At 72.1% G+C, this 56,709-nt stretch carries 48 protein-coding genes and 1 pseudogene (1 of these 49 only partly in view); 30 read left to right on the top strand and 19 right to left on the bottom strand.

What is annotated here, in order from left to right; translation table 11 throughout:
- From ACIQM4_RS02115 to ACIQM4_RS02080, 8 genes are all read left to right on the top strand, one after another.
- Positions 1-591: the end of a glycosyltransferase family 4 protein gene (locus tag ACIQM4_RS02115; protein WP_401584706.1), read on the top strand. The gene continues 696 nt to the left of window position 1, outside the view; 591 of the gene's 1,287 nt are visible here — the last part of the coding sequence; the start codon falls outside the window, past its left edge; the stop codon is at positions 589-591.
- The gene (locus ACIQM4_RS02110) at positions 588-1,337 is read left to right on the top strand and encodes a class I SAM-dependent methyltransferase (RefSeq protein WP_401584703.1); all 750 of its coding nucleotides are present in this window, start codon (positions 588-590) and stop codon (positions 1,335-1,337) included. Before ACIQM4_RS02115 ends, ACIQM4_RS02110 begins: the two co-directional genes overlap by 4 nt.
- On the top strand, positions 1,334-5,557 hold the full coding sequence (locus ACIQM4_RS02105; RefSeq protein WP_401584699.1) for an alpha-(1->3)-arabinofuranosyltransferase family protein: 4,224 nt from the start codon (positions 1,334-1,336) through the stop codon (positions 5,555-5,557). Before ACIQM4_RS02110 ends, ACIQM4_RS02105 begins: the two co-directional genes overlap by 4 nt.
- A 552-nt stretch (positions 5,558-6,109) precedes the next feature.
- Complete coding sequence (locus ACIQM4_RS02100; protein ID WP_401584696.1) at positions 6,110-7,399, top strand: condensation protein; 1,290 nt, start codon at positions 6,110-6,112, stop codon at positions 7,397-7,399.
- A complete protein-coding gene (locus tag ACIQM4_RS02095) occupies positions 7,396-8,211 on the top strand; it encodes a class I SAM-dependent methyltransferase (RefSeq protein ID WP_401584693.1) in 816 nt (271 codons plus the stop codon). The genes ACIQM4_RS02100 and ACIQM4_RS02095 overlap by 4 nt, the downstream gene beginning before the upstream one ends.
- A complete protein-coding gene (locus ACIQM4_RS02090; RefSeq protein WP_401586044.1) occupies positions 8,211-9,134 on the top strand; it encodes a hypothetical protein in 924 nt (307 codons plus the stop codon). The genes ACIQM4_RS02095 and ACIQM4_RS02090 overlap by 1 nt, the downstream gene beginning before the upstream one ends.
- Positions 9,121-9,321 carry a Trm112 family protein gene (locus ACIQM4_RS02085; RefSeq protein WP_401584690.1) on the top strand — a complete coding sequence of 67 codons (201 nt, stop codon included), beginning with the start codon at positions 9,121-9,123 and terminating at the stop codon, positions 9,319-9,321. Before ACIQM4_RS02090 ends, ACIQM4_RS02085 begins: the two co-directional genes overlap by 14 nt.
- A 22-nt stretch (positions 9,322-9,343) precedes the next feature.
- Positions 9,344-10,531 (top strand): FAD-dependent monooxygenase, encoded by a 1,188-nt coding sequence (locus ACIQM4_RS02080; RefSeq protein WP_401584687.1) that lies wholly within the window; start codon positions 9,344-9,346, stop codon positions 10,529-10,531.
- Between the two features lie 98 nt (positions 10,532-10,629).
- Here the strand turns inward: ACIQM4_RS02080 and ACIQM4_RS02075 are convergent, their stop codons facing one another.
- From ACIQM4_RS02075 to ACIQM4_RS02065, 3 genes are all read right to left on the bottom strand, one after another.
- A complete protein-coding gene (locus tag ACIQM4_RS02075; protein WP_401584684.1) occupies positions 10,630-11,631 on the bottom strand; it encodes a fibronectin type III domain-containing protein in 1,002 nt (333 codons plus the stop codon).
- Positions 11,632-11,860: 229 nt separating this feature from the next.
- Positions 11,861-13,411 carry a YfcC family protein gene (locus ACIQM4_RS02070; RefSeq protein ID WP_401584681.1) on the bottom strand — a complete coding sequence of 517 codons (1,551 nt, stop codon included), beginning with the start codon at positions 13,409-13,411 and terminating at the stop codon, positions 11,861-11,863.
- Positions 13,412-13,528: 117 nt separating this feature from the next.
- Complete coding sequence (locus ACIQM4_RS02065) at positions 13,529-13,990, bottom strand: DUF6194 family protein (protein ID WP_401586041.1); 462 nt, start codon at positions 13,988-13,990, stop codon at positions 13,529-13,531.
- A 59-nt stretch (positions 13,991-14,049) separates the two neighbouring features.
- On the opposite strand from ACIQM4_RS02065, the gene ACIQM4_RS02060 reads away from it, so the two are divergent.
- Positions 14,050-14,844 (top strand): MerR family transcriptional regulator, encoded by a 795-nt coding sequence (locus ACIQM4_RS02060; protein WP_401584679.1) that lies wholly within the window; start codon positions 14,050-14,052, stop codon positions 14,842-14,844.
- 312 nt (positions 14,845-15,156) lie between these two features.
- Here the strand turns inward: ACIQM4_RS02060 and ACIQM4_RS02055 are convergent, their stop codons facing one another.
- Positions 15,157-15,837: an alpha/beta fold hydrolase gene (locus tag ACIQM4_RS02055; protein WP_401584676.1), complete on the bottom strand. Its 681-nt coding sequence runs from the start codon at positions 15,835-15,837 to the stop codon at positions 15,157-15,159.
- A gap of 148 nt (positions 15,838-15,985) precedes the next feature.
- Here ACIQM4_RS02055 and ACIQM4_RS02050 point away from each other — a divergent pair, with 148 nt between their 5' ends.
- Positions 15,986-16,831 carry a chitosanase gene (locus tag ACIQM4_RS02050; protein ID WP_401584673.1) on the top strand — a complete coding sequence of 282 codons (846 nt, stop codon included), beginning with the start codon at positions 15,986-15,988 and terminating at the stop codon, positions 16,829-16,831.
- 97 nt (positions 16,832-16,928) lie between these two features.
- Here ACIQM4_RS02050 and ACIQM4_RS02045 read toward each other — a convergent pair whose 3' ends face one another.
- From ACIQM4_RS02045 to ACIQM4_RS02010, 8 genes are all read right to left on the bottom strand, one after another.
- Positions 16,929-18,299 (bottom strand): nucleobase:cation symporter-2 family protein, encoded by a 1,371-nt coding sequence (locus ACIQM4_RS02045; protein WP_401586038.1) that lies wholly within the window; start codon positions 18,297-18,299, stop codon positions 16,929-16,931.
- Positions 18,300-18,710: 411 nt separating this feature from the next.
- Positions 18,711-20,123 carry an 8-oxoguanine deaminase gene (locus ACIQM4_RS02040; protein WP_401584670.1) on the bottom strand — a complete coding sequence of 471 codons (1,413 nt, stop codon included), beginning with the start codon at positions 20,121-20,123 and terminating at the stop codon, positions 18,711-18,713.
- Positions 20,124-20,168: 45 nt separating this feature from the next.
- Complete coding sequence (locus tag ACIQM4_RS02035) at positions 20,169-21,611, bottom strand: nucleobase:cation symporter-2 family protein (protein ID WP_401584668.1); 1,443 nt, start codon at positions 21,609-21,611, stop codon at positions 20,169-20,171.
- Positions 21,612-21,683: 72 nt separating this feature from the next.
- Positions 21,684-22,607, bottom strand: coding sequence for a factor-independent urate hydroxylase (gene pucL, locus ACIQM4_RS02030; RefSeq protein ID WP_401584666.1), 924 nt, complete (start codon positions 22,605-22,607; stop codon positions 21,684-21,686).
- Positions 22,608-22,612: 5 nt separating this feature from the next.
- Positions 22,613-23,014, bottom strand: a complete 402-nt coding sequence (uraH, locus tag ACIQM4_RS02025) for a hydroxyisourate hydrolase (RefSeq protein ID WP_401584663.1) — start codon at positions 23,012-23,014, stop codon at positions 22,613-22,615.
- A gap of 1 nt (position 23,015) precedes the next feature.
- Entirely contained in the window at positions 23,016-23,543 is a 528-nt protein-coding gene (gene uraD / locus ACIQM4_RS02020) for a 2-oxo-4-hydroxy-4-carboxy-5-ureidoimidazoline decarboxylase (RefSeq protein ID WP_401584660.1), read from the bottom strand.
- Between the two features lie 199 nt (positions 23,544-23,742).
- Positions 23,743-24,120 (bottom strand): helix-turn-helix domain-containing protein, encoded by a 378-nt coding sequence (locus ACIQM4_RS02015; RefSeq protein WP_401584657.1) that lies wholly within the window; start codon positions 24,118-24,120, stop codon positions 23,743-23,745.
- Positions 24,120-24,371, bottom strand: a complete 252-nt coding sequence (locus ACIQM4_RS02010; protein WP_401584655.1) for a hypothetical protein — start codon at positions 24,369-24,371, stop codon at positions 24,120-24,122. The genes ACIQM4_RS02015 and ACIQM4_RS02010 overlap by 1 nt, the downstream gene beginning before the upstream one ends.
- Before the next feature lie 125 nt (positions 24,372-24,496).
- On the opposite strand from ACIQM4_RS02010, the gene ACIQM4_RS02005 reads away from it, so the two are divergent.
- From ACIQM4_RS02005 to ACIQM4_RS01995, 3 genes are all read left to right on the top strand, one after another.
- Positions 24,497-25,336, top strand: a complete 840-nt coding sequence (locus ACIQM4_RS02005; RefSeq protein WP_401584652.1) for a TIM barrel protein — start codon at positions 24,497-24,499, stop codon at positions 25,334-25,336.
- 81 nt (positions 25,337-25,417) lie between these two features.
- Complete coding sequence (locus tag ACIQM4_RS02000; protein WP_401584649.1) at positions 25,418-26,308, top strand: 2-hydroxy-3-oxopropionate reductase; 891 nt, start codon at positions 25,418-25,420, stop codon at positions 26,306-26,308.
- Positions 26,309-26,545: 237 nt separating this feature from the next.
- Positions 26,546-28,006 (top strand): catalase, encoded by a 1,461-nt coding sequence (locus tag ACIQM4_RS01995; RefSeq protein ID WP_401584646.1) that lies wholly within the window; start codon positions 26,546-26,548, stop codon positions 28,004-28,006.
- 837 nt (positions 28,007-28,843) lie between these two features.
- On the opposite strand, the gene gcl is transcribed toward ACIQM4_RS01995, so the two are convergent.
- Positions 28,844-30,628, bottom strand: a complete 1,785-nt coding sequence (gene gcl, locus ACIQM4_RS01990) for a glyoxylate carboligase (RefSeq protein WP_401584643.1) — start codon at positions 30,626-30,628, stop codon at positions 28,844-28,846.
- A 340-nt stretch (positions 30,629-30,968) separates the two neighbouring features.
- On the bottom strand, positions 30,969-31,169 hold the full coding sequence (locus tag ACIQM4_RS01985) for a hypothetical protein (RefSeq protein ID WP_401586154.1): 201 nt from the start codon (positions 31,167-31,169) through the stop codon (positions 30,969-30,971).
- Between ACIQM4_RS01985 and ACIQM4_RS01980 the strand changes: the two genes are divergently transcribed.
- Positions 31,084-31,887, top strand: a complete 804-nt coding sequence (locus ACIQM4_RS01980) for a hypothetical protein (protein ID WP_401586035.1) — start codon at positions 31,084-31,086, stop codon at positions 31,885-31,887. The two genes, ACIQM4_RS01985 and ACIQM4_RS01980, sit on opposite strands and share 86 nt — an antisense overlap.
- Before the next feature lie 50 nt (positions 31,888-31,937).
- Entirely contained in the window at positions 31,938-32,498 is a 561-nt protein-coding gene (locus ACIQM4_RS01975) for a GNAT family N-acetyltransferase (protein WP_401584641.1), read from the top strand.
- On the opposite strand, the gene ACIQM4_RS01970 is transcribed toward ACIQM4_RS01975, so the two are convergent.
- Positions 32,491-34,032 carry an AMP-binding protein gene (locus tag ACIQM4_RS01970; protein WP_401584638.1) on the bottom strand — a complete coding sequence of 514 codons (1,542 nt, stop codon included), beginning with the start codon at positions 34,030-34,032 and terminating at the stop codon, positions 32,491-32,493. The two genes, ACIQM4_RS01975 and ACIQM4_RS01970, sit on opposite strands and share 8 nt — an antisense overlap.
- Before the next feature lie 279 nt (positions 34,033-34,311).
- Here ACIQM4_RS01970 and ACIQM4_RS01965 point away from each other — a divergent pair, with 279 nt between their 5' ends.
- Positions 34,312-35,445 carry a magnesium and cobalt transport protein CorA gene (locus ACIQM4_RS01965; protein ID WP_401584636.1) on the top strand — a complete coding sequence of 378 codons (1,134 nt, stop codon included), beginning with the start codon at positions 34,312-34,314 and terminating at the stop codon, positions 35,443-35,445.
- A 45-nt stretch (positions 35,446-35,490) separates the two neighbouring features.
- On the opposite strand, the gene ACIQM4_RS01960 is transcribed toward ACIQM4_RS01965, so the two are convergent.
- Positions 35,491-36,957, bottom strand: a complete 1,467-nt coding sequence (locus ACIQM4_RS01960) for an aldehyde dehydrogenase family protein (RefSeq protein ID WP_401584633.1) — start codon at positions 36,955-36,957, stop codon at positions 35,491-35,493.
- A 54-nt stretch (positions 36,958-37,011) separates the two neighbouring features.
- Here ACIQM4_RS01960 and ACIQM4_RS01955 point away from each other — a divergent pair, with 54 nt between their 5' ends.
- The 7 genes from ACIQM4_RS01955 (at position 37,012) to ACIQM4_RS01925 (ending at position 43,434) form a co-directional block, all read left to right on the top strand.
- Entirely contained in the window at positions 37,012-37,692 is a 681-nt protein-coding gene (locus tag ACIQM4_RS01955) for a TetR/AcrR family transcriptional regulator (protein ID WP_401584630.1), read from the top strand.
- Between the two features lie 105 nt (positions 37,693-37,797).
- Entirely contained in the window at positions 37,798-38,361 is a 564-nt protein-coding gene (locus tag ACIQM4_RS01950; protein ID WP_401584628.1) for a DUF2243 domain-containing protein, read from the top strand.
- Complete coding sequence (locus ACIQM4_RS01945; RefSeq protein WP_401584625.1) at positions 38,361-39,200, top strand: cytochrome c oxidase assembly protein; 840 nt, start codon at positions 38,361-38,363, stop codon at positions 39,198-39,200. The genes ACIQM4_RS01950 and ACIQM4_RS01945 overlap by 1 nt, the downstream gene beginning before the upstream one ends.
- Before the next feature lie 199 nt (positions 39,201-39,399).
- Positions 39,400-40,518, top strand: coding sequence for a glycosyltransferase (locus ACIQM4_RS01940; RefSeq protein ID WP_401584622.1), 1,119 nt, complete (start codon positions 39,400-39,402; stop codon positions 40,516-40,518).
- Positions 40,515-41,585 carry a glycosyltransferase gene (locus ACIQM4_RS01935; protein ID WP_401584620.1) on the top strand — a complete coding sequence of 357 codons (1,071 nt, stop codon included), beginning with the start codon at positions 40,515-40,517 and terminating at the stop codon, positions 41,583-41,585. Before ACIQM4_RS01940 ends, ACIQM4_RS01935 begins: the two co-directional genes overlap by 4 nt.
- Positions 41,582-42,616: a glycosyltransferase gene (locus tag ACIQM4_RS01930; protein ID WP_401584617.1), complete on the top strand. Its 1,035-nt coding sequence runs from the start codon at positions 41,582-41,584 to the stop codon at positions 42,614-42,616. Before ACIQM4_RS01935 ends, ACIQM4_RS01930 begins: the two co-directional genes overlap by 4 nt.
- Positions 42,613-43,434, top strand: coding sequence for a glycosyltransferase family 2 protein (locus ACIQM4_RS01925; RefSeq protein ID WP_401584614.1), 822 nt, complete (start codon positions 42,613-42,615; stop codon positions 43,432-43,434). Before ACIQM4_RS01930 ends, ACIQM4_RS01925 begins: the two co-directional genes overlap by 4 nt.
- Positions 43,435-43,512: 78 nt before the next feature.
- Here the strand turns inward: ACIQM4_RS01925 and ACIQM4_RS01920 are convergent, their stop codons facing one another.
- The 3 genes from ACIQM4_RS01920 to ACIQM4_RS01910 form a co-directional block, all read right to left on the bottom strand.
- Positions 43,513-45,309, bottom strand: coding sequence for a thiamine pyrophosphate-requiring protein (locus tag ACIQM4_RS01920; RefSeq protein ID WP_401584611.1), 1,797 nt, complete (start codon positions 45,307-45,309; stop codon positions 43,513-43,515).
- A 31-nt stretch (positions 45,310-45,340) separates the two neighbouring features.
- Positions 45,341-46,312, bottom strand: coding sequence for a TIGR03557 family F420-dependent LLM class oxidoreductase (locus ACIQM4_RS01915; protein WP_401584608.1), 972 nt, complete (start codon positions 46,310-46,312; stop codon positions 45,341-45,343).
- A 162-nt stretch (positions 46,313-46,474) separates the two neighbouring features.
- Complete coding sequence (locus tag ACIQM4_RS01910; RefSeq protein ID WP_401584605.1) at positions 46,475-46,948, bottom strand: DUF5709 domain-containing protein; 474 nt, start codon at positions 46,946-46,948, stop codon at positions 46,475-46,477.
- 363 nt (positions 46,949-47,311) lie between these two features.
- On the opposite strand from ACIQM4_RS01910, the gene ACIQM4_RS01905 reads away from it, so the two are divergent.
- From ACIQM4_RS01905 to ACIQM4_RS01875, 7 genes and pseudogenes are all read left to right on the top strand, one after another.
- The gene (locus ACIQM4_RS01905; RefSeq protein WP_401584602.1) at positions 47,312-48,817 is read left to right on the top strand and encodes an aminotransferase class I/II-fold pyridoxal phosphate-dependent enzyme; all 1,506 of its coding nucleotides are present in this window, start codon (positions 47,312-47,314) and stop codon (positions 48,815-48,817) included.
- Complete coding sequence (locus ACIQM4_RS01900) at positions 48,814-49,899, top strand: NAD-dependent epimerase/dehydratase family protein (protein WP_401584599.1); 1,086 nt, start codon at positions 48,814-48,816, stop codon at positions 49,897-49,899. Before ACIQM4_RS01905 ends, ACIQM4_RS01900 begins: the two co-directional genes overlap by 4 nt.
- A gap of 135 nt (positions 49,900-50,034) precedes the next feature.
- On the top strand, positions 50,035-52,263 hold the full coding sequence (locus ACIQM4_RS01895; protein WP_401584596.1) for a catalase: 2,229 nt from the start codon (positions 50,035-50,037) through the stop codon (positions 52,261-52,263).
- Between the two features lie 364 nt (positions 52,264-52,627).
- The gene (locus ACIQM4_RS01890) at positions 52,628-53,356 is read left to right on the top strand and encodes an ANTAR domain-containing protein (RefSeq protein WP_401584593.1); all 729 of its coding nucleotides are present in this window, start codon (positions 52,628-52,630) and stop codon (positions 53,354-53,356) included.
- A gap of 67 nt (positions 53,357-53,423) precedes the next feature.
- On the top strand, positions 53,424-54,977 hold the full coding sequence (locus ACIQM4_RS01885) for an FAD-dependent oxidoreductase (protein WP_401584591.1): 1,554 nt from the start codon (positions 53,424-53,426) through the stop codon (positions 54,975-54,977).
- Positions 54,875-55,910: pseudogene (locus ACIQM4_RS01880) on the top strand (DUF72 domain-containing protein). The gene ACIQM4_RS01885 and the pseudogene ACIQM4_RS01880 overlap by 103 nt, the downstream one beginning before the upstream one ends.
- Positions 55,911-55,999: 89 nt before the next feature.
- Positions 56,000-56,464 (top strand): SRPBCC family protein, encoded by a 465-nt coding sequence (locus ACIQM4_RS01875; RefSeq protein ID WP_401584589.1) that lies wholly within the window; start codon positions 56,000-56,002, stop codon positions 56,462-56,464.
- Positions 56,465-56,709: the final 245 nt, after the last annotated feature.

The raw sequence follows: 56,709 nt of genomic DNA, 5'->3' as shown, positions 1-56,709 counted from the left end.
CGGGTCCGCCCGGTGACCGGCGGTCGGCTGGTGATCGTCGGGGACGGCCCGGAGCGCCGGCGGCTGACCGCCATGGCGGGGCCCGGAGTGGTCTTCAAGGGGTATGTCTCCGAGGCCGAGAAACACCAACTTCTCTGCGAGTCATGGCTGTTGCTGCACCCCTCCGCGGTGGAGGGGTGGGGGCTGGTGGTCACCGAGGCCGCGGTCAGGGGCACGCCGTCGATCGGCTTCGACGTCCCCGGGTTGCGGGACTCGGTCGACGACGGCGTGACGGGCGTGCTGGCGCGCGGCGAGAGCTCGTTCGCCGCGGCGTGGTGCGCGCTCGCTCTCAGCGCGCAGCGGCGCGAGGCGATGGGCCGGGCCGCCGCGGTCCGGGCGGAGCGCTTCCGCTGGTCGAGCACGGTCAGCCGGTTTCGTACCGTCGCCGCGGAGGCGGTCGGCGCGGCCGGGCCACCGGTGGCCGGGGCCGAGGTGGCCGCAACCGAGGCGGTAGGAGCCGACGCGGCCGGGTCGCCGACGGCCGTCGCGCCGACGGGCGCCGCCACGCCCACGGGCGCCGTCCCGGCGGCGGGGGCGGTCGCGCTGCGATGAGGAGCACCGGCCGCACCCTCAAGGACCCCTCGTTCCGCCGTTCCGCCGCCCTGTTCCGGGCCTTCCTGCGCGAGCAGCAGAACCCCGAACACTGTTACTCCCTGCTCGCCAGGGACGCCGCCGACCAGGTGCAGCGGTACGTCCCCCTGGCGGGCCGGGTGGTGGTGGACGTCGGCGGCGGCAGCGGGCACTTCGCCGAGGAGTTCCGGCGGCGCGGCGCGCAGAGCTACCTCTTCGAGCCGGACACCCGGGAGTTGACGCCCGGCGGGGCGAGGCCGCCGCAGGGCGCGGTGCTCGCGGACGGCTACCTGCTGCCGCTCGCGGACGGGGCCGCCGACGTGTGCTTCTCCTCCAACGTCCTTGAGCACGTGGCCGATCCGCAGACCTTCCTCAGCGAGATGGTGCGGGTCACCCGGCCGGGCGGGCTGATCTACGTGGCGTTCACCAACTGGTACTCACCGTGGGGCGGGCACGAGTGGGCGCCCTGGCACTACCTGGGCGCCGACCGGGCCCGGCGCGGCTACGAGCGGCGTACCGGCAGACCCGCCAAGCACACCCTCGGCGAGAACCTCTTCCCGATCCACATCGGCACCACCCTGCGCGCGGTCAGGGCGCGCGGCGACGTGTCGGTCGTCTGCGCGCGCGGCCGCTACTGGCCGCTGCTGCCGACGCTCGCCCCCAAGGTGCCGGTACTGCGCGAGTTCATCACCTGGAACCTCCTCCTCATCCTCCGGCGGTGCCCATGACCAGCACTCTTCAGGCTCCGCCAGGCCCGCCCTCGCACGCGGCGCCACCGCCGGGCGGGCGCGGGCCGGACGGCGGGCCCAGGTCCCGGAGGTGGCTGCTGGGGTTCTGGGCCGCCGTCCTGGTCGCGTTCCTGGCGGTCTCGCCGGGAAAGATGACCTTCGAGACGAAGCTCGGGGTGGCCGCCGACCCGTTCCGGTTCCTCGCCGACCTGGGTGAGCTGTGGCATTCGAGGGCCGGGTTCGGCGGGATCTTCGACCAGTACGTGGGCTATGCCTTCCCGATGCTGCCCTACTACGCGCTGACCGACCTGGTGCAGCTGCCGGTCTGGCTCGCCGAGCGGCTGTGGCTGTCCCTCGTGGTGACCGTGGCGTTCTGGGGTGCACTGCGGCTCGCGGAGCGGCTGGGCGTGGGTTCGTCGCAGGCCCGACTGCTGGGCGCGGTCGCGTACGCGCTGTGGCCCACCTACACGATCGTGGTCGGCTCGACGTCGGCGGCAGCGCTGCCCGGCGCACTGCTGCCGTGGGTACTGCTCCCGTTGGTCAACAACCGTCTGAACGCGCGGAGTTCGGCGCTCAGGTCGGCGGTCGTCGTGCCGTTCATGGGCGGGGTGAACGCGGCGTCCACGCTCGCCGCACTATTGCCCGTGGCGCTGTACCTGCTCAGCCGGCCCGCGGGTCCGCGCAGGCGCGCCCAGATCGTGTGGTGGGTACCGGGGGTGCTGCTCGCCACTCTGTGGTGGGTGGTGCCCCTGCTGATGCTGGGCATCCACGGCGAGAACTTCATGCCGTACGTGGAGCAGGCCGAGACCACCACCGGCACCATGTCCGCGACGGAGCTGCTGCGCGGTGCGGGCAACTGGACGGCGTATCTGCACTTCGGGGACGCGTGGCTGCCCGCCGGGTGGACGGTCGCCGCCTCCGCGCTCGCGGTCCTCGGTTCGGCCTGCGCGGCGGCGATCGGACTCGCGGGCCTGGCCAGGAGGGACGTGCCCGAGCGTCGGTGGCTGCTGCTCGTCGTCCTCTCGGTCGCCCTCGTCACCCTGGCCGGGTACGGAGGTTCGCTCGGCGCCCTCTTCCCCGGCACGGTCCAGGACTGGCTGAACGGGTGGCTGGTCCCGTTCCGCAACATCTACAAGTTCCAGTCGGGCCTCGCCCTGGTCCTGGTGCTGGGGCTGATGCACGCGGTGTCGGTGGCGGCCGAACGCCGTGGCGCACGGCGCCTGCCGGGCCGCAGGTACGCGCCGGTACTGGCCGGGGTGCTCGTCCTTCCCGGCCTGCTGCTGCCGTACGTCAACGGCACCATCCTGCAGCCCGGCGCCTTCACCGAGCTCCCCGGCCACTGGCAGCAGACGGCCCGCTGGCTGGAGGAGTTCTCCCCGGACAGCCGCGCCCTGGTCGTCCCCGCGACCGCCCACGGCATCCAGACCTGGGGTTCGACGATCGACCAGCCGCTGGACGTCCTCGCCGAATCGCCTTGGGCGCAGCGGGACTTCGTACCGTTCGGCACACCGGGCAACAGGCGTGCGCTCGACGCGGTCGAGCAGTCCCTGATGTCGGGCGGCGAGGTACCCGGGCTCGCCGGCTACCTGGGCAGGGCCGGCCTCCACTACGTCGTGGTCCGCAACGACCTCGACCCGGACCAGATCGGTTACGTACCGCCCCAGACGGTGAAGCGGACCCTGGAGTCGTCCGGTTACACCCGGGTCACCGGCTTCGGCCCCGTGCTGACCGGCGGCCGGATCCCCGACGACACCCCGGTGCAGGTCGAGGGCCTCTACCCGAGGCAGCAGGCGGTGGAGGTGTACGAGCCGCCCGCGGGCACCCCCGAGCCGGGACGGGCCAAGCTGTCGCCGGTGGCGGACACCGCGGTGGTGAGCGGCGGGCCCGAGTCGCTGCTCCAGTTGTCGGCCGACGCGACGATGAAGGACCGCCCGGCGGTGCTCGCGGGCGACAACTCCCCCGGTCTTGAAGCTCCTTCGGTCCTGGCGGCGGGGGACGGACTGCGCCGCGCCGACACCCGGTTCGGGCTGGTCAACACCAACACCTCGTACACGTACACCGCGACCGAGCGCAATCATCCGGGCAACGTCCAGGACCCCGGCCGGGAGCCGCGGCAGATCCTGCCCGTCCAGGGCCCGCGGCACCAGACCACGGCGGTGCTGCGCGGCGCGAAGTCGGTCACGGCGTCCAGCAGCGGCAACTGGCTGTTCCACCTGCCGCAGTACGACCCGGTCAACGCCTTCGACGGCAACCCGGAGACGGCGTGGGCGGAGGGAAGCCCCGCGGAGCCGGCCGGACAGTGGCTGCGCGTCGACTTCACCAACCGGGTCCTGGTCCCGCCGACGATACGGGTGACCCCCCTCCCGTCGGACGGCGTGCGGGCGGCGCCGACGGTGCTGCGGGTGGAGACGGACCGTGGCAGTGCGACGAGCCCACTCCAGCCGAACGGGCAGCCCCAAATGGTCAACGCGCCCACCGGACAGGCGAGTTGGCTGCGCATCACCATCGAGGAGGCGCAGCAGGGGCGGCCAGGACTGATGGGCGCGGGCTTCTCCGCGGTCGACGTGCCCGGTGTCCAGGTGACGAAGCTGCTCGCACTGCCCGAGGACTCCGGAGCCGGCGGCGCGGCCCGTGGTTCGGCTGCGGACCCCCAGCTGATCTCCCTGCACCGGGGCAGTGACCCCGGAGGGCTGTCACCGGTCTCGGCCGAGGTGGGGCTGCACCGGCAGTTCACCACACGCACGGACGGGGCGTACGCGCTCCGGGCGACGGCGCTGCCGGTGCCCGGCGAGGCGCTCGACCGGCTGCTGTACGGCCTCGCGCCCGACCAGCGGCGGCAGTTGACGGCGACCGCGGACTCGACGGCGCGGCTCGGCTCGTCGCTCACCCCCCGCAACCTGGTCGACGGCGACCTCACCACGTCGTGGATCGCGGGCAACGAGTCCGTACTGCATCTGCGCTGGCCCGAGAAGCGGCCGGTCGGTGAGATCGTGTTCGCGGCGGCGGGCGGCCTCTCGACGCGGCCCGAGCAGGTCGAGATCAGCTCGCCCGACGGGGCGGCGACGTCCGCCGTCGACCAGAACGGGCTGGCCCGCTTCGAGCCGATCAACACCGACCGCCTCGACATCACCATCACCAGGTCCGCCCCGCTGACCATTCACAACCCGGTGGCGGAGGGCGAGTTGCAGCTCCCGGTCGGGCTGAGCGAGGTGTACGTGCCCGCCCTGGAGGACTTCCGGGTGCCGCAGCCCGACCCGTCCCGTACGTTCGCACTGCCCTGCGGTCAGGGGCCGATCCTGTCCATCGACGGCACGTTGCACGCGACGAGCGCGAGCGGCAGCCTGCGTGACCTGACGGAGCGCAGGCCGATCGAGGTGTCGTTGTGCGCCGGTGAACAGCGCGGCGGTACGGCTCAGTTGACCCCGGGCACGCACCGGGTCGAGGCCGGTGACGTGGGCCCGCTCGCGATCACGGACATCACCCTGCGACGCGGCGAGTTGCCGCAGCCCTCCTCGGTCGCCCGTGATCTGAAAGTGACGGACTGGACGGGCGACGACCGCACGGTGTCCGTGGGCGCGGGCCAGGCCTCGTACCTGCAGATGTACGAGAACTCCAACGCGGGCTGGCGGGCGACGCTGAACGGCAAGGAGCTCACGCCGGTCCGGCTGGACGGCTGGCAGCAGGGCTGGCTGGTCCCGGAGGGGGCGGCCGGCACGGTACGGCTGGAGTTCGCCCCGGCGGACTGGTACGTGGGCGGGCTGATCGGGGGCGGGGTCGCGGCGCTGGCGCTGCTGGGGCTGGTGGTCTGGACCCGGAGGGACTCCGGGGCGCCGGTGGCGGCGGGCGCGGCGGCGGGCTCGCAGTCCGGTCCGGGGCCGACCGCGGCCACGGCGCCGGCACCGGCCTCGCCCCCGGCCCCCGGGCCCGTGCTCGGACTGGTGGCGCTGACCGTGGTCATGGTCCTGATCGCGGGCCCGCTGGCGCTCGTGGTCCCGGTACTGGCGGCGGTCGCCCACTTCCGGCACTCCCTGCTGCCGCCGATCGCGCTGCTCGCGATGGCGGGTGCGGGGGTGGCCGCGGCCTGGGGCGCGGGGTCACCCGCGTCGGCGGAGACCGGCGCGTTCGGCCCGACCGCGCAGGCACTGGCACTGGTGGCACTGGTCGCGGGGGTGGTGACGGTGGGAGACGGTCGGCTCCGGGGCAGAGAGGGGCGGCGGTAGGGCGTCGCGGCCCGCGCCCGCGCCTTGGGCAGCGGGACCGCCGCACCCGGGGCGGGGTTGGAGGGCCGGGCGGCGGCCCCGCACGGAACGCACGGGCTTCGCGCCCGGCCCTCCGACCGCGGCACCCGCGACCCACCGCCTCCGCCCCGGGCCCCCTCGGTGGCCCGTACGGAGCGCACCGGCCACGCGCCCGGCCCTCCCACCTCGACACCCACGACCCACCGCCTCCGCCTCCGCCCTCGCCCCACCCACGACCCACCGCCTCCGCCTCCGCCCTCGCCCCACCCACGACCCACCGCCTCCGCCCCGGGCCCCCTCGGTGGCCCCGCACGGAGCACACACACTCCGCACCCGGCCCTCCCACCGCGACACCCACGACCCGCCGCCTCCGCCCTCGCCCTCGCCCCACCCACGACCCACCGCCTCCGCCCCGGGCCCCCTCGGTGGCCCCGCACGGAGCGCACACACTCCGCACCCGGCCCTCTCACCGCGGCCCCCGCGACCCACCGACCGCCGCACTCCGCTCCCGCACCCCTTCGAGGAGATCGGACCATGACCACCGTGCAGCACCCGCTCCCCCGCCCGGCGCCCGCCCGCTCGCACTCCCCCTTCACCGTCGTGGACGAGATCACCCGCCACTGCCTCGATCCCCGCGAACCCGAGACCGTGCACATCGAGGTGCACCTCCCCCACCCCCCGCACCCCGAGCGCCTGCGCTCCGCCTTCCTCGACGCACTCGGGCGTCACCCCCGCATACTGATGCGCGAGGCCCCCGGCCCCTGGTACCGGCGCCGCTACGAGTGGGAGCTCACCGGGCGGCCCGACACCGACGACGTCGTCACCTTCCTCCCGCCGGGGCCCGACGCCCTTCCCCTCGCCAGGGCCCGCGCCCTCGCGCAGGCTCCGCCGCTCTCCCTCTCGCCGCCGATCCGGCTGGAGGTCATCGGGAGCGTCCTCGTCCTGGTCATCAACCACACCGCCCTCGACGGGCCCGCCTGCCTGCGCATCCTGGCGACGGCGGCCGAGATATACGGCGGCCGGGACAACTCCCCCGCGACCGGCGCCACCCCCGCCAGACCCGAACCGCACCCGCGACTCCAGCCACCGTCGAGCGGGTTCGGTCCGGTCGCGCGGGTCGCCGCCGGCTCCCCCGGCGCGCCGGGCAACGGCATGCTCGTCGCGGACCTGCCCGTTCCGCGCCGGCCGGCCGAGGCTCCGTACACCGTCAACGACCAGCTGCTGGTGGCCACCGCCCGGATGATCGCCGAGTGGAACCGCGAACGAGGCAGTGGGCTGCGGCCGTTGCGGATCACCATGCCGGTCGACGACCGCCCCAGGGGAGCGGACATGCCCATCGGGAACGGCACGCGGCTGGTCGAGGTGCCGTACGGACTGGACGAGTTGGGGGAGGACACGGTGGCGTTGCTGCGGCGGACGGCGGAGCGCACCCGCGCCCTGAAGTCCCTGCCCCGACCGCAGCTCGGCCACGGCGCTACGCTCCTGACCGCTCCCGTCGTCCCCGTGACCCTGCGGGCCGCGCTCACCCGTCGACTGCGCCGCGTCGCCGCGCCGTGGACGTCCACGACGCTGCTCAGCAACATCGGGCGGGTGCCCTACCCGCTGGACTTCGGCGACGGGGTGGGGCGGGCCGGCGCGGTCTGGTTCTCGGCGCCCGCCCGGATGCCGCGCGGGCTGACCGTCACCACCGCCAGCACCGGCGGGCGGCTGCATCTCGCGCTGCGCTGGTCGGGCGCCCTGCTCGGCCCGCGGGACGGCGAGCACCTGCGCGAACTCTTCGAGAAGCACCTCGACGCCACTGCCGAGGAGGGCGGTTCCGCATGAGGACGACGTCCGCGCGCGACGCAGGCGACGCCCCGGGGACCGGGGCCGGTGCCCCCGCGCCGCGGCTGCGCGACTTCTACGAGGACCCCGCCGTGCCCGTCGCCTCCGGCGCCGCCCGCAGCCTGCGGCAGGCACGGATGCTCGCCGGGGCCCTGGCGGGCACCCCCGGCGCCACCGTCCTCGACATCGGCTGCGGTGACGGCACCGCCGCGGTGACCGCCGCGCCGCTGCTCCCCGGGCACCGGATCGTCGGCGTCGACTGGTCGCAGGACGCGCTGCGGCGCGCGCGGGCACGGTTCACGGCCGTCCCGCGCGAGATCGACGCGGTACGGGGCGAACTCACCGACGGCGGACTGCCGTTCGCCTCGGGGACGGCCGACGCGGTGCTGTTCAGCGAGGTGATCGAGCATCTCGTCGACCCGGACGGCGCGCTGGAGGAGATCCGCCGCGTGCTCGTGCCCGGCGGGCACCTGATGCTGTCCACGCCGAACCTGGCCGCCTGGTACAACCGGGCGCTCCTGCTGGCCGGTGTGCAGCCGGTGTTCTCCGAGGTAAGCCTGCGCGGCATCCACGGGCGCCCGGGAAAGGAGGTCGTCGGCCATCTGCGGCTGTACACGGCGCGCGCGTTGCGGGAGTTCCTCGGCGCCTGCGGATTCGACGTCGTGCGCGTCGCGGGCGCGCCCTTCCACGGGGTGCCACGCCCGCTGCGTCCGCTGGACCGGCTGGCGTGCGCCGCTCCGTCCGCCGCGTCGATCCTGCTGGTGCACGCGCGCCGACGGGACGGCGCCGCCGGAGAGCGGGGCCGCCGGTGATGTGGTGGGGCGTGGCGGCCGCGCTGCTCGCGAACGTTCTGTACAGCGCCGGATTCGTGCTGCAGAAAAGGGCGTTGGGCGCCCTTCCGGGACTGGACGTGCGACGCCCGGTGCGCGCGGTGCGGCTGCTGCTCGGCAGCCTGCCGTGGCTCGGCGGTTCGCTGGCACTGGCGGGCGGGTTCGCCGCGCAGCTCGTGGTCTACCGCACGCTGCCGATGGCCGTCGCCCAGGCGCTCTTCATCTCGGGCCTGGTGCTGCTCCTGCTGCTGTCCTCACGCGCGCTCGGCGAGCGCACCTCGGGGCGCGAGCGCCTTGCGATGGCAGCGGTCGTGGCGGCGCTGCTGATGGTGGTGTTCTCCCTGGACCGGGGCGGCGAGGTGGTCGGCGCGGACTCGCCCGCCCCGTTGATCCTGCTGCTCAGTGGGGTGAGCATCTATGCGGGCGTGCGGGTGTACACGGCGGCGGACCGCAGGAGCGGCTCCCGCGCCAGGCCGACGAGCGGTGTGCCCTACGGTGTGGCCGTGGGCCTCGTCTACGGGGTCAGCTCCCTCGCCATCAAGGGCGTGTCGGGCCGGCTGGACCTGCGCGACCTGCCGGGTACCGCTGCCGCGATCCTCACCTCCCCGTACCCCTATCTGCTGCTCGTGACGGGGGCAATCGGCCTGGTGCTCTCCCAGACCGCGCTGCAGCGCTGCCGTGCCTCCCTCGTGGTCCCCGTCTGCACCACGACCTCCTGTCTGTACACCGCCACGCTCGGCACCCTCGCCTTCGGGGAGTCCCTCCCCGACGACCCGCTGCGGCTGGCCCTGCGGGTCGTCGGCGCCGTGCTCGCGGTGGCGGTCCTGCTGGCCCTGCCCTCCACCGAGACCGCCGCCCCCGAACAGGCGGCCCCCGAACAGGAAGTGAGCCATGAACCCCACTGACCCCCTGCTCAAGATCCTCGCCTGCCCGCTCGACAAGGGCCCCCTGACCCTGCTCCCCGCCGAGAACGCCCTCTACAACCCGCGGCTGCACCGGCGTTACCCGATCGTCGACGGCATTCCCCAGCTCCTGCCCTCCTCGGGCGAGCAGGTCGACGAGAGCGAGCACCGCCGTCTCGTCGGGCCCTGAACGCCCCTGCCACAATGAACACATGATCAAGAAGAGCAGGGTCGCCGTCGTGGGCGGCAGCATCGCCGGATGTGCGGCGGCACTGGCCGCGCACCGGGGCGGCGCGGACGAGATCACCGTGTACGAGCGTGCGGACGGGCGGCTGGCCGCGCGTGGCGTGGGGGTCGCGGTGCACGGCGTCAGGTACGCGGAGCTGGCGGCCGCCGGTTTCCTGGACGCCGACATCCCGTGGGTCGGGCTGAGCCACCGCACCTGGTACGTACGCGACGACTCGGCGCCCTCGCCGCTCGGCCGCCCGCTCACCGAGTCGCAGTTCGACTTCCGCACGTACAACTGGGGCCCGTTGTGGCGGGAGTTGCGCACCCGGGTGCCCGAATCGGTGGACTTCCGTACCGGCAGCGCGGTCAAGCAGGTCCAGCTCACCTCCCGTGGCGTGGAGCTGGACGGCGAGCCGTACGACCTCGCGATCGGCGCCGACGGCATCCGCTCCCTGGTGCGTACCGCGGCCTGTCCCGGCGTCGAGCCCGAGTACGCGGGATATCTCGCCTGGCGGGGCGCCTACCCCGAGTCGGAGCTGCCCGACGCGCATCTGTGGCCCAAGGACCAGTGCGCCTACGTGGTGTTCGACGGCGGGCACATCGTCATCTACCGCATCCCCGACGACACGGGCGGCCACCGGGTGAACTGGGTCTTCTACACCGTGCCGCCGCCCGGCTTCACCCTCCCGGCCGAGGGCGGGCGCCTGCTCACCGCCGAATTGGCGGGCCGCCTCGCCGAGATCACCGCGCACCAACTCCCTCCCTTCTTCCGCGCGTTGATCGAGGCCACCCCGGAGCGGGAGCGGTTCGTACAGCCGCTGTACGACTTCACCGCGCCGCAGTACGCCACCGACCGGCTCGCCCTGGTGGGTGACGCCGCGACGGTGGCCCGTCCGCACACCGGGGCCGGGGCGGTGAAGGCCCTGCAGGACGCCACCGCCCTCCAGTCGGCCTTCGTCGCCGCCGGCACGGGGAGCGCGGCGCTCGCCGCGTACGGCGCCGAACGCACCCCCGTCGGCCGCACCATGGTCGACCTGGGCCGCAGTCTTGGCCGCGCGCTCGTGCAGGAAACCCCGGACTGGGGCTCGATGAGCCGGGACGACCTCGCCGCGTTCTGGCGGCGGGCGGACGGGAGCGGGGCGTTCGGCGGCAGCCGGCTGCCGCGCGACTGAGGTCCGCCACGTACGAGCGGCTCGACCCTGTGCCCGCTGATCGGCGCCCCGTACCGCCCCGCCGCGCACGCGAGGGACGGCGCCCCGTACCGCTGGCGTCAGCTCCCGGCGCCGACCACCGTCCGCTGGGCGGAGAAGTCCCCCCATTTCCCGTCCGGCAGCTTGGCGCGCAGCTTGACGGTGTAGCGGGTGCCGGGTGGTTCCGTGACGGTGAGGGTGTACGTCACGGGCCCCGGCTCGGGGGGCGCGCCCCACGCGATCGTGGTGGCGAAGCTGCCGTTCAGGTACAGCTGGTACTCCTTCACCTCGCCGCCGGTGCGCGGCTGGGTCCAGCGGAGCCGCAGCGTGCGCTCCCCCGCCTCCGCCCGCGCGGTCACGGTCAGCCCCGTGGGCGCGGTGGACGGGCCCTTGCCCGGTCCCGGAGCGGTCGTCAGGTCGAGGGAGTTGCTGTCCTGCGAGGAGTTCTCCGCGGCGTCCCTGGCCCGCACCGTGAAGGTGTAGACCGTGCCGGGGCGGAGCCCCTCGACGCGGGTGCGGGTCTCGGTGCCCGGCACGCTGTGGATGCGCGAGTCCTCCTGGTAGATGTCGTACGAGGTGACGCCGACGGTGTCCGTGGCGCGCTGCCAGGAGAGCGTCACCGAGCGGGCGCCGTCCGCCGTGCCCCGCAGCAGGGTGGGGCGGGTCGGCGGCTTCCGGTCGTCCGGCGTGGGGGCCGGGGTCTTCGCGGCGACCGCGGCGCTCGGGGCGGAGAGGTTGCCCGCGCCGTCCCGGGCGCGGACGGTGAAGGCGTACGCCTGCGAGGGGGCGAGCCGGTCGACGTCGGCCATGGTGGTCTCCGCCGCGACCGCCTTGACCTTCTTCCCCTTCTCGTAGATCTCGTAGCCGGTCACACCCCGGTCGTCCGTCGAAGGGCTCCACATGACGTGCACGGAGGTGGCACTGCCGGCCTGGGCGCTCACCCCCGCGGGTGTGGACGGTTTCGTGCGGTCGGCGGGCGGCGCCGCGTGCGAGCCGCCCCCGCAGGCGGTCGCGGTGAGCAGCAGCAGGGAACAGGCCGTCAGGGCGCGAACGGTGGGGCGTTGCACAGCCGGACCTCTCATCCGTGGGGTCGCCGCGGGGAGACCCGCGGGAGGACAGGAGTATTGGTCCAGACCTGTATGCCACGGTTGACCGCCGCGGACAAGGGTTCGCACGGCCTTCGGGGCGGCGGCCTTCGGGTACGCCCTGCGTCGATACCGCGGGCGGCCTTCGGGCACGCCCTGCGTCGATACCGCGCGCGACCTTCGGGCACGCCCCACGTCACCACCGCGGGCGGTCTTCGGGCACGCCCTATGTCAGCACCGCGCCCGCCGCCACGAAGCCGCCGATCAGGACCGCCAGGATCACCAACAGCGGCCATACGAACCGCAGATACCTGTCGTAGCCCACCTTGGCGAGGGCCACCCCGCCGATCGTGACCGCGGTGGTGGGCACCCACATGTTCATCAGCCCGCTCGCGGACTGCCAGGCAGTGACGACCACCGCGCGGGAGACCCCCGCGAAGTCGGCGAGCGGCGCGAGGATCGGCATGGCGAGCGTCGCGTGACCCGAGGTGGAGGGGATCAGGAAGGCGAGCGGCAGGTTGACCACGAAGACGATCACCGCGAAGAACGCGGACGACGTCCCGGTCACGACGCCCTCCACCGCGTGCAACACGGTGTCCGTGATCCGGGAGTTGTTCATGATGACGGTGACCCCGCGCGCGAGCACGATCACCAGGGCCGGGGAGACGAAGTCCGCCGCGCCCTGCGTGATCGTCGCACTCAGCTTCTTCTCACCGAACCGCGCGACGAGTCCGACCACGACCGCGGCGACGAGGAAGAGGGCCGCCAACTGCGGGAAGGACCAACCCAGTTCGAAGGAGTAGGGAGTCGCGTCCGCGTCGCCGGTCAACGCGCTCGACCACGGTACGACCGAGAAGATCATGAAGGCGAAGGTGACCGCGACCAGGACGAGCAGCACCTTGTGCAGCGCGGTCAGCGGCGGCGGTTCGACCGCTTCCGCCGCCGACTGTTCGTGGTCGCCGGGCAGGAAACCGGAGAGCGAACGGCCGGGGTCGCGCCGGACGCGTTTCGCGTACCGGATGACGTAACCGATCGTCACGCCCGTCAGCACCACCCACATCACCGCGCGCAGCACGATGCCGTCGCCGAGCGAGATTCCGGCGGCCGAGGAGGCGACCCCGGTCGCGAAGGGGTTCACGGTGGAGCACAGGACCCCCACCCCGGCGCCGAGGATGATCGTGCCGGTCGCCACCATCCGGTCGTACCCGAGGGCGAGCATCAGCGGCACGACCAGCCCGTAAAAGCCGAGGGTCTCCTCCGCGAACCCCTCCACCGTCCCGAGCAGCGCGAAGACCAGCATCACGCCCGCGATCAGCAGCGCCCCTCGCGCGCGCAGCCGGTGGGCGAGGCGGCCGATCCCGCGGTCGAGGGCGCCGGTCGCGAAGACGACCGTGATGAACGCGCCGATGGCGAGCACGAAGAGGAAGACGCCCGCGCTGCCGTACAGCTCGCCCGCGAGGTCAGGGCCGACCTGCCCGGACTTCTCGTCCTGCACGCCGTACAGACCGTTCACCGGCGAGAGGAAGAGGTCGCCGAGCCGGTCGGTGAAGCTCTGGCCGGAGGGGACACGGTGGTACGTGCCCTGGATCGGCGAGCCGTTCGCGTCGCGGTCGTACGTGCCGGAGGGGACCAGGAAGGCGAGCAGCCAGACGCCGAGCGTGACGACGGCCAGGATGGTGAGGGCGCTGGGGAAGCTGAACCTCCGCCTGCGGCCGTCCGCGGGACCCGGCGGTGGATCCTGCGCCGGGTCCGGCTGGGGCTCGGTTGCCGTGCTCATGTTGATCAATGGATCACAGCGACTGCCGATCCGCATCCGCAGTAACCACGAGGTCCAGGCGGCAGCGGTCAACCGGGCCCGGGGTCGAACGGCCGGACCGTCAGGTCACTCAGCAGGTCACTCACCTCGGCGCCGCAGCGAGCGGATCCGGGCCGACTCGTGAGCCGCGCGCAGCAGCCGCAGCACCGTCTCCGTCGTGCGGTCGCCGGGACTGACGACGCAGATCCAGCCGAGTTCGCCGTACACCGGGTGCGGCAGCACGCGGTCGGTCACCGTGTGGTCCACGGCGGTCCGGTCCACCTCGCGCGGCTGCGCCCCGACGAGTTCGCGGAACGTGGCCCGGTCGACGTGCACATTGACCCGCCAGCGGTCCGGCGCGTCCAGGGCGGAAGCGGTGTCGCCCGGGTGGTCCTTGGTGACGATCGTCGCGAAGGGCTGAACCGTCGTCGGCATCCGGCCGTCCGGGGCGTGGTAGAAGAACGCGTCGCCCCACGCCTGCTCGGGAAGGCCGTCACCCGGCTGCGGGGCCACCACCAGCGCGCCGGGCAGGGCGCGCACGGCGGCGATGATCTGGTCCATACTCGTGGTCGTCGTCATGGTTCAAGCATCACCTTCAAGTGCTTGTGTGGGGTTCGCCGATGTCCGAACGCACCGGAGGCTCACCGGGAGCGCCCCTGGGAACCGCCCGGGTGGCCGCGGAGTCCGGGTACTCACTGCAGCAGGTCCGTGACCTGGAGCGGCTGGGCGTCCTGCCGCCCGCGGTCCGGGCCGCCAACGGCTACCGGTCCTACAGCCCGCTGCACGTACGGGCGCTGCGCGCCTACCGCGGACTCGCGGAGGCGGCCGGTCCCGTCGAGGCCCGCCGGCTGCTCACCGGGGTGTGGCAGGGGTCCCTCGCGGACGCCGCCTCGGCCCTCGGCGAGGTCCACGTCCGGCTCGCCCGGGAACGCACCGAGGCAATGCGTGCCCAGGAGTCCCTGCGCGAGATCGCGGCGGAGGAGGGGGCCGGGGGCAGTGGAGAGGTCGCGACGGAGGGAGCAACCGGGGTCTGCGGCGCCGACGGTGACTCGATGACGATCACCGAGCTGGCCGGTGCACTCGGTGTACGGGCCTCGGCCCTGCGGTTCTGGGAGCAGGAGGGGCTGGTCACTCCCGAGCGGGTGACCTCGCTGCGGGCCCGCCGCTACGGCCCCGCCGCCGTGGCGGCGGCCCGGATCGTGGTGGCGCTGCGCGGCGCGGGACACGGGGTCCCCGCCGTGCGCGAAGTGCTCGGCCGGCTCCGGGAGGGCGGCGGCCCGCAGGAGACCGCGCGTGTCCTGCAGGAACGGCTCGACAAGATCGCCACGCGGACGGTGGCCCTGCTCCGGGCAGGCTCGGACCTGGCGGCGGTGATCGAGGCGCGGGAGGCAGAACCCGGGAGCGGCGGACGCTGAGCCGCGGCACCGAACAGCGCGAGGTCGCGGCCCCGCAGTACCGGAGGTCGCCGCCCGCCCATCGCACCCGCCCAAGGACGCGGGCCCCGGGCCTGGCCCCTCAACGCGGCCCGCGGGCCGCACCTGAAGTCGCGTGCCGCCCTCCGTGCTTGAGGTCGCCGTCCGGCGGCCGTGCCCGAGGATGAGGCCCGGGCCTCACCCGACGTCGCGACCGCCCGCCGTCCCCGACGCCGCGGGCCTCATCCGACGTCGCGACCGCCCGCCGTCCCCGGACGCCGCGGCCCGTCCCCGGCCCGTGCCCCGCGCGCCGCCTCAGCTGGTGAAGAAGTCGCTCACCTTGTCCGCGAACTGCTGCGGCTGCCGTTCGTGGATCCGGTGGCCGCCGGGGAGCGCGATCTGCGCGCAGTCGGGGATGCGGTCGGCCATCTCCGGGAGGTCCTCCTGGGACATCTCGCTCTCCGAGCCGCCGGTGATCATCAGCGTCGGGGCGACGATCTCGCCGAGCCGCTCCACCCACTCCTGGGGCGGATTCTCGATCTGGGACCGGATCCCCTCCATCGCGTTCTCGTCGTAGTCGACCGGCCCGTCCTGCGGAAGCGGGTCCTGCGCGCCCTCGAACGGGGCAGGTGTCTCCTCCAGCACCAGGCGCTCCACCCGGTCCGGGTACTCCTGTGCCAGGAGGTAGGCGACGATGCCGCCCATGCCGTGGCCGACCACGCCCGCGCGGTCGATCTTCGCCTCCTCGATGAAGCCGAGCACGTCGTCCCGCATGAGTTCGAGTTCGTACTCGTCGGGCCAGTCGCTCTCGCCGTGGCCGCGCAGATCGAGTGCGTGCACCCGCCATTCCTCGCCGAGCGCCTGCCCGGCCTTCTCCCAGCTCGCGGCGGAGCTGCCAATTCCGTGCAGCAGGATTACCGGGTTGCCGTGCTGGTCGCCCCAGGAGCGGTACGCCATGCGTACGTCGCCCACATCGACGACGGAGTGATCTTCCATGCCTCCGACGGTACAGGGACGGCACGGACACCAGGATCGACGGGTGAGGCCGCGTCGCCCCGGAGGGTGTAGGAAGACACCTGCCGGGTCAGGTGAGCGGAACGTACCGCCCACGCGGATGGAACTGTTGTGGCCGGGTCCCCGTCGAATGGTGGCCCGGCGTCCACGAAAGCACCTCGGAGGTCCCGTGCAACTCGCCCGCCGCGGCCGGAACGCAGCCCGCGCCCTCCTGGGGCTCACGCTCGCCGCCTCCCCCACCACCTCGGTGGCCGCCGTGCCCGGGGAGGATCCGGGGCTGCGGGACCCGGGCAGGAAGGAGCTCGCGATGCGGCTCGTGTCCAGCGCAGAGAACTCCTCGCTCGCCTGGCAGGAGCAGTACCGCTACATCGAGGACATCGGTGACGGCCGCGGTTACACGGCCGGGATCATCGGCTTCTGCTCGGGGACCGGGGACATGCTGGAGCTGGTCGAGCGCTACAGCGCCGTGGACCCCGGCAACGTACTGGAGAAGTACCTGCCGGCCCTGCGCGAGGTGAACGGTTCGGACTCGCACCGCGGGCTCGGCTCCCGCTTCGTACGGGACTGGCAGAAGGCGGCGCGGGACCGGGAGTTCAAGGAGGCGCAGAACCACGAGCGCGACCGGGTGTACTTCGACCCGGCGCTGCGGAGCGCGCAGCAGGACGGGCTCGGGGCGCTCGGTCAGTTCGTCTACTACGACGCGATGGTGATGCACGGGGCGGGCGGCCGGGACGGCTTCGACGCGATCAGGCGCAGTGCGCTCGCGAAGGCGGCGCCGCCGTCGCGGGGCGGCGACCAGGGCGCTTATCTGCACGCCTTCCTGGACGCGCGGCGGAGCACGATGAAGCGCGAGGCCGCGCACGAGGACACCAGCCGGATCGACACCGCGCAACGGCGCTTCGTGCGCGAGGGCAACTTCGCACTGCGCACGCCGCTGGTGTGGCAGGTGTACGGCGACGACTTCAGGGTCGACTGACCGGGCCGGCGCGACTCCCGGCAATCAAGCTGACAGTACGTCAACTGCCGGTGGCCGTACGGGAGTACCGTACGGCCACCGGCAGGTCGGGGGTGACTCAGTGGGCGGCCGCGACCGGCTTCCCACCCTTCTCGCTGCGCTGCGAGATCTCCCCGCCGGGCTCCATCGGGGCCGTGACGTCGTCCTCGTCGGTTCGCTTGCCGGTGTGGTTGAAGACGAGGTTGAGGAGCACCGCGGCCAGGCAGCCGGTCGAGATGCCGGAGTCCAGGATGATCTTCGCGGTCTCCGGGAAGTGGTGGTAGAAGGTCGGGGCAGCGATCGGGATGATGCCGACCGCGAGCGACACGGCCACGATCAGGACGTTGTTGTCCTTCTCCAGGCCCGCCTTGACCAGGGTCTGGATGCCGCTGGCCGCGACCGACCCGAAGAGCACGATGCCGGCGCCGCCGAGCACCGGGCGCGGGACGACCGCGATGAGCGAGGCCGCGATCGGACACAGACCCATCAGGATCAGGAAGCCGCCGCCCGCCGCCACCACGAACCGGCTGCGGATCCTGGTCATCGCGACCAGGCCGATGTTCTGCGCGAAGGCGCTGCACATGAAGCCGTTGAACAGCGGGCTGACCGCCGAACCGAGGGCGTCCGCGCGCAGGCCCGCCGCGATGGTCTTCTCGTCGGCGGGACGCTCGACGATCTCACCGAGGGCCAGCATGTCGGCGGTGGACTCGGTCATGCAGACGAGCATCACCACGCACATCGAGATGATCGCGGCGACCGCGAACTGCGGGGCCCCGAAGTGGAACGGCGTCGGGAAGCCGATGACGCTCGCCTCGGTGACCGCCGTGAAGTCGGTGGCGCCGAAGGGGATCGCGATGAGCGTGCCGATGACCAGGCCGAGGAGTACGGCGATCTGCTTGACGAAGCCGCGGGTGAAGCGGCGCAGCAGCAGCACGATGACGAGTGTGATCCCGGCGAGCCCGAGGAAGGTCGTCGAACCGTAGTCCGCGGCCTTGGGGTCGGGGCCCTGCGCCCAGCCGAAGGCGACGGGCAGCAGCGAGACGCCTATCAGGGTGATGACCGAGCCGGTGACGACCGGCGGGAAGAAGCGCACCAGCTTGGAGAAGTAGGGGGCGGCTATGAACCCCAGTACGGACGCGACGATGACCGCGCCGAAGATGACGGGGAGCGCGTCCTCCTTGTCCTGGCCGCTCGCGATGGCGAGCATCGGGGCGACTCCGGCGAAGGTGACGCCGTTGACGAAGGGGAGGCGGGCGCCGATCTTCCAGAACCCGAGGGTCTGCAGGAGGGTGGCGAGGCCGGCCATGAAAAGGCTGGCACCGGTGAGGAAGGTGAGTTCCTTGCCGGAGAGGCCCACGGCGGCGCCGACGATGAGCGGCGGCGCGACGACGCCCGCGTACATGGCGGCGACGTGCTGGAGGCCGGTCGTGGCGAGTTTCAGGGGAGGCATTCCCTGGTCGACCGGGTGCTTTCCGGTCGAGGTGGAGCTGGGTGCCGCGGTGTTGTCGGGAGTGGTCTTCTCCTCGGCGGTGCCGTCCGTCGAAGAGCCTTGCGCGGTGAACCTGGGCGTCTTGGCCACAGCGTCCTCCTGTCGATTCCAGTGCCGTCGTTGGCACGTGCTTCAGGGAGGTGGTGCGTATGCAAGTGCTGGTAAAGCTCAGGGGGGTGCGGAAGGTGCTGTCTGTGCCGTTCGCCCGGATACGCCGGACCGCCCCGGGGGCGTGAAGCGTTGGGCCACGCCCCCGGGAACGGCTCCTGAGCAGCCCGCTCGGCTGCTCAGTTCCGGCCGGGAGCCGTCCCTCCCGGCCGGAATCTCAAGTGCTCGTCCAGGACGAGCCGCGGTGGTACGAGGTGATCGGCGTCAGCGGTGCTGCGCGGCAACCCGCGCGAGTCGCTGCGCCTCGTCCCGCGCGCTGCGGGCGATGGCGTCCTCGTCCACCGTGATCAGGTGGCTGTCCTCGACCACGGCACGGCCGTTGATCAGGGACACGGTGACCGGTGCCGCCGCGCCGAAGACGATGGCGGTGACCGGGTCGGCGATGGTGGAGTGGCCGAGGCCGTCGATCTTCCACATCACCAGGTCCGCGAGCTTGCCGGCTTCGAGTGAGCCGATCTGGGCTGCGCGGCCCAGGACTTGGGCGCCTCCGAAGGTGCCGAGGCGGAGCGCCTGGCGGGCGTTGAGGGCCCGCTCGCGGTGCTCGGTGTTGAGGCGGTTGATGAGCAGCGCGTTGCGCAGCTCGGTGTGCAGCTCGCCCGACTCGTTGGAGGCGGTGCCGTCGACGCCGAGGCCGACCGGGACGCCCGCCTTGAGCATGTCGGGGACCCGGGCGATGCCCGCGGCGAGCCGGGCGTTGGAGGAGGGGCAGTGCGCGACGCCGGTGCCGGTACGGGCGAAGGCGGCGATGTCGGAGTCGTTCATGTGCACGCAGTGCGCCATCCACACGTCACTGCCGAGCCAGCCCGTCGACTCGAAGTAGTCGGTGGGGCCCATCCCGAACAGCTCGTGGCAGAACTTCTCCTCCTCCACCGTCTCACTGCCGTGGGTGTGCAGCCTGACCCCCTTGCGGCGGGCCAACTCGGCGCCCTGGCGCATGAGTTCGGTGGAGACGGAGAACGGCGAGCAGGGGGCGACGGCGATCTGCGTCATCGCGTCGAAGGACGCGTCGTGGTGCAGGTCGACCGTGGCCTCGGTGGCGGCGAGCGCACCCTCCAGGGACTCCACCGCGAAGTCCGGCGGCAGGCCGCCGTCGGACTCGCCGCGGTCCATCGAGCCCCGGGCGAGGGTGAACCGTACGCCCATGTCCTTGGCAGCGCCGACGATCGCCGACGAGAGGTCGCCGGAGCCCCGCGGGAAGACGTAGTGGTGGTCCATGGCGGTGGTCACACCCCCGCGGGCCATCATCGCCAGGGAGCCCTGGGCTGCCGCCGTCACCATCTGCTCGTCGATCCGCGCCCAGGTCGGGTACAGAGCGGTGAGCCAGTCGAAGAGGTTGTGGTCGGTGGCCAGGCCCCGGGTGATCCACTGGTAGAAGTGGTGGTGCGTGTTGACCAGGCCCGGGGTGAGAAGGTGGCCGGTGCCGTCGATGCGGCGGACCACGTTCTGCAGACCTGCGGGCGCCTTGCCCGCGCCGATGGACTCGATCCGGTTGCCCGCGACGACGACGTGGCCCGACGCGTATTCCGTGTCCTGGGCGTCGACGGTCGCGATCGCGCAGTTCTCGATGACGATACGCGTCACGTCACTGCCCGAAGCCTGTGCTGCCGGTGCTGCCATGGGGCTGCTTCCTTTACCTCTTTGACGAATGGGCACGGCAGGACCCTAGGAGGATTTGAGTGCCACGGACGGCGCTGGGGCGCGACGCTCGCGGGTGCCGAGATGGTGGAAGAACAGGTTGAGCAGTACCGCGACCAGTGCGCCGGCGCTGATGCCGGAGCCCAGCACGGTCTGTGCCCAGGCGGGGAAGTCCGCGTAGAAGGTCGGCGCGGCGAGCGGGATGATGCCCGCGCCGAGCGCCACCGCGACGAGGATGATGTTCGAGCTGTCGTCGAGTCCGGCCTCGGAGAGGGTACGGATACCGCTCACCGCGATGGAGCCGAAGAGGACGATTCCGGCGCCGCCCAGTACCGGCATCGGCACCATGGAGACGACCGCGCCGAGCACCGGGAAGACACCGAGGAAGATCAGCGCGCCGCCGGCGACGGCGACGACGTACCTGCTGCGTACCCGGGTCAGGGTGACGACGCCGACGTTCTGGGCGAAGGCACTGGTCGGGAAGCCGCCGAAGACCGGTCCGACCAGGGTGGCGATGCCGTCGGTGCGCAGACCGCGGGTGATGGTCCGCCCGTCGCAGTCGCGTTCGCAGATCTTGCCGAGGGCGAGCATCCCGGCCGACGACTCGGTCATCAGGACCAGCATCACGATGCACAGCGAGAGGATCGCGGCGGGCTGGAACTCGGGGGCGCCGAAGGCGAAGGGGGCGGGCAGGGCCGCGATCGGGGCTTCCTTCAGACCGCTGAAGTCGGCGAGGCCGAACGGGATGGCGACGAGCGTGCCGATCAGCATGCCGAACAGCAGGGCGACCTGCTTGACGAAGCCGGTGCCGAAGCGCTGGATCAGCAGGATCACGACGAGCGTGAAGGCGGCGAGCGCCAGGTACTTCATGTCGCCGAAGTCGGCGGCGTCCTTGTTGCCGCCCTGTGCCCAGGCGACCGGCACGGGCATCAGCGTGACGCCGATGAGGGTGATGACGACACCGGTGACGAGCGGCGGGAAGAAGCGGAGCAGCTTGCCGAAGAAGGGGCCGACGGCCAGGCAGAAGACTCCCGCCACCATCACCGCGCCGTAGATGGCGGGCAGTTGGTGGCCGGGGGCGCTGGTCTCGGCGATGGCGAGCATGGGGGCGATGCCCGCGGACGACGCGGCGTTGACGAAGGGCAGCCGGTTGCCGGCGAACTTCGTGAGGCCGATGGTCTGGAGGATCGTGGCGAGGCCCGCGATCAGCAGGCTGGCGGCGATCAGCCGGGTCATCCCGGCGGCGTCCAGGCCGCAGGCCTGGCCGATGATGAGCGGAGGGGTGACGACGCCGGCATACATGGCGGCGATGTGCTGGAGCGCGGCGGGGACGAGCCGCTTGGCGGGGAGCTTCTCGTCCACCGGGTGCACGGGGTCGAGGAGATCGACCGGCTCGCCCAGTGGGGTGCTCTCCTCTTTACGGGTGGAACACGGGCCTTCTGCTGCCGGCCCCGTTGCAGGCTGTGCCATGGATGTTCGTTCCCTCCGGTCCGTCGGCGCCGCTCCCTACTGCGGGTGGGGAGCGGCGCGGACGTGACCGCGTCAGAGGTTGGTCATGTCGACCGGGATCTGCGGCTCGACTCCGTCCCGCAGGATGGTGGCCTCGATGAGGCCGTACGGGCGGTCGGCGGCGAAATAGACCTCGTTGTCGTTCTTCAGCCCGAACGGTTCGAGGTCGACCAGGAAGTGGTGGTTGTTGGGCAGCGAGAAGCGGATCTCGTCGATCTCGCTCCGGCTGTTGATGACCCGCGAACCCATTTGGTAGAGCGTCTGCTGCAGCGAGAGGGAGTAGGTCTCGGCGAAGGCCTGCAGGATGTGCTTCTTGGCCTGCGCGTACGACTTCTCCCAGTTGGGCATCCGCATCTCGTCGCTGGTCCAGTTGTAACGCCAGGCGGCGGAGACGTCGGTGCACAGGATGCGGTCGTACGCCTCCTTCAGCGTCGTGTACCTGTCCTTGACGTAGCCCCAGAACTCCGAGTTGGTGGAGTTCATGACCGTGAGGTCCTTGAGGCCCGAGATGATCTCCCAGTTCTCACCGTCGAAGGTGATCTGGGTGGTGCGCAGCTCCTGGCCCTTGCGGGCGAAGGAGTGGTTCACCTCGTCGGAGCCGATGAACTTCGAGTTGTTGTCCGAGGTCGCGATGCGCTCCCAGGAGTACTCCTCGATGCGGATCCGGGCGCGCTTGATCGGCTCCTGCGAGGTCACGAAGTGCCGGGCGAGGTGGATGCCGAACTGCTCGGCGGACTCGATCCCGTACTCCTTGGCGAAGGCGTACACCGTGTTCTTGGTGGTGTCCGTCGGCAGGACGTTCGCGTTGGAGCCGGAGAGGTGGACGTCTGACATGTCGCCGGAGAGGGCGACCGAGACGTTCAGGTCCTTGATGTGGTGGGTGTCGCCGTCCCGCGTGATCTTGACGACACGGTTCTCTGCTTTGCCGTACTGGTTCTGGCCGAGAATGGTGGGCATCGGTGCTAGCTCCCTCGGTATACGGAGTAGCCGAACGGGTTGAGCAGCAGCGGTACGTGGAAGTGTTCGCCCGGTACGACGGCGAAGGTGATCGCCACTTCCGGGAAGAACGCGCCGCTGTCCCTTACGCGGGGGGCGTCCTGCTGAGCCTCGGCTTCGGTCTCGCTGGTCTTGTTCGAGAAGTAGGTCTCGGTCTCGAAGTCGAGCCGGACGTGGGTCGTGCCCTCCGGCAGGGCCGGGAGGTCCTTGCAGCGCCCGTCCGCGTCGGTCTTCGAACCGCCGAGCGTCACCCACTCGGCGCCACTGCCGCTGCGGGCGGTGAGCGCGATGGCGACGCCCTCGGCGGGGCGGCCGATGCTGGTGTCCAGGATGTGCGTGGACACCGAGGCGGTGGTTGCGGTACTCATCTCAGTTCTCTTCTCCTGAATCCGCGGGGGATTCCACGAGGCGGGTCAGCCGGATGCGGTTGATCTTGCCCAGTTCGGCGCGGACGATCTCCCGCTCCTGCTCGGGCGAGTTGCCGCTCCGCTCACGCACCGCGTCGCGCATCTGCTCACCGGTGGCGCCGGTGGCACAGATCAGGAACACGTGTCCAAACTTCTCCTGGTATGCCAGGTTCAGTTCGAGCATCTCGGCCTTGAGTTCCTCGGAGGCGCCGGCCATTCCGCGCTGCTCGCGGGAGGAAGTCGGGTCCCCGGGCTTCGGGCGGCCGATGGGCGGGTGCCCCGACATCGCTTCGGAGAGGTCCTCGGCGGTGAGCTCCGCGAGTGCGGCGTCACTGGCGAGAAAGAGTTGTTCTGCGGTGGCGTACGGGCGCTGAGCGATGAGCTTGCTCCCCCACGCCGAGCTGGCACACACCTCGTGGAGTTCGGCCTGGGCCGCGCTCTCGGGGAGGGTGTTGAACCGGGTGAGGCCCGGTGTCTGGACCGAAGTCACGGGAGCCTCCGTGGCCTTGTGCTGGACGGGCTGGGCATAGCTAACGCTCTCAACAACTGGACGTCAACAGTTTGTTGAAAGTTCGCGAAGACAAAAGCCGCCGTCCCCAAGCGGGAACGGCGGCGACTCAAAATGATCGATCAAATGGGGGGTGCTGCGGGAGGACAAATCGGGCGGCCTGCCGCTCACGGTGGGGCAACTAGTCCGCCTTGGCGGTGTTTTCCCTGTTCAGGTAGTTGTAGACGGTGAAACGCGAGACACCGAGCGCGCCCGCCACGGTCTCCACACCGTGCCGTACGGAGAAGGCACCGCGTGCCTCCAGGGTCCGTACGACCGACTGTTTGGCCTTGCGGTCCAGGTCGGACAGTGGCATGCCGTGCCTGCGCTCCAATGCGGCCAGGATGTGATCCAGGGAGTCCGACAGTTGCGGGAGCCGCACGGCGACCACGTCCTCGCCCTCCCAGGCGAGGACCACATCGTCGCGACCGGCTCCCGCCGGGTCCATCATTTCGGCGCCCATTGCGTCTACCAGCGGCTTTATCGCCGTGACCAGTGGGTGATCCCCGGGTTCCGTCACTACTTCTCGCCCTCCCCGATCACATTGACCTGCAACGAGACGCGAGTGGCTCCGGTGGCCAGGGACCTCCGGAGCAGTGCGTCGACCGCGGTGAGCACCGCGTCCGCACCGCCTTCCGCCGTATTGCCGAAGGGGCCCACGTCGACGGCGTCCAGCTCGGCCGCCTGGATCACCTCTCGGGCAGCCACCGCATGGGGCGGCGCCTCGTCGAGATCGAAGGGCTCGGTCGTGAACTCCACTCTCAATCGCACGCGCACAACCTACTGCGCGAGGGACGAAATCCGGGACCCCCTCTTGACAAGTACGGCGCTCCAACTGCAACCTTCCATCAAGCAGAAAACAACTTCCGCGATACGGAAGGAGCGCCGAACACCCCATGGGCTACTCGGACCACCGCTTCAATGTGAACCTCTCGATCCTCTTCACGGAACTCCCGCTTCTGGAGCGCCCGGCGGCAGCAGCCGCGGCCGGCTTCACCGCGGTCGAGCTGTGGTGGCCCTGGATCGACGCACCGACCCCAGAGCAGTCGGAGCTCGACGCCCTCAGGAAGGCGCTCGGCGACGCCGGCACCCAGCTCGTGGGCCTGAACTTCTACGCCGGAAAGCTTCCCGGCCCCGACCGCGGAGCACTCTCGCTCCCCGGTGAGGAGTCGGACCGCTTCCGCGCCAACATCGACGTCGCGGCAGACTTCGCCGCCTCGGTGGGCTGCAAGGCGCTGAACGCGCTCTACGGCAACCGCGTCGAGGGCGTCGACCCGCAGGACCAGGACGCCCTGGCGCTGGAGAACCTCGTCACGGCGGCCCGCGCGGCCGACCGCGTCGGAGCGATCCTGCTGATCGAGGCCCTGAACAAGCCGGAGTCGCCGCTCTACCCGCTGGTGAGCGCACCGTCCGCGGTCGAGGTCGTCGACAAGGTCAACGAGGCGACGGGGCTCGGCAACGCCAAGTTCCTGCTCGACCTCTACCACCTGTCGATGAACGGCGAGGACCTGCACCAGGTCATCGACGCGTACGCCGACAAGGCCGGCCACGTGCAGATCGCCGACAACCCGGGCCGTGGCGCGCCGGGCACCGGAGGCCTGGACTTCACCGATCTGCTCGACCGCCTCAAGAAGGCCGGTTACGAGGGCTGGATCGGCCTGGAGTACAAGCCGGGCGACGCCCCCAGCGCGGACGCCTTCGAGTGGCTGGACAAGCCGCTCCGCGCCGCCAAGTGACGCTCGCGGGCCCGCCCGTAAGCGCGTGCCGGCCCGCCGACTGAACTTTTTGACACGGTTTTTGAGAGAGGCAGTACCCTCATGAGCACGCTTCCCAAGGTCGGTTTCATCGGTCTCGGCATCATGGGCTCCCCCATGTCCGAGAACCTGCTGAAGGCCGGATACGACGTCACCGGGTACACCCTGGAGCAGGCGAAGATCGACCGCCTCGCCGCCGCGGGCGGCAAGGGCGCGTCCTCCATCGCCGAGGCGGTCAAGGACGCCGACGTCATCGTCACGATGGTGCCGGCCTCCCCCCAGGTCGAGGCCATCGCCTACGGCGAGGACGGCATCCTGGAGAACGCGAAGTCCGGCGCGCTCCTGATCGACATGTCCTCGATCACCCCGCAGACCTCGGTGGACCTCGCAAAGGCCGCCAAGGACAAGGGCATCCGCGTGCTGGACGCCCCGGTGTCCGGCGGCGAGGCCGGCGCGATCGAGGCCGTACTCTCCATCATGGTCGGCGGTGAGCAGGCGGACTTCGACGCCGCCAAGCCGCTCCTGGAGGCCCTCGGCAAGACCATCGTGCTGTGCGGTCCGCACGGTTCGGGCCAGACGGTGAAGGCCGCCAACCAGCTGATCGTCGCGGTCAACATCCAGGCGTGCGCCGAGGCCGTGGTCTTCCTGGAGAAGTCCGGCGTGGACCTCTCCGCGGCCCTCGACGTCCTCAACGGTGGTCTGGCCGGCTCCACGGTCCTGACCCGCAAGAAGGACAACTTCCTCAAGCGCGACTTCGCGCCCGGCTTCCGGATCGACCTGCACCACAAGGACATGGGCATCGTCACCGACGCCGCCCGCAACGTCGGTGCGGCCCTCCCGGTCGGCGCGGTCGTCGCCCAGCTGGTCGCCTCGCTGCGCGCCCAGGGCGACGGCGGTCTCGACCACTCCGCGCTGCTGCGCGCGGTCGAGCGGCTCTCCGGCCAGCAGGTCTGAGTCCCGTCGGGCCATCCGGCCTGACCTGCGGCTTCTCCGGTTCTTCGAGGGGAAGCCGCCCCCAATCTCCGGGTTGCGGCGGCGCTGACACCTGTCCTGTCGCGCCCAGGCGCCGCCGCGACCCGGGTCCCACACTTGCTCCACCCTTAAATTCAACAAACTGTTGACGCCGCGTTCTCCGCGTACTTACGCTCCTCACGCCGCCAGCAGATCCCGCAGGAAGGTCCCAAGGTCACCATGTCGAAGCGTGTGCTCACGACCGAGTCAGGCGCCCCGGTCGCCGACAACCAGAATTCCGCCTCCGCCGGTGTCGGTGGCCCGCTCCTCCTCCAGGACCAGCACCTGCTGGAGAAGCTCGCCCGCTTCAACCGTGAGCGCATCCCGGAGCGTGTCGTCCACGCCCGCGGTTCCGGTGCCTACGGATACTTCGAGGTCACCGACGACGTCACCGGCTTCACCCGCGCCAACTTCCTCTCCGAGGTCGGCAAGCGGACCGAGACGTTCATCCGCTTCTCCACCGTCGCGGACAGCCTCGGCGGGTCGGACGCGGTCCGCGACCCGCGCGGCTTCGCGCTGAAGTTCTACACCGAAGAGGGCAACTACGACCTCGTCGGCAACAACACCCCGGTGTTCTTCATCAAGGACCCGATCAAGTTCCCGGACTTCATCCACTCGCAGAAGCGCGACCCGTTCACGGGCCAGCAGGAGCCGGACAACGTCTGGGACTTCTGGGCGCACTCCCCCGAGGCGACGCACCAGGTCACCTACCTGATGGGCGACCGCGGCATCCCCGCCTCGTACCGTCACATGAACGGCTACGGCTCGCACACCTACCAGTGGACGAACGCCGAGGGCGAGGCCTTCTTCGTCAAGTACCACTTCAAGACGAACCAGGGCATCCGCTCGCTCTCGTCCGAGCAGGCGGCGGAGATCGTCGGCAAGGACGGCAACTCGCACCAGACGGACCTGCTCCAGGCCATCGAGCGCGGCGTCAACCCGTCCTGGACGCTGTACGTCCAGATCATGCCGGCGGCCGAGGCGGCGGACTACCGCTTCAACCCGTTCGACGTGACGAAGGTCTGGCCGCACGCGGACTACCCGCTGCAGCGCGTGGGCCGCCTGGTCCTGGACCGCAACCCGGACAACGTCTTCGCCGAGGTCGAGCAGGCCGCGTTCTCGCCGAACAACTTCGTCCCCGGCATCACCGCTTCCCCGGACAAGATGCTCCAGGGCCGCATGTTCGCCTACGCGGACGCGCACCGCTACCGCCTGGGCGTCAACCACACCCAGCTGCCGGTGAACGCGCCGAAGAACGCGCCCGCCGACAACTACGGCCGGGACGGCTCCTACGCCACCCGCTACGGCTCGCGCCACGACAAGAACTACGAGCCCAACTCGTACGACGGTCCCGCGCAGACGGACGCGGCGCTGGGCGCCCCGGCCGAGCTGTCCGGCTGGACGGGTACCTACACCACCGCCCAGCACGTCAAGGACGACCACTTCTTCCAGGCCGGTGAGCTCTACCGGCTGATGTCGTCCGACGAGCAGGCCCGTCTGATCGCCAACATCGCCGGCGGCCTCTCGCAGGTCACCCGCGACGACGTGGTCGAGAAGAACCTCGCCCACTTCCACGCCGCCGACCCGGAGTACGGCAAGCGCGTCGAAGAGGCCGTCCGCGAGCTGCGTGACGACAACTGATTCCCTGACTGCGGACGGGTGCTGACGGGAGGTCAGCAACTGTCCGCTGTCCGTACCGGCGGCCCGAATGAGGGGTGGCCGACGGTACGGACACGAACGAGGACCGCGGCGGCGGGCGAGCCAGTGCGGTGGTGAAGGCCACCGGGCGCTCCCCTCGACCTGAAGAGCGGAAGCACCCGGCGGCTCATCGCTGCCGCCGCGGCCTCATTCAGCACGACGTCTCATGACGTGCACAGCGGTGCGGGCCGGTCCCTTACGGGGACCGGCCCGCACCGCTTTTTCGTGTGCTCGCCCGTGGGCGTGGCCAGACGCGCGGTGGCCGGTGGCCGTCGTGGCGTCCACGGCCACGGGGGCGCGGACCGCGGACGGACCGCGGGCGGGCCGCGAGCCGGCCGCGGGGCCGCGGAGCTGGGCGGCGGCTACGGCGGCACCCGGGGCTGCCACCCGGCCGGATTGCTGCGGGGCGCTGACACGTCCTCGTGGGGTGGACCGCAGCGGTCCAGGGAGGCGTCCACGGAGGCGTCCCTGCAGGGGCACCGGGCGGCGGTGCGCGGTGGCGGGGTTCGTACCGCCGGCATGCATACAGGGCACCGGGGCGGGCGACGCGGTGGGGGGCTCGTGTACCTGCGCGGCGGCGGTGGCGGGGCTCGTGTACCTGCGCGGCGGCGGGCGCGACCCGGGTCCTCCCAGCACCGTGGGCGCGCGAGGTACCCGTCCCCCTCGTACGCCCGCGGTACACCGCCCTCACCCGCCCGCGTACCGGGCCGCCGACGCACGCGAGAGGGCCGGTCGCCCTGACTGCGGCGACCGGCCCTCTCGTACTGCTGCTACTGCTGGTTACTCACCCACGAACGCACGGACCGCGGTCGGTGCGTGGCCGGGCTCGGTCACGACGTCCTCCCACTCGTTGACGGCGTCGATGCCGGTGCCGCTCATCGAGATGTTCGTGATGCGCTCCAGGATCGCCTCGACGACGACCGGCACCCGGTACTCGGCGGCCAGCTTCTTGGCCTGCTCGAAGGCGGGCAGCAGCTGGTCGGGCTCGGTGACCCGGATGGCCTTGCAGCCGAGGCCCTCGACGACCTTGACGTGGTCCACGCCGTAGACGCCCAGCTCGGGCGAGTTGATGTTCTCGAACTCCAGGTTGACCTGGAAGTTGATGTCCAGGTTGCGCTGGGCCTGGCGGATGAGGCCCAGGTAGGAGTTGTTCACCAGCACGTGCACGTACGGGATGTTGTGCTGCGCGCCGACGGCCAGCTCTTCGAGCATGAACTGGAAGTCGTAGTCGCCGGAGAGCGCGACGACCTGGCCCTCGGGGTCGGCGGTGGCGACGCCCAGCGCGGCCGGGATCGTCCAGCCGAGCGGGCCGGCCTGGCCGCAGTTGATCCAGTGGCGCGGCTTGTAGACGTGCAGCATCTGCGCGCCGGCGATCTGGGAGAGGCCGATCGTGGTGACGTACCGGGTCTCCGGGCCGAAGGCCTTGTTCATCTCCTCGTACACGCGCTGCGGCTTGAGCGGCACGTTGTCGAAGTGCGTGCGGCGCTGGAGCTTGGCCTTGCGGTCCTGGGTGGAGGCGGCCCACGCGCTGCGGTCGGGGAGCTTGCCCTCGGCCTTGAGCTCCTTGGCGACCTGGACGAACAGCTCCAGGGCGGCCTTGGCGTCGGAGGCGATGCCGTAGTCCGGGGCGAAGATCTTGCCCAGCTGGGTGGGCTCGATGTCGACGTGGACGAACTTGCGGCCCTCGGTGTAGACGGCGAGGTCGCCGGTGTGGCGGTTGGCCCACCGGTTGCCGATGCCGAGGACGAAGTCGGACTCCAGGAAGTTCGCGTTGCCGTAGCGGTGCGAGGTCTGGAGGCCCACCATGCCGGCGTTCAGCTCGTGGTCGTCGGCCAGGATGCCCCAGCCCATCAGGGTCGGGATGACCGGGGTGCCGGTCAGCTCGGCGAACTCGACCAGCAGGTCGGTGGCGTCGGCGTTGATGATGCCGCCGCCCGCGACGATCAGCGGGCGCTGCGACTCCAGGAGGAAGGAGATGGCCTTCTCGATCTGGGCGCGGGACGCGGTCGGCTTGTAGACCGGCAGCGGCTGGTACGTCTCGGGGTCGAACTCGATCTCGGTGAGCTGCACGTCGATCGGCAGGTCGATGAGGACCGGGCCCGGACGGCCGGAGCGCATCAGGTGGAAGGCCTCCTGGAAGACACCCGGGACCTGGGCGGCCTCAAGGACCGTGGTGGCCTTCTTGGTGACCGGCTTGGCGATCGACGCGATGTCGACGGCCTGGAAGTCCTCCTTGTGGAGCTTCGCGACCGGAGCCTGGCCGGTGATGCAGAGAATCGGGATCGAGTCGGCGATCGCCGAGTACAGCCCGGTGATCATGTCCGTGCCCGCGGGGCCCGAGGTACCGATGCAGACGCCGATGTTGCCTGCGTTGCTGCGGGTGTAGCCCTCGGCCATGTGGGACGCGCCCTCGACGTGGCGGGCCAGCGTGTGATCGATCCCGCCACCGGCCTGGAGGGCCTTGTAGAAGGGGTTGATCGCCGCGCCGGGCACGCCGAACGCGTGGCTCACGCCTTCGCGCTTGAGGATCTCAACTGCTGCGAGCGCAGCGGTCATACGGGGCATCGGGTCACTCCTGTGCTTCAGGCCGGTTTTCCATAATGCGGAATAACTGTTCTGCTATGTGGAAGCAACATAGAATGCGTGAGTCACGGCGTCAAGAGAGGCGTCCACGGTTCGGGCATCGGGACCCGTTCCGGCCGGGCTCGCAGGAAGAGGGGCAGGAAAGCGCCGAAGTGCCTGCCAAGTCCTCACACTTGGTGTGACCATGGACCACACAGCGCATCAGTCGTTCACGTGTTCGCGGCCGGGCTGCTCCTCGTCGAGCCGTCGCGCCCGGACCCAGTGCCGGAGGTCGCCCCATGGGAAGCAGCGTGCCGGTGCGGTGCCCCGCCTGCCGCCGTGATCACGCGTACGTACCGCCCGTCTTCCCCTGTGCGTGCGGCGCGCCGCTGGCCCCACCGCTGTTGCGCGGCGCCCGGCCGCAGCCGATCACGCACCGCACCTGGACGGACTCCTGGGTGACGGTCCGCTGCCCGTCCTGCGGCCGGCAGGACCAGTGGCCCCAGCCGGAGCTGGGCTGTGGCTGCGGTACGGTGCTGCGCATCCCCGTACGTCCCGCGCCCTCGGTGCCCCCGGCAGGACCGCGGCCCGCCCCCGCGCCGCACAGGGGACGCGCGGACGCGGCAGGCCCCGGATTACCCACCGGTGCCGACGCCTCGACGGGCCCCGGGCCCGCCCCCGAACCGGACCTGGCCGGGGACCCGGACCTCGCGCCGGGATCCGGACCTGAAGTCGCCCCGGGATCCGGACCTGACCTCGCGCCGGGATCCGGCCCTGACCTCGCCCCGGGATCAGCCCCGGGACTCGTGCCGGGGCCCGCGCCGGCCGCCCGCCCGGCGCCCGCGGGACAGCTCGGCGGTGGCTCCCGTGCCGGGCGTCCCAGGCCGCCGTTCCGGCCCCTGACCATCCGTACCGCCAGGGACGCGGTCACCGCCGCCGCCGTCTACCTCAAGTGGCTGGGGTTCCGCGACATACTCCAGTCCCCCGAGCACCCGGCCTCCGGCATCGACCTACGGGCCCCGGGCCTGGTCGCCCAGGTCGACCCGCGTACCGAGCCGTCCACGCTGCGCGACGTGGAGTGCCTGTGGCTGCACGGACTGAACTCGTCGGCGGTCCCGGTCTTCTTCTCCCTCACGGGGTACGTTCCCGAGGCCCGCGCCCGCGCGGCGAACCTCGGGGTCCCGCTGTTCGTGATGGACCTCACCGGCACGCCGCAGCCCGCCAACGACGCAGCGGACCTTCTCATCCGCACGGGCGGCTGAGGGGGCCGGGCGGGGACGGCCGGGACGGGGCGGCGGGGGATACTTCCCGTATGCATGTGCGTCCTGCCGGCCTCGCCGATCTTCCGCTCCTCCAGGACATCGAACGCGCGGCGGGCGAACCGTTCCGCGCACTCGGCATGGTGGAGGTCGCGGACGACGACCCACCGCCGCTCGAACTGCTCGCCTCCTACCAACTCGAAGGCCGTGCCTGGGTGTTCGGGGGCGACGGGGGCCGCCCTGACGGATATCTGATCTGGCAGGAGGTCGACGGCGCCGCGCACATCGACCAGGTGTCCGTGCACCCCCGCGCCGCCCGCAGGGGCGTCGGCCGGGCCCTCATCGAGCACCTGGCGCAGGAGTCGGGCGCCGCCCTGACCCTGACGACCTTCGCGGAGGTGCCCTGGAACGCGCCGTACTACGCCCGGCTCGGCTTCCGCACCCTGGCCGGTGCCGAACTCACCGAAGGACTGCGGGAGATCGTGGCCGAGGAGGCCTCGCTCGGTCTCGACCGGTGGCCGCGGGTGTGCATGCGGCGTCCCGGGTGGCGCGGGTCGTCACGGACGGGCGGGCCGCCGCCGGGTAGCGGCCCCCTCGCCGGCCCGGTCAGCTGATCTCGCGGCCCTGCCCCGTCCAGTACGGCTCGCGGAGCTTGAACTTCTGGATCTTGCCCGTGGCCGTACGCGGGATCGCGTCCCGGAACTCGACCCTGGTGGGAGCCTTGTAACCCGCCATCCGCTGCTTGCAGTGGGCGATGAGCTCGGCCTCCTGCGCGCTCGCACCCTCGGCGAGGACCACCAGGGCCAGGATCGTCTCGCCCCACTTCTCGTGCGGCACACCGATGACGGCGACCTCGGCGACCGCGGGGTGGCCGAAGAGGGTGTCCTCGACCTCGATCGACGACACGTTCTCGCCGCCGGTGATGATGACGTCCTTCTTGCGGTCGGAGATGGTGAGGTGGCCGTCCGTCTCGTCGACGGTGCCGCCGTCCCCGGTGTGGAACCAGCCGTCCACGAGGGCGTCCGCCGTCTCCTCCGGCTTCTCCCAGTAGGCGTCCAGCACCACGTTGGACCTGGCCAGCACCTCGCCGGAACCGGCCACCTTCACCTGGACGCCCAGCGCGGGAACCCCGGCGCGGGACAGCTTGCGGGCCCGCTCCTCGGCGGGCAGCGCGTCGTCCTCGGGGCGGGCCCGGTTGAAGGTGAGGAGCGGCGAGGTCTCGGTCAGACCGTAGATCTGAGTGAACTCCCAGCCCAGCTCCTCGTCCATGCGCCGGATCATCCGGGAGGGCGGCGGGGCGCCCGCGCAGACCACGCGCACCCGGTCGCGGCCGGGTACGGGGCCTTCCCAGGCCGCGGCGGCGTCGAGCACCGCGTTCCAGACCGCGGGGGCGCCGCACATCAGGGTCACCCCGTGCTGATCCACCCGGCGGAGGATCTCGGCGCCGTCGACCTTCCGCAGCACCACCTGCTTGACCCCGAGCCCGGCCATCACGAACGGCATGCCCCAGCCGTTGCAGTGGAACATCGGCAGGGTGTGCATGTACACGTCGCGCTCCCAGGCGCGGGTGTGCAGCCCGAAGGTCAGACCGTTGACCCAGATGTTGCGGTGGGTGAGCTGAACTCCCTTGGGGCGGGCGGTGGTTCCCGAGGTGTAGTTGATCGTCGCGGTCGCGTCCTCGTCGGGCCGCGACCACGGGCGCGGCTCGATGCCGTACCGCATCAGCTCGTGGTCCGTCTGCTCGCCGAGCACGAACCGGTGCCTGGCCTTGACGCCGGCCAGCGCGTCGTCCAGCTCCGGGTCGACCAGCAGCACACAGGCGCCGCTCTGGCGCACCATGTAGTCGATCTCGTCCGGTTTGAGGCGGAAGTTGACGGGCACGCAGATCCGGCCGCTCATCGTCACCGCGAACAACAGCTCAAGCATTCGGGCGGAGTTGTGGCTGACGACGGCCACCCGCTCCCCCTCGCGCACGCCCAGCGCGTCGAACCCGGCCTGCCAGGCGCGGACCCGTTCCGCGAGTCTGCCGTAGGTGGAGTCCGGCACCGGCACGGCGGGTTGCACCGGCTCGTCGATCACACCGGGGCACGATCCGAAGCCCAGCTCCGCACGGTCGAGGAAGTCGGAGGTGGTCATCGGCGTCCGCATCGTGCACTCTCCCTGGTACCGGCTGTGGTGCTCACATCCTGTGCCAGTCGTCTGGATCTCTCTACCCCCGGAGGGGGACGGATAAGGACGTTCACCTGCCGGGGCCACGTCCGCACGGCGGGCCGCAAGGGACGGCCCCGCCCCCGCCACGGCATCCGGGGCGACCCCCTCCCCTTCTGCCGCATTCACCGTGCCGGTGCGTTATGCCCCCGATATCCTGCTTCGTGATCCGCTGCTCGTGGACATCCGTGCGGACCGACGAGGGAGGCGAGCCACCCCGTGGCAGCGAAGAAGCGCACCTGGCGCAGGCAGCCCGCCCCCTCCACCACCGCTTCGCCGCCCGTCGCGGGACCCACCGGGCCACGGCCGCCGGAACCGGAGCCGGAGGACCGCACGAGCGTGGTGAACGCCGCGGTCTACCGCGACGGCGTCCGGGTCTCCTCCCCCGACTCCCTCGCCGAGACCTTCCGCCTGCTGCGCGAGCATCCGGACGGCATGGCGTGGATCGGCCTGCACCGGCCGAGCGAGTCCGAACTCCACTCCCTGGCCGAGGAGTTCGACCTGCACCCGCTCGCAGTCGAGGACGCGCTCGAAGCACACCAGCGGCCGAAGCTGGAGCGGTACGGCGAAACCCTCTTCGTCGTCCTGCGCGCGGCCCGCTACCTGGACGCCCCCGAAGAGGTCGACTTCGGCGAGCTGCACGTCTTCCTCGGCCACGACTTCGTCATCACCGTCCGGCACGGCGCGGCCCCCGACCTGTCCGCCGTCCGACGCCGGATGGAGGAGTCCGCCGACCTGCTCTCGCTGGGCCCCGAGGCGGTGCTGTACGCGATCCTGGACGCGGTGGTCGACGGGTACGCACCCGTCGTCTCCGGCGTGCAGACAGACATCGACGAGATCGAGACCGAGGTCTTCCGCGGCGATCCCGAGGTCTCCCGCCGCATCTACGAACTCTCCCGCGAGGTGGTGGAGTTCCAGCGCGCGACGCGTCCCCTGATCGGCATGCTGAACGGCCTGATGGCCGGCTTCACCAAGTACCGGACGGACGAGGAGCTCCAGCGCTACCTGCGTGACGTCGCCGACCACGTCACCCACACCAGCGAACGCGTGGACGGCTTCCGGCAGGCCCTGACCGACATCCTCACCGTCAACGCGACGCTGGTCACCCAGCAGCAGAACGCGGAGATGCGGGCGCTGGCGGTCGCCGGCTTCGAGCAGAACGAAGAGATCAAGAAGATCTCGGCGTGGGCGGCGATTCTCTTCGCGCCCACACTCGTGGGAACCATCTACGGGATGAACTTCGACACCATGCCCGAGCTGCACTGGGCCCTCGGCTACCCCTTCGCGATCCTGCTCATGGCGCTGGTCTGCGGCGGGCTGTACGTGGTGTTCAAGAAGCGGGGCTGGCTGTGAGGCGGCGCGGTGACGCCGTCTCACGGCCATTGACGCCCCGCCCGGTCAGCCGGCCGTCGAGTGCAGCGGCTTGTCCAGCACCGCCTTGCTGTGGCTGAAGGTGTCGATCGAGTACTCGCCGTGGTAGCGGCCCGTTCCGCTTTCGCCCACGCCGCCGAAGGGGAGTTCGGGAGCGGTCAGGTGCGCGACCGGGATGCCGAAGGCGAGTGCTCCCGAGGAGGTCTCGGTCAGCAGCCGCTGCTTGGTGGCCGGCGAGTCGGTGAACGCGTACAGCGCGAGCGGCTTGTCCCGTTCGTTGACGAAGGTCAGCGCCGCGTCCAGGTCGGGGACCTGCACGACGGGCAGCACGGGGCCGAAGATCTCCTCCTGCATCACCGGTGAGTCGGGCGCGACGTCGGCGAGCACGGTGGGGGCGAGGTAGCGGGTCGTACGGTCGTGGGCGCCGCCGATCACCGTGCGTCCGCTGCCCAGGAGGCCGGTGAGCCGGTCGAAGTGGCGCTCGTTGATGATCCGTCCGTACTCCGCGCGGGCCGCGGGGTCGGTTCCGTACAGCTCGGTGACGGCTGCCGCGAGGTGCGGCTCCAGGGCGCGGGCGGTGTCGCCGACCGCCAGGACGTAGTCGGGAGCGACGCAGGTCTGGCCCGCGTTGAGGAACTTGCCCGAGACGATCCTGCGGGCGGCCGCCGCCAGGTCGACGCCCTCGTCCACGAGCGCGGGGCTCTTGCCGCCGAGCTCCAGCGTGACCGGGGTCAGGTGCTTGGCCGCGGCGGTCATGACGATGCGGCCCACCGTGCCGTTGCCGGTGTAGAAGATGTGGTCGAAGCGCTGCTCCAGCAGGGCGGTGGTCTCGGGGACCGCGCCCTCCACCACGGCCACCGCGTCGCGGTCGAGGTAGCGGGGCAGCAGACGGGCGATCTCGGCGGAGGTCGCGGGCGCGAGCTCGCTGGGCTTGACGACCACGCAGTTGCCCGCGGCCAGCGCACCGACCACCGGCGCCAGCGCCAGCTGGAGCGGATAGTTCCAGGGCGCGATGACCAGGACGACGCCGAGCGGCTCGCGCACGACACTGCCCTCGGCGGGCAGCAGCCGCTCGGGCAGGGCCGCGGCGCGCGGGGCCAGCCAGGCGTCGAGGTGGGCAAGGGTGTGGTCGATCTCGTTCACGGTGAAGCCGACCTCGGTGCGGTACGCCTCCTCGGGGCCCTTGCCGAGGTCGGCGCGGAGCGCGTCCGTCAGCGCGTCGCTGTTGTCGGTGAGCAGGGTGCGCAGTGCTTCGAGCTGGCCGCGGCGCCAGGCGACCGGCTTGGTGCGGCCGGTGGCGAAGGCGGACCGCAGGGCGGCGACGAGGCGGGGCGCGTCCAGTGGGGCGGCGGCGTCCTGGGTCGCGGAGGGGGCGGCTGCGCCCTGGGCCGCAGAGGTGGCCGCTTCGTGGGCGGCGGCGGAGGTGGCGGCTTCGTGGGCGGCGGCGGAGGTGGCGGCTTCGTGGGCCGCGGGGATCTCGGTGGGGGAAGTCATGTGTCCCGAGCTTATACGAAACGAAAAGGTTTCGTTTCGTATATCGTCGGGAGAGTGACACATCCCTCCGCCGACATCCCCGCCGCCCGTCACCCGGACCCCGCCGGGCCCGCCCTGCCCGCCCGCGGCCGGCCCCGGGACGCCGCCCTCGACCGCGCGCTGCTCGAAGCCACGCTGGAGGTCCTGTACGAGAAGGGCTACGGCGGGCTGACCACGTCCGCCGTGGCCAGGCGGGCCGGAGTCTCCACGGCGACCCTCTACCGCCGCTGGAAGTCCAAGGATGACCTCGTCGTGGGCACGGCGGTCCGCTGGGCGCACGACCTCGGTCCCGGCGAGGACACCGGCAGCCTGTTCGGCGACCTCACCGCCCTGCTCACCGACAAGGCCCGCACGCTGGACGGGCCGGGCGGCAGGCTCCTGCACGTCCTGATCGGCGAGTCGGCGCACAACCCGGCGCTGGCCCGGGTGCTGGACGACGCCGTCGTCCAGCCGGTCAGGGACCGCGCCGGCACGCTGATCGAGCGGGCCGTCGGCCGCGGTGAGATCCCGCCGGTGGCCGACCCGCACGTCCTGGCGGACCTCGTGGTCGGCGCCATGGTCAGCCGGGTCTTCCTCACCCCGCACGCCACGCGCCCCGACGTCGGCCGGGCCCCCGCGGGCGAGGCGATGGTCGCCGAGGTGCGTCCGTTCCTGCTGCGCGCACTGGGGGCGACCGTGAGCGGTCCCGCCGGTTGAGCCGTACCGCCGGATGGAGGACGCGTACGCGCGTGAGTGCCGCGCGCGGGGGAACCTGCGACTGAGGCGATCCGGAGCGGCGGAAGCAGGAACGGGGAGACGGACATGACCACCACGACAGGCGCAGCACAGGCGGACACCTCACGGGTGAGGAGCATCCAACTGCCGGGCATCCTGCTCGGGGTGGGGCTGGGCGGGTTCGTCGACGGCATCCTTCTGCACCAGCTGCTCCAGTGGCACCACATGCTCTCCAGCACCGACCAGGACCGCATCGGGGTGAAGTACTACGACCCGGGCACCGTCCCGGGGCTGGAGATGAACACGGTGTGGGACGGCGTCTTCCACACCGTGTGCTGGCTGGCGGTCCTGCTCGGCCTCGCCGTCCTGTACTCGCGTGTCACCCACCACCGGCGGCGCGTGTGGACCTCGCGCGTGCTGTGGGGCTGGGTGCTCGTCGGCTGGGGACTGTTCAACCTGGTCGAAGGGGTCCTGGACCACCACGTCCTGGGCATCCACCACGTGTACGCCGGAGCCGGCCAGGTGTGGTGGGACATCGGTTTCCTGGTCCTGGGCGCCCTGCTGGTCGCCGGGGGTTATCTGCTGCAGCGCAGCGGCGGCCCCTTCGACCCGGCCGCCCCGGCGGCGCGCCGGGAGGGCCGGCGCGGCTGATGGACCACCACCTGCCCGCCCACGAGGGGCACACCGCGGGCGGCGGTGCGGCGGAGGTGCTGCTGCCCGCCCTCGTCCTGGCGGCCGTCGCCTGCGCGTACCTGCTGCTCGTCCGCCGCGCCTGCCGCCGTAACCCGGCGCTGGGCTGGAGCCGGTGGCGGACCGCCGGCTTCCTGACCGGCGTGGCGCTGCTCGGCGTGGCTCTGCTGCCGCCGGTGGCGCCGTTCGCGCACGAGGACTTCCGCGGCCACATGGTCCAGCACATGCTCATCGGCATGTACGCGCCCCTCGCGCTCGTCCTCGCGGCCCCTGTCACCCTCCTGCTGCGCACTCTTCCCGCGTCGCGGGGGCGGCAGTTGACGGCCGTGCTGCACAGTCCGCCCGCCCGGGTGATCGCCCACCCCACTGTGGCGCTCGCGCTGTCCACGGGGAGTCTCGCGGCGCTCTACCTCACCCCCCTCTTCCGGGCGGTGACGGCCGATCCGGCGGCCCACTGGCTGCTGCACGCGCACTTCCTGCTGTCCGGCTGCCTGTTCGCCCACGCCGTCGCCGGCCCCGACCCGGCCCCCTCCCGTCCGGGTGTACGGACCAGGCTGGTCCACCTCGGGGTGGCGATCGCGGCGCACGCGGTGATCTCGCAGCTGATCTACGGCGGCTTCCTGGTCGACATCCCCTCCCCCGCCCACCAGGTGAGGGGCGGGGCGGAGATCATGTACTACGGCGGAGACATCGCCGAACTGCTGCTCGCGGTGGCCCTGGTCGCCACCTGGCGCCCCGCCCCCCGCAGCCGGCCCCGCCGCGGCACGGACGCCCGGCAGACAGCTCCGGCGACCGTCTGACCGCGGCCGGACGACTGCGATCCTCCCGGGCCCACCCCTCACCACCGCTCCGAAACGGCGTGCTTGGAGTCCGCTTGCCTGGGTACCCAGAGCATGGCAAAACGGTACAAACTGGAAAGCGAATCGGAGTGGATCAGCGGTACGGGGACACCGGCGACGGCATCCCCGTACCGCTGCGTGAGGCAGGAGCGACACGACGATGAACCACCACACCCCGGCCGCCGCCCAACGCCGCGGCGGCGGTACCGCGGTCTCAGATGTGATCAGAGTTGCCTCGGTGCCCGCCGGACACGTCTACGTACGGCACTGCTCGGACGGTCAGGGGTCCGACGGGGTCGTCCGGCTGCCGGACCCGCGTCCCAACGGTGCGCCCAGCACCTCCCAGCGCTGGTGGCCGCCGGTCATGCTCGACCCCGAATGGGTGCACGCGCACCACGGTGACTTCGACGTGTTCCATCTGCACTTCGGTTTCGACGCGCAGTCGCCGCAGCAGCTGGAATCCCTCGTCCGGGCCCTGCGCCAGTACCGCAAACCGCTCGTGTACACCGTGCACGACCTGCGCAATCCCCATCAGCCCGATCCCGCACCGCACAACGCCGCGCTGGACGTCCTCGTCCCGGCGGCCGACCACCTCGTCACCCTGACCCCCGGCGCCGCCGCCGAGATCGCACGCCGCTGGGGCCGTACGTCGACGGTCCTGCCGCACCCGCACGTCGTCGAGGAGCCCCGGCTCAGCCGGGCCCGTCCCCGGCACGACGGCTTCCGGGTGGGCGTGCACGCCAAGAGCCTGCGCCCGAACATGGCCCTCCTGCCGGTCGTCCGCACCCTCGCGGACACCGTGGCCGACCTGCCGGGCGCGGAACTCCGGGTGAACGTCCACCGCGAGGTGGGCGACCCGGACGCGCACGCCTACGCGCCGGACGTGCTGGCCCAGCTCCGCTCGCTGGCCGACGCCGGGCGGTTGCGCCTGAAGGTGCACGACTACTTCGACGACGACCAGCTCTGGGACTACCTCGCGTCCTTGGACCTGTCCGTGCTGCCCTACCTGTTCGGCACGCACTCCGGCTGGCTGGAGGCGTGCCACGACCTCGGTACCGCCGTGGCCGCCCCCACCTGCGGCTACTACGCCGAACAGCGGCCGTGCCTGTCCTACGGCCACACCGGGCGCGACGGCCTGCACGAGGGCTCCCTGCGGGCCGCCGTGCGGGAGGCGTACCGGACGCGTCCGCAGTGGCGTGCCGCGGCGCAGGACCGGGCAGCCGAGCGCGCCGCCGTGGCTGCCGCTCACCGCACGATCTACGCGGAGCTCCTGGGATGAGCAGACCGCTGCGCATCGCGCTGATCGCGTCCGCCCGCTTCCCCATCGGGGAACCGTTCGCCGGAGGTCTGGAGGCGCACACCTGGACGCTCGCCCGTGCCCTGCGCTCGCGCGGCCACCGGGTGGACCTCTTCGCGGCCCCCGGCTCCGACCCCGAGCTGGACGTCACGGAGATCGCGGTCCACAGGCCTTCGCTGAGCGCCGCGGCCCGGTCGGACGTCAGCATGCCGGACGCGAGCTGGATGGACGACCACCACGCCTACCTGCGGCTGATGCTGGACCTGGCGGGGGACGGCGGACGCGGCTTCGACGTCGTGCACAACAACAGCCTGCACTACCTGCCGGTCGCGATGGCCCCCGCCGTACGGGTGCCGATGGTGACGACCCTGCACACCCCGCCCACGCCCTGGCTGGAGTCGGCCATCCAGACGCACGGCCCCCGCACGGTGACCTTCACCGCCGTCAGCGAGAGCACGGCCGCGGCCTGGCAGCCGCTGGTGACCGGGGCCAGGGTGATCCGCAACGGCGTCGACACCGACCGCTGGCCCGTCGGTCCCGGCGGCCCGCACCTGGTCTGGTTCGGGCGCATCGTGCCGGAGAAGGGCCCCCACCTCGCCGCGGAAGCCGCCCGCAGGGCCGGCCGTTCACTGCGCCTGGCGGGACCCGTCGGCGACCGGGAGTACTTCGAGACGCGACTGGCCCCACTGCTCGACGAGGACATCCGTTACGTCGGCCACCTCGACCGGAGCGCACTGGCGACGCTGGTCGGTACGTCGGCGGCGGCCCTGGTGACGCCCCGCTGGGACGAACCGTACGGGCTGGTCGTCGCGGAGGCGCTGTCCTGCGGCACTCCGGTGTGCGGCTTCGACCGGGGCGCCCTGGGCGAGATCCTCACCCCGGACTGCGGGCTGCTGGCCCCGCCGGACGACATCGACGCCCTGGCGCGGCTCGTCGAGGACACGACACGGCTGGACCGGCGTGCGGCACGGGCCCGCGCCGTCGGATTCTGCGCGCTGGACGCCATGACCGACGGCTACACCGCCCTCTACCAGGAACTCGCGGCATGATCGGCTACTACGTGCACCACCAGGGCCGCGGCCATCTGCACCGCGCCGTGTGCGTGGCCCGCCATCTGCGCGGCCCCGTCACCGGTTTCTCCTCCCTGCCCCGGCCCGACGGCTGGACGGGGGACTGGGTCCTGCTGCCGATGGACGCCGGTGGCGCCGATCCCGGCCCGGGTGCGGCGCAGGCCGTGGACCCGACGGCGGGCGGCAGACTGCACTGGGTCCCGCGCCACCACCCCGGCCTCAGGGACCGGATGGGGACCGTCGCCGACTGGATCGCACGGGCCAGGCCCGCGCTCTTCGTCAGCGACGTCTCCGTCGAAGTGACCCTGCTGGCACGGCTCATGGGCGTGCCCGTCGTGGCCGCGGCGATGCGTGGCGACCGCTCGGACCCGGCGCACCGGCTGGGCTACGACGTGGCCGACGCCCTGCTCGCGCCCTGGCCCGCGGCTCTCCCGGAACCCCACTGGCCACGTGGCTGGCGGGAGAAGGCGGTCCACACGGGGGCGTTCTCGCGGTACGACGGGCGGCCCCGCGTACGGACGGCCCGCGCCGACGGCGCCCGCGAGGTCGTCGTCATGCTGGGGGCCGGCGGCGCGGGCGTCGACGACGTCGACTTCCGGCTGGCGGCGGCCCGTACTCCCGGCTGGTCGTGGACCTTCCTTGGCGGACCCGACCGGCCGTGGGTCGAGGATCCGTGGCCCGTCCTGTGCCGTGCGGACGTGGTGGTCACGCACGGCGGCCAGAACGCCGTCGCGGAGTGCGCCGCCGCACGTGTCCCCACCGTCGTGGTCCCGCAGGACCGGCCGCACGGCGAGCAGCGGGCGACCGGTCTGGCACTGCGGGCAGGCCGGCTGGCGACCGTACGCGCCTCCTGGCCCGCGCCCGAGGAGTGGGCGGGGCTGCTGGACGGCACGGCGCGGCACGGGTGCGCCGACGGATGGGCCCGGTGGGCTCCCGGCGACGGTGCGCAGCGCGCGGCGGACACGCTCGACCGGCTGGCGGCCCGCGCACCGCGGCGGCAGCCGGCATGAAACTCGCGGTGATCACCCTGGTGGCGGGCCGCCACCGCCATCTGCGGCTCCAGCAGGCCGGGCTGGCGGCCGGCACCCGCGCCCCGGACCACTACATCGTCGTGACCATGGGTGACGAGGCGGCGGGGGCCGCCGTCGCCGACGGGCGGCCCGCCGCGAAGACGGTGCCGGTGGCCCTGGACGGGCAGGGGCGCATGCCGCTCGCGGCCGCCCGCAACGAGGGCGCCCGCCGGGCCGTGGCGGCCGGCGCCGAGCTGCTGGTCTTCCTCGACGTGGACTGCGTCCCGGGCGGGAACCTGCTCGCCCGCTACGCGCGGACAGCGGCGGACGGCGCCCTGCTCTGCGGCACGGTCGCCTACCTGCCGCCTCCGCCGCCGGACGGCTACCGCCTCGCGGACCTGCCCGACCTGGCGCCGCCCCACCCGGGGCGGCCGGTGCCCGGGGACCGCGAAGTGCTGCGGGGCGGCGAACACCGGCTCTTCTGGTCACTGTCCTTCGCGCTGACCGCCCGCACCTGGCAGGACATCGGCGGCTTCTGCGAGGAGTACACCGGGTACGGCGGCGAGGACACCGACTTCGCACTCCAGGCGGCGGCCGCCGGCGTAGACGTCTGGTGGGTCGGCGGGGCGCCCGCCTACCACCAGCACCACCCGGTGAGCCGCCCGCCGATCGAGCATCTTGACGACATCCTCCGCAACGGCGCCCTCTTCAGGAGCCGTTGGGGCACCTGGCCGATGGAGGGCTGGCTGCGGGAGTTCGCCGCCCGCGGCCTCGTCAGGCACGACCGGACCACCGACACGTGGTGCAGGGCCACCTAGGACATACGTACAGCAAAGGGCCTGCGTCGCCATGTCCCCCGTGCGTACGGCCCTGTTCGTACGCACCGGGCTTCGGGATCAGGTGTCCTTGCGGCCACCCGGCAGCATCTCCTGCACCTTGGCCTTGAGCCCCTGCTTCACCACGTTCGCGCGGTCGCTGTCGCCCTTGAGGATCGCGGTGGCCGCAGCCTCGATCTGGTCGAGCGTGGCGTGCGGCGGGACGGGCGGCACGGCGGGGTCGGTGCGGAAGTCGAGGACGAAGGGCCGGTCCGCCGTGAGCGCCCGGCGCCAGGCGTTCTCCACGTCGCCCGGCTTCTCGACCCGCAGGCCGTCCAGGCCGATCGAACGCGCGAAGTCCGCGTACGGCACGTCGGGAAGCGACTGGGAGGGCAGGAACTGCGGGGCCCCCGACATCGCGCGCATCTCCCAGGTGACCTGGTTGAGGTCGCCGTTGTTGAGGACGGCCACGACCAGTCGCGGGTTCTCCCACTGCTGCCAGTACTTGGCGGCGGTGATCAGCTCGGCCATGCCGTTCATCTGCATCGCGCCGTCCCCGACCAGCGCGATCGCGGGCCGCCCCGGGTGGGCGAACTTCGCCCCGATGACGTACGGGACGCCGGGGCCCATGGTGGCCAGGGTGCCCGAGAGGGAGCCGCGCATGGAGCCGCGCAGCCGCAGGTGCCGGGCGTACCAGTTGGCCGCCGAGCCGGAGTCCGCGGCGATGATCGCGTCCTCGGGCAGCAGGGCGTCGAGGGCGTGGACGACGTACTCGGGATTGACCGGGTCGGCGTCGACGGCGGCCCGCCGCTCCATCACCTCCCACCAGCGGGCGGTGTCCTTCTCGATCTTCCGGCGCCACTTGCCGTGCTGCTTGCGCTCCAGCAGCGGCAGCAGCCGGGTCAGCGTGGCGCGGGAGTCGCCGACGAGGTTCAGCTCGAAGGGGTACCGCAGCCCGATCATGTGCGGGTCGATGTCGATCTGTACCGCGCGGGCCTGGTCGAACTCGGGGAGGAACTGGCTGTAGGGGAAACTGGACCCGATCACCAGGAGGGTGTCGCAGTCCCGCATCAGCTCGTACGAGGGCCGGGTGCCGAGCAGTCCGATGGATCCGGTGACGTACGGGAGGTCGTCGGGCAGCGCGTCCTTGCCGAGGAGCGCCTTCGCGACGCCCGCGCCCAGCACGTCGGCGAGCTGCTTCACCTCGGCGCGGGCGCCGCGCGCCCCCTGGCCGACGAGCACGGCGACCTTCTCGCCCGCGTTGAGGATCTCGGCCGCCCTGCGGAGGTCCTCGTCCGCCGGGACCGGCGCGTAGGAGGACATGCCGAGGCTGGAGGGGACCATCTTGAAGGCGTGGGTGGGCGGTGTGTAGTCGAGTTCCTGCACGTCGGCCGGGACGATGACCGCGGTGACGGAGCGGCGGGCGTAGGCCGTCCTGAAGGCGCGGTCGATGACGCCGGGAAGCTGCTCGGGGACGGTCACCATCTCGCAGAAGTCGGAGGCCACGTCCTTGAAGAGGCTCAGCAGGTCGACCTCCTGCTGGTACGAGCCGCCCATGGCGCTGCGGTCGGTCTGCCCGACGATCGCCACCACGGGCACGTGGTCCAGCTTGGCGTCGTACAGACCGTTGAGGAGGTGGATGGCGCCGGGGCCCGAGGTGGCCACGCAGACGCCCGCCCGGCCGGAGAACTTGGCGTAACCCACCGCCTCCAGCGCGGACATCTCCTCGTGGCGGGACTGGATGAACTCGGGCTTGTTGTCGGCCCGTCCCCAGGCGGCGAGGAGGCCGTTGATGCCGTCACCCGCGTAGCCGAAGACGTGTTCGACGTCCCACTCCCGAAGCCGTTCGAGGATGTGGTCGGAAACCTTCTGCGTCATGGGGAGACCTTTCGTCGTCGCGGGGGTGGGCTCAGCTGCGGTTGTCCTCGCCGTGCAGCCGGGGCAGCAGCCGGGAGCGGTAGAAGTCGAAGAAGCCCTGCTGGTCGGGGCCAATCTGGTTGATGTAGACCTCGTCGAAACCGGCGGCGCCGAACGCGTTCACCGCGTCGAAGTGGGCGTCCTCGTCGTCGCCGCAGACCACGGCGTCCGCCACCATCTCCTCGGTGACCAGCTGCGAGGCCTGCTCGAAGTGGGCGGGTGTCGGCAGGACCTGGGGCAGTTCACCCGGCAACTGCTCGTTGGGCCACAGCCGGTGCGCGGTCCTGACCGCCTGGGCCCTGTCGGTGCCCCAGCAGACCTTGAGCCCGCCCAGGACGGGCTTCTGCCCGCCACCTGAGCGGCGGAACTGGCCCACCAGGTCCGCGTCCGGGCTCATCGTCACGAAGCCGTCGCCGACCCGCCCGGCCAGCGCGGCCGCCTGCGGGCCGAACCCGGACACGTAGAGCGGCGGCGGCTCCTCGGGCAGGGTGTAGAGCCGGGCGTTCTGCACCGTGTAGTGCGCGCCGCGATGGGTGATCTGGTCGCCGGTGAACAGCCGGCGCATCACCTGCACGGCCTCCTCCAGCATCTCCATCCGCTCGGGGGCCTCGGGCCAGGGGTCGCCGAGGATGTGCTCGTTGAGCGCCTCACCCGTACCGAGCCCGAACCGGAAGCGTCCGCCGGTCAGCACCGCGGCCGTGGCCGCGGCCTGCGCGTTGACCGCGGGGTGCATACGCACGGTCGGGCAGGTGACGAACGTCGTGACCGGCAGCGAGGTGACCTGCGAAAGGGCTCCGATCATGGACCAGACGAAGGGGCTCTGCCCCTGCTCGCCGTTCCACGGGTGGAAGTGGTCGGAGATCGCCAGCGCCTGGAACCCCGCCTGCTCGGCGGCGCGGGCCTGGGAGAGCAGTTCGGCCGGGGTGAACTCCTCGGAGGACAGGAAGTAGCCGTAGATCGTCATGCCTCGCCTCTCACACGTCTGTCGAACCGGCCGCACGGGCGCGGCCACCTCTCTGGGACCGGCCGCACGACCACGGCCCGGGTTCAGCGCTCACCCCCGCGGACTGCGCCGACCGGGTGACCGGCGAGGGCCCTGGCGCGCGGGCTCACGCCCGTCCGCACCTCATTCGTCGTCGGGCACGACGTGCATCGCGGCTTCCTCCGCGGAGGCCGCCGCCCCGTCGACACCCACGTCGGAGGCCAGCAGGTCCTTCTCGGTGTCCTCGTGGGCGCCTTCGTCCAAAGCCACCAGACGGCCCGCGCGCGCGTCCCCCACCTCGTCGTCGACGAGTTCGCCGTCACCGCCCGGCAGATCGCCGAGGCCGTCGTCCGCCGGGTCGTCGGGCACCTCTAGCGACGGGTCGGGGACCTCCTCGGCGAGCCGCTCGTCCAGCGTCTCGCCCTCCCGCTGCTCCTGTGCGGTGGTCCCGGTGTGTTCCACACCGCGCGGCTTCTCCGGCGGGGACCAGCCCTCGTCGTACGGGTCGGCCTCGCGGTCGTTGAGGGTGTCCTCGGGGTCGAGCACACCGGAGTCCGCCGGCGCCTCCTCGGAGGAGTCGTCGGGCTGGTAGACGTCGTCGCCGCGTTCGCTGCTCATCGCTCGGTCATCTCCCGGTGGTGGAAATCGTTCGGTTCTTCGCCCGCCGTACGTGGGCACGCGGCGGCGTCCGTGCTCCGCGTGCCCACGCGGTGGGCGGTCACACCCACCGGTGACGAACCGGGGCCAATCGGCTCGAAGGCGGTGGACCCGTACCGAAGACGTTAGTCCGGTACGTGCCTGGGCACCCGCCGTCCCGTAGAGCGGAACAGCGCGTCCACAGGGCCCGGATCCCGTGACCACCACCCGCGCGGCGGCAGTCGGCCGGGCGACGACGCCCGGTCGACGGCAGACTGCTGTCCAGTGCCTTCTTCGCCGGCCCCGGAGAGCAGGCCCGGAAGCCGCGCCCCAGAGGAGAGGCACATGCAGCCAGACCACGACGACACCCCGGGCCACCACGAGGCCCCCGTTCTGGAGGCCCTCGCGGCGTACCACGAGCGGGACGAGCTGGCGTTCACCCCACCGGGCCACAAGCAGGCGCGCGGCGCGGACCCGGAGGTGCGCAAGGTCCTCGGTGACGCGGTGTTCTTCGGTGACGTGCTGGCCAGCGGCGGGCTGGACGACCGGCGCGGCCGGGGCCGGGTGCTGGAGCGCGCCGAGGTGCTGATGGCCGACGCCGTACGGGCCGACCACACCTTCTTCTCCACCTGCGGCAGCTCGCTGTCGGTCAAGGCGGCGATGCTCACCGTGGCGGCGCCGCACGAGAAGCTGCTGGTGAGCAGGGACGCCCACAAGTCGGTGGTGGCGGGTCTGATCCTGTGCGGCATCGAGCCGGTCTGGATCGACCCCCGCTGGGACCACGCGCTCCATCTCGCGCACCCGCCGACCGCCGAGGCGTACGAGAAGGCCTTCGCCGAGCACCCCGACGCCAAGGGCGCCCTCGTCACCAGCCCGACCCCTTACGGCGTGGCCGCGGATCTGCAGGCCGTCGCCGAGGTGTGCCACCGCCGGGGCCGACCGCTGATCGTCGACGAGGCGTGGGGTGCGCACCTGCCCTTCCACCCCGACCTGCCGTCCTGGGCGATGGACGCGGGCGCCGACATCTGCGTCACCAGCATCCACAAGATGGGCAGCGGCCTGGAACAGGGTTCGGTGTTCCACCTCCAGGGTGACCTCGTCGATCCCGCCGCGCTCGCGCTGCGCGCCGACCTGCTCGGCACCACCAGCCCCTCCGTACTGCTGTACGCGGGAATCGACGGCTGGCGTCGGCAGATGGTGCTGCACGGCGAGAGGTTGATGTCCCACGCGCTGGAACTCGCGGCGACGGCGCGGGAGTCGATCGAGGCGATCGACGGCATGCATGTGAACGACGAGAAGGACTTCTGCGCTCCTGACGGCGCCGCGGGGTTCGATCCGCTTCCCGTGGTGGTGGACCTCTCGGAGCTGGGTGTCTCGGGTTACCGGGCGGCGGACTGGCTGCGCGCGCACCACCAGGTCGACATGCACCTCTTCGACCACCGCAGGATCAGTGCCCAGATCAGCCACGCGGACGACGCCACCACCGTCGCACGGCTGTTGGACGCGTTGCGTGACCTCGCCCGCCACCGGGACGAGGTCAGTGGCGGGGTCACGGTGGCGGTGCCCTCCCCCGCCGAGCTGCGGATGGAGCAGGCGGTCCTGCCCAGGGACGCCTTCTTCGCCGCCACCGAGGACGTCCCCCTGGCCGAGGCGGCGGGCCGTGTGGCCGCGGAGATGATGACCCCCTACCCGCCCGGCATCCCGGTCGTGCTGCCCGGCGAACGCCTCACCGAACCGGTCCTGGGCTATCTGCGTACCGGCGTCGACGCGGGCATGAACATCCCCGACGCCACCGACCCCCAGCTGCGGACCGTCCGCGTCGTGTCATCCACCGGAGGTACCGCGGCATGAGCAAACGCGTAGTGATCACGGGGGCGACGGGCAACGTGGGGACGAGCGTCCTGCGGGCCCTGGCGGCGGATCCGGAGATCGGATCCGTCCACGGGATCGCCCGCCGGATCCCGGACGGCACCCCGGCCGGGACCACCTGGACCGAGCTCGACCTCGGCGCGGCCGGTGATCCGGACAAGCATCCGGCGTCCGTGGACGCGCTGGCGAAGGTGTTCGACGGCGCGGACGCGGTGATCCATCTCGCCTGGCTGTTCCAGCCCACCCACAAGCCCGAGGTCACCTGGCGCACCAATGTCCTGGGCAGCCTCCGGGTCTTCGAGGCGGCGGCCCGCGCGCGGGTCCCGGCGCTGATCCATGCCTCGTCGGTCGGTGCGTACTCCCCCGGCCCCAAGGACCGCCCCGTGCCGGAGAGTTGGCCGACGCACGGCTGGCCGGACGCGGCGTACTGCCGGGAGAAGGCGTATCTGGAGCGGATCCTCGACCTGCACGAACTACGTTGCCCCGAGCAGCGGGTGGTGCGGATGCGCCCCGCCTTCCTGTTCAAGCGCGAGTCGGCGGCCGAGCAACGCAGGCTGTTCGCGGGACCGTTGCTGCCGAACCGCCTCGTACGCCCGCACGCACTGCCCGTCGTGCCCGACGTGCCGGGGTTGCGGGTGCAGGCCCTGCACACCGACGACGCGGCGCAGGCGTACCGGCTCGCGGTGCTGCGGGAGGTGCGGGGCGCGTTCAACCTGGCGGCGGATCCGCCGGTGGACGCGAAGGTGCTGGCGGAGATGTTCGGCGCGCGGGCGGTACGGACACCGCGGGCCCTGGCGCGCGGTGCGCTGGCCGCCGGCTGGGGCGCCCGGCTGCTGCCCGCCTCCCCGCACCTGTTCGACGCGGTGCTGCGAATGCCGCTGATGGACTGCACCCGGGCCCGGGAGGAGCTGGACTGGCGGCCCCGGCATTCGTCGGTCAAGGTGCTGGAGGAGTTCCTGTCCGGACTGCGGGACGGCAGCGGGGGCCCCACTCCACCGCTGGCGCCCCGGGTGCCGGGCGGCCGGGCCGGCGAGGCGACGACAGGAATGGGGACCACTCCTTAGCCGCGACGGCGTGAATGAAGAGTCCGGTTTGTGAACCTCAAGACTGGTTTATGAACCTCAAGGCTGGTCACCCGGTCTGCACCTGACGACTCCCGGTCCACACGGGCGGCCGGGCAACCCACTGGAAGGATCGAGATGGACAAGTCCCACGCGAGCACCGGCGGCAAGCCGATCCCCGGCCGTCCCGCCCCCGAGCCGCCCCAGGTGGACGAGCCCACCGAGGTGCGCCCCCCGCTGCCGCCCAAGCCGGACCAGCGCGGTCCGGCCACGGTGAGCCCCACCGGTGAGCCCACCGGGGTGGACCAGGAAGTGGTGGCGCAACGGGACGCGTACCTGACCACCGCGCAGGGCGCCCGCCTGTACGACACCGACCACTCCCTCAAGGCCGGCGAGCGCGGCCCAACCCTGCTCCAGGACCACCACCTGCGCGAGAAGATCACCCACTTCGACCACGAACGCATCCCGGAGCGCGTCGTGCACGCCCGCGGCGCCGCAGCCCACGGCACCTTCCAGGGCTACGGCACCGCCGGGAAGATCACCAAGGCCGCGTTCCTCGCCAAGGACGCCGAGACCGAGGTCTTCGTACGCTTCTCCACCGTGCTCGGCTCCCGCGGCTCCGCCGACACCGTCCGTGACACCCGCGGCTTCGCCACGAAGTTCTACACCGACGAGGGCACCTTCGACCTCGTCGGCAACAACATCCCGGTCTTCTTCATCCAGGACGCCATCAAGTTCCCCGACGTCATCCACGCCGGAAAGCCCCACCCCGACCGGGAGATCCCGCAGGCCCAGAGCGCCCACGACTCCTTCTGGGACTTCGTCACCCTGCACACCGAAGCCACCCACCACACCCTGTGGAACATGTCCGACCGCGGCATCCCCCGCTCCTACCGGATGATGGAAGGCTTCGGCGTCCACACCTTCCGCCTGGTCGCCGCCGACGGATCGACGACCCTCGCGAAGTTCCACTGGAAGCCCAAGCTCGGCGTGCACTCGCAGGTCTGGGAAGAGGCGCAGATCACCCAGGGCATGGACCCCGACTTCCACCGCCGCGACCTCGCCGACGCCATCGAAGCAGGCGCGTACCCGCAATGGGAGCTGGGCATCCAGGTCTTTCCGGACAACCCGGAGCAGGTCTTCGAGGGCATCGACCTCCTCGACCCCACGAACCTGGTACCCGAGGAGCTGGCGCCGGTGCAGCCGGTCGGCCTGCTCACCCTCAACGCGAACCCGACCAACTACTTCGCCGAGACCGAACAGGTCGCCTTCCACCCGGGCCACCTCGTGCCCGGCATCGACATCACCGACGACCCGCTCCTGACCGGCCGCCTGTTCTCGTACCTGGACACGCAGATCACCCGGCTCGGCGGCCCCAACTTCGGCCAGCTGCCCATCAACCGCCCGCACGCCCCGGTCAACGACATGCTGCGCGACGGCATGCACCAGACCGCCGTGCACAGCGGCGTCGCGCCGTACCAGCCCAACTCCCTCGACGGCGGCTGCCCGTTCATGGCCGGAGAGGACGTCGGGGCCTACGTCGAGCGGCCGGTGGCGGTTCCCGAAGGCCGCAAGGTCCGCCAGGCCCCCGCCTCCTTCGACGACCACTTCAGCCAGCCGAGGCGGTTCTGGCTGAGCATGACGCCGGTGGAGCAGGAGCACATCATCGCCGCGTACACCTTCGAGCTGAACAAGTGCTACGAACAGGCCGTCAAGGAAAGGGCGTTGCGGGTACTCGCCAACATCGACCCGGAGCTGTGCGGTCAGGTGGCGACGGGCCTGGGTCTGCCGGCGCCGGAGCCGACCGAGCCGCTCGCGACGGTCGAGCCGAGCCCGGCGCTCTCGCAGCTCGGGCAGCGGTGGCCGACCGCGGGCCGGATCGTCGGCATCGTGGCCGGGGGCGACGGCGACCTGGACGAGCTGCGCACGCTGCAACAGGCCGTCGTGGAAGCCGGCATGGTGCCGCTGGTCATCGCGCCGACGGGCGGCAAGCTGGAGGGCGGGAGCGGCGAACCGGTCCCGGTCCAGCGGACGTACGCCACGGCGCGCTCGATCGAGTTCGACACGGTCCTGCTGGCCGGCACGCCGCGCGTGGGCGCCGACGCGTACGGCGCACGGGATGCCAAGGCGGACGAGCAGGCCACCGGGACGACCGACCCGAGGGTGCTGCTGCTGGTCTCCGAGGCGTACCGGCACGGCAAGGCGATCGGCGGCTGGGGCGGCGCGCTGCACGTCCTGGAAGCGGCGGGCGTGCCGGACCTGGCGCCCGGCGTGGTGCTGGGCGAGTCGGGCGGACCGGTGCTGGAACAGATCACCGAGCTGCTCGCGGCACACCGGGTGTGGGAGCGGTTCCCGCCCGGCATCTGACCGGATCCCGGCCCACCCGGCGTCCGATCGGGTTGCCGGGTGTGCCCGGCACCTGACCGGCCCGCCGGGACCACCCGGCACCGGACCGGACTGCCGGAACCCCCGGCACCTGACCGGACTGCCGCCCCCCGGCACCTGATCCGACTGCCGGGACCACCCGGACTCCTGCGGGGGCCGGGCCCCGCCCGCACGGGCCGGGTCCGGCCCCCGAGGCACAGGGTCCGCGCGCACGGGCCGGGGCCCGGCCCCCGAGGCGTAAGGCCCCGGCCCGCGGCGGGCCCGGGGCCCGCCCCCTTGGCGGAGGCACACTGCACATGTGCGCCCGCCGCACCCAATGGGCCGTACCGGCCCAGGTTGGACGGTCATGGCTGACGAAACCGGCCCGCGGATTGTGGATCTGCTGGAACTCCTGCTGGAGACCGACTCGCTGGAAGGGTTCCTGCTCGCGCTGGCGCGCAGCGCCGCCTCGCACACCCCCGCCTCCGACGGCTGCGGCATCACACTCGAACGCGCGGGACGCCCGCTGACCGTGGCGAGCCTCGGGGCCACCGCTTCGCTCCTCGACGAGAAGCAGTACGGCCAGGACGACGGCCCGTGCCTGACGGCCCTGCGCACCGGGGAGGAGATCAGCGTCCCTGACATGGTCGTCGAGGAGCGATGGGGCGAGTACCCCTCCTACGCCCTGGCCGTCGGCACCCGCTCGTCCCTGTCGCTGCCGATCGCCCCGCACACCCACACCGCCGGGGCGCTGAACCTCTACTCCGGCAAGGAGGACGGCTTCGCGGACGCGGACCTGGCCCTGCTGCGCACCCTCGCCGCCCAGGCCACCGGCGCCCTCGCGCTCGCGCAGCGGATCGCCGACGCGCAGGAGTTCGCGGCCGACCTCCAGACGGCGCTCACCACCCGGGCGGTCATCGACCAGGCGATCGGCCTCGTCATGGGGCAGCGGCGCTGCACGGCGGAGCAGGCGTTCGCCACCCTGCGGTCGGCCTCGCAGAATCGCAACATCAAGCTCCGCGAGCTGTGCGCGCAGCTCCTCACCAGGATCGGCGGCGAGCCGCCCGCCGAGGAGGGCCTGCGGCCCCGCGGGTGAGTCCGCGCCTGCCCCGGGTCACCCGTTCGGTGAGCATCTTCCGTGCGGATCGAGGAACCCGGACCCTATGAACGCACCTCGCACCCCCGGATCCGGGCCGCTTCCCGGCCGCGACGAGTCCTACTGGATGGCCACCAGCCCGCCGACCGGGCTCCCCGCGATCAGCGCCGACCTGGAGACGGACGTGGTCGTCGTCGGCGGCGGCATCGCCGGGCTCAGCACCGCCTGGGAACTGGTCCGCACGGGCCTTCGTGTCGTCGTCCTGGAGGCCGACCGCATCGCGGCCGGGGTCACCGGGCACACCACCGCCAAGGTCTCCGCCCTGCACGGGCTGGTCTACGACCGGCTCCTGAGCACCCGAGGCCCCGAGGCGGCCCGGCTGTACGCCAGGTCCCAGCAGGGCGCCGTGGAGCGGATCGCCGCCGTGGCCGACGAACTCGGCGTCGACTGCGGATGGGAGCGCAGGCCCGCCTACACGTACTCCCTCCTGCCCGAGAACCGCGCCGCGCTGCGGGCGGAGGCCGCCGCGGCCAGGGAGGCGGGGCTGGCGGCCGACTACGTGGAGGAGACCGGGCTGCCGTTCGACGTGGCGGGGGCGGTACGGGTCGAGGGGCAGGCCCAGTTCCACCCGCGTGCCTATCTGCTCGCCCTGGCGGAGGACCTGCGCTCCCGCGGCGGTGTGATCCACGAGCGCACCCGGGTGACCGGGCTGCACGAGGGCACGCCGTGCCGGGTGACCACCGAGTCGGGGCACACCGTGACCGCCCGGGACGTGGTCGTCGCCACGCACTACCCGGTCTTCGACCGGGCCATGCTGTTCGCCCGGCTCTCCCCCCGCCGCGAACTCGTCGTCGCCGCGCCGCTGCCCGCCGCGCAGGACCCGCAGGGGATGTACCTCACGGAGGACGGCGGGAAGCGGTCCGTGCGCACCGCCCCGTACGGCGACGGCAGGCTCCTGATCGTGACAGGCGAGGGGTTCACCCCTGGCGAGGGCGACGCGGCGGCCGGCTTCGCGCGCCTCGACGCCTGGATGCACGACCACTTCCCGGTCGGCGACACCGCGTTCCGGTGGGCTGCGCAGGACAACGACGTCAGTGACACCGTCCCGATGATCGGCCGCTACCACCCCGGCGCCCGGCACACCTACGTCGCCACCGGTTTCGGCGGCTGGGGCATGAGCGGCGGCGCCCTGGCGGGGCAGCTCCTGGCCCGGCTGCTGCACGGGGAGGAGCCGCCGTGGACGGGCCTGTACGATCCGCGCCGGCTGTGGAGCGCGGTACGCGAGGCCCCGGCCCTGCTCAAGCAACAGGCCGAGGTGGCACGCCACTTCGTGGGCGACCGGCTCGCCACCACGCACGTCGACTCGGTCGGTGAGATCGCTCCGGGAACCGGAGCGGTGGTGCGGCTGGACGGCAGCCGCTGCGCCGTCTACCGCGACGAGTCCGGCGCCGCCCACGCGGTGTCGGCCCGCTGCACCCACCTGGGCTGCCTGGTCGCCTTCAACGCGGCCGAGACGGCGTGGGAGTGCCCGTGCCACGGCTCACGCTTCGCGACGGACGGCACGGTCCTCCAGGGACCCGCGACCAAGCCCCTCGCACCCCGTACCGCACCGGAGCAGTGAGCCGGCGCCCGCGAACCGACCCTGGAGGCGTCATCACTGCCGCGAACATACTTGTCGGTGCCTGTTCCTGGACCGACCCCGCGCTGGTTTCCAGCGGCTGGTACCCGCCGGGTTCCCGAGGGGCCGAGGGACGGCTGCGGCACTACGCGTCCCGGTTCCCGGTCGTCGAGGTGGACAGCGGCTTCTACGCGCTGCCCACCGAACGCGTCGCCCGGCTGTGGGCCGACCGCACGCCGGACGGCTTCGTGTTCGACGTGAAGGCGTTCGCCCTTTTCACCGGCCACAGCGCCCGCACGGCGGCGCTGCCGCCCGAGCTGCGGCACGTGGCGGGAGGCAGGACCCGGGTGCGTCGGCGCGACCTGCCGCCGGACGCGTTCGAGGAGTTGTGGCGGCTGTTCCGCGCGGGGCTCGCGCCGCTGCGGGAAGCTGGGCAGTGTGCTGTTCCAGTTCTCGCCGTGGTTCGGCCCGGAGGCCCGCACCAGGGCCTATCTGGAGGAGTGCCGGGAGCGGGCCGGGGTCCCGATCGGCGTGGAGTTCCGCCACCCCGGCTGGTACCGGCCCGAGCGGCTGGCCGACACGGTCGGCTTCCTGACGGAGCGCGGCCTGCCGCTGGTCGCCGTGGACACCGCGCAGGGCCTGCCGGGATCGCTGCCCCCGGTCGCGGAGGCCACGGCCGACGAGCTGGCGGTCGTCCGCTTCCACGGGCGCAGCCCGCAGTGGGGAAGCGGCAGCAAGGAGGACAGCTACCGGCACGACTACACGGAGGCCGAGCTGGCGCCCTGGGTGCCGCGCGTCGAGGCGCTCGCCGCGCGGGCCCGCCAGGTCCACGTCCTGTTCAACAACTGCTGTGCGACCGCTTCGGTGGCGGCGGCGGAGACGATGCGCCGACTGCTCGGCCCTGCCCAGGTGCGAGGTGGCACCGCCCAGGTGTAAACCGTCCGCAGGCGGTCACCCGGCATCTGCGCGAGGATCAGAAGTGATCACGCGATCGGACATCCGGCAACGACGCCTGGAGGAGAGCCATGGCAGTACGGCACCAGCTCATCCGCCGCCCGCCCCAAGCCCTGTGGGCGGTACTCCGGGAGGAGACGCGTTACCACGAGTGGGTGGTCGGCACGCACTCCACCGAGCCCGGCGGGGGCGACTGGCCCAAGCCCGGGTCCACACTGCGGTACACCGTGCGGCTGGGCCCCAAGGAGTTCGAGGGGTTCACCGTGGTGCGCCGCCACGATCCGCCACGGGCCCTGGAACTGGAGGCGCACAGCGGGCCGCTGGGTACCGCACGCATCGCCCTCGACATCCGTCCGTGGGGTGACGACACGCTGGTGATCATGGACGAGCACCCGCTGCGCGGGGTGGGCGGCGCGCTGCACAACGGCGCCCTGGACGCCCTGCTCCAGCTGCGCCACCGGCGCATGCTGGGCCGACTGGCCCGCGTGGTCGAGGAGTCGGCGCCGGACAGGAGCGGGGAGCCCGTCGACGTGTGACGGGGCACATTCGCGACCCCGCACGGGCCTCTCGACCCCGCACGGGCCTCTCGACCCCGCAAGGGCCTCTCGACGCCGCACGGAAATCGCGACCCCGTACGGGCAATCGCGACGCCGCACGGGGAAGGGGGGGGGCGGGCGGGGGGCGGGGGCCCCCCGACCCCCGGGGGGGTGCCCCCGGGCGGCCGGGGTTTTTTGAGAGACCGGGAGGGGGTGATCTGGGGGGGCCCCACGGGGGGGTACGG

Source organism: Streptomyces sp. NPDC091272, from assembly GCF_044757485.1.
Lineage (GTDB): Bacteria > Actinomycetota > Actinomycetes > Streptomycetales > Streptomycetaceae > Streptomyces.
Note: the sequence above shows the minus strand (reverse complement) of the source record. Positions and strands in the feature narration are given on the sequence as shown.

Bases quoted from the DNA above. Each gene is read 5' to 3' on its own strand.
- ACIQM4_RS02110 (WP_401584703.1), top strand. From the start codon at position 588: ATGAGGAGCACCGGCCGCACCCTCAAGGACCCCTCGTTCCGCCGTTCC.
- ACIQM4_RS02105 (WP_401584699.1), top strand. From the start codon at position 1,334: ATGACCAGCACTCTTCAGGCTCCGCCAGGCCCGCCCTCGCACGCGGCG.
- ACIQM4_RS02100 (WP_401584696.1), top strand. From the start codon at position 6,110: ATGACCACCGTGCAGCACCCGCTCCCCCGCCCGGCGCCCGCCCGCTCG.
- ACIQM4_RS02095 (WP_401584693.1), top strand. From the start codon at position 7,396: ATGAGGACGACGTCCGCGCGCGACGCAGGCGACGCCCCGGGGACCGGG.
- ACIQM4_RS02090 (WP_401586044.1), top strand. From the start codon at position 8,211: ATGTGGTGGGGCGTGGCGGCCGCGCTGCTCGCGAACGTTCTGTACAGC.
- ACIQM4_RS02085 (WP_401584690.1), top strand. From the start codon at position 9,121: ATGAACCCCACTGACCCCCTGCTCAAGATCCTCGCCTGCCCGCTCGAC.
- ACIQM4_RS02080 (WP_401584687.1), top strand. From the start codon at position 9,344: ATGATCAAGAAGAGCAGGGTCGCCGTCGTGGGCGGCAGCATCGCCGGA.
- ACIQM4_RS02075 (WP_401584684.1), bottom strand. From the start codon at position 11,631: ATGAGAGGTCCGGCTGTGCAACGCCCCACCGTTCGCGCCCTGACGGCC.
- ACIQM4_RS02070 (WP_401584681.1), bottom strand. From the start codon at position 13,411: ATGAGCACGGCAACCGAGCCCCAGCCGGACCCGGCGCAGGATCCACCG.
- ACIQM4_RS02065 (WP_401586041.1), bottom strand. From the start codon at position 13,990: ATGGACCAGATCATCGCCGCCGTGCGCGCCCTGCCCGGCGCGCTGGTG.
- ACIQM4_RS02060 (WP_401584679.1), top strand. From the start codon at position 14,050: ATGTCCGAACGCACCGGAGGCTCACCGGGAGCGCCCCTGGGAACCGCC.
- ACIQM4_RS02055 (WP_401584676.1), bottom strand. From the start codon at position 15,837: ATGGAAGATCACTCCGTCGTCGATGTGGGCGACGTACGCATGGCGTAC.
- ACIQM4_RS02050 (WP_401584673.1), top strand. From the start codon at position 15,986: ATGGTGGCCCGGCGTCCACGAAAGCACCTCGGAGGTCCCGTGCAACTC.
- ACIQM4_RS02045 (WP_401586038.1), bottom strand. From the start codon at position 18,299: ATGCCTCCCCTGAAACTCGCCACGACCGGCCTCCAGCACGTCGCCGCC.
- ACIQM4_RS02040 (WP_401584670.1), bottom strand. From the start codon at position 20,123: ATGGCAGCACCGGCAGCACAGGCTTCGGGCAGTGACGTGACGCGTATC.
- ACIQM4_RS02035 (WP_401584668.1), bottom strand. From the start codon at position 21,611: ATGGCACAGCCTGCAACGGGGCCGGCAGCAGAAGGCCCGTGTTCCACC.
- pucL (WP_401584666.1), bottom strand. From the start codon at position 22,607: ATGCCCACCATTCTCGGCCAGAACCAGTACGGCAAAGCAGAGAACCGT.
- uraH (WP_401584663.1), bottom strand. From the start codon at position 23,014: ATGAGTACCGCAACCACCGCCTCGGTGTCCACGCACATCCTGGACACC.
- ACIQM4_RS02005 (WP_401584652.1), top strand. From the start codon at position 24,497: ATGGGCTACTCGGACCACCGCTTCAATGTGAACCTCTCGATCCTCTTC.
- ACIQM4_RS02000 (WP_401584649.1), top strand. From the start codon at position 25,418: ATGAGCACGCTTCCCAAGGTCGGTTTCATCGGTCTCGGCATCATGGGC.
- ACIQM4_RS01995 (WP_401584646.1), top strand. From the start codon at position 26,546: ATGTCGAAGCGTGTGCTCACGACCGAGTCAGGCGCCCCGGTCGCCGAC.
- gcl (WP_401584643.1), bottom strand. From the start codon at position 30,628: ATGCCCCGTATGACCGCTGCGCTCGCAGCAGTTGAGATCCTCAAGCGC.
- ACIQM4_RS01985 (WP_401586154.1), bottom strand. From the start codon at position 31,169: ATGCGCAGCACCGTACCGCAGCCACAGCCCAGCTCCGGCTGGGGCCAC.
- ACIQM4_RS01975 (WP_401584641.1), top strand. From the start codon at position 31,938: ATGCATGTGCGTCCTGCCGGCCTCGCCGATCTTCCGCTCCTCCAGGAC.
- ACIQM4_RS01970 (WP_401584638.1), bottom strand. From the start codon at position 34,032: ATGCGGACGCCGATGACCACCTCCGACTTCCTCGACCGTGCGGAGCTG.
- ACIQM4_RS01960 (WP_401584633.1), bottom strand. From the start codon at position 36,957: ATGACTTCCCCCACCGAGATCCCCGCGGCCCACGAAGCCGCCACCTCC.
- ACIQM4_RS01950 (WP_401584628.1), top strand. From the start codon at position 37,798: ATGACCACCACGACAGGCGCAGCACAGGCGGACACCTCACGGGTGAGG.
- ACIQM4_RS01945 (WP_401584625.1), top strand. From the start codon at position 38,361: ATGGACCACCACCTGCCCGCCCACGAGGGGCACACCGCGGGCGGCGGT.
- ACIQM4_RS01940 (WP_401584622.1), top strand. From the start codon at position 39,400: ATGAACCACCACACCCCGGCCGCCGCCCAACGCCGCGGCGGCGGTACC.
- ACIQM4_RS01935 (WP_401584620.1), top strand. From the start codon at position 40,515: ATGAGCAGACCGCTGCGCATCGCGCTGATCGCGTCCGCCCGCTTCCCC.
- ACIQM4_RS01930 (WP_401584617.1), top strand. From the start codon at position 41,582: ATGATCGGCTACTACGTGCACCACCAGGGCCGCGGCCATCTGCACCGC.
- ACIQM4_RS01925 (WP_401584614.1), top strand. From the start codon at position 42,613: ATGAAACTCGCGGTGATCACCCTGGTGGCGGGCCGCCACCGCCATCTG.
- ACIQM4_RS01920 (WP_401584611.1), bottom strand. From the start codon at position 45,309: ATGACGCAGAAGGTTTCCGACCACATCCTCGAACGGCTTCGGGAGTGG.
- ACIQM4_RS01915 (WP_401584608.1), bottom strand. From the start codon at position 46,312: ATGACGATCTACGGCTACTTCCTGTCCTCCGAGGAGTTCACCCCGGCC.
- ACIQM4_RS01910 (WP_401584605.1), bottom strand. From the start codon at position 46,948: ATGAGCAGCGAACGCGGCGACGACGTCTACCAGCCCGACGACTCCTCC.
- ACIQM4_RS01905 (WP_401584602.1), top strand. From the start codon at position 47,312: ATGCAGCCAGACCACGACGACACCCCGGGCCACCACGAGGCCCCCGTT.
- ACIQM4_RS01900 (WP_401584599.1), top strand. From the start codon at position 48,814: ATGAGCAAACGCGTAGTGATCACGGGGGCGACGGGCAACGTGGGGACG.
- ACIQM4_RS01895 (WP_401584596.1), top strand. From the start codon at position 50,035: ATGGACAAGTCCCACGCGAGCACCGGCGGCAAGCCGATCCCCGGCCGT.
- ACIQM4_RS01890 (WP_401584593.1), top strand. From the start codon at position 52,628: ATGGCTGACGAAACCGGCCCGCGGATTGTGGATCTGCTGGAACTCCTG.
- ACIQM4_RS01885 (WP_401584591.1), top strand. From the start codon at position 53,424: ATGAACGCACCTCGCACCCCCGGATCCGGGCCGCTTCCCGGCCGCGAC.
- ACIQM4_RS01875 (WP_401584589.1), top strand. From the start codon at position 56,000: ATGGCAGTACGGCACCAGCTCATCCGCCGCCCGCCCCAAGCCCTGTGG.